The organism is Streptomyces sp. NPDC051976 (genome assembly GCF_040680795.1).
In the GTDB taxonomy this organism is placed as follows: domain Bacteria; phylum Actinomycetota; class Actinomycetes; order Streptomycetales; family Streptomycetaceae; genus Actinacidiphila.
In genome coordinates this window covers 1-57671 of the sequence record NZ_JBFAXL010000003.1, presented here as the reverse complement: position 1 = coordinate 57671, position 57671 = coordinate 1, and the positions used below count along the sequence as shown (strand labels likewise).

The window sequence follows — 57671 nt, the reverse complement described above, 5'->3', positions numbered from 1 at the left end:
GATGACCCACACCTGTCCACCGGTCCGCCGCCTGTCGTCACCACAGGGGGCGGACCGGCCGCGCAGGGTGGCGATTCCGACATAAGGGCCGGTCAGCGCGGCTTCGATCCGCGCAAGGGTTCATAGACAGCTAAGACTCCTGATATACAGGGACTCATGGGCGTTCCTATTGATCAGCGACTCGGCCACCATCTGAAGCGGGCCGAGCAGGAACTCATCGCTGCCAAGCACGCGGCACTGCGCCCGTCCAAGCTGAGCACTCCGCAGTACACCGTGCTGCTCGTGCTGGCGGAGGAACCGGGGCTGTCCGGCGCCGGGCTGGCGCGGCGGTGCCTTGTCACGCCGCAGACCATGTCCTCGGTGCTCAGCACGCTGGAAGGCCGCGGGCTGGTCGAGCGCAAGCCGCACCCCATCCACCTCCACATCCTCGAAGCCAGGCTCACCCGCAGCGGGCGCGCCCTGCTGGCGAAGGCGGACGTCCCCGCGATGGCCGTGGAACGCAAGCTGGACGCCGAGTTCACTCCCGAGGAGCGGGAGCAGCTGCTGGGGCTGCTGGCGCGCTGCACGGACGCCCTGTCGAGGGCTGCCGCGGATATCGCCTGACGCTCCGGGTGTACGCCGGGACCGGTGCCGGAACGTCAGGCGAGAGGTGTGTGCCCGGTACGGAGCCCCGGCTCAGCCGGCGGCTCTGACGGTCAGTGTCGCGGTGGCCGCCGGCTCACCGTCCTGCTCCACCACGACGCTCACCCGGGTGCGCTCCTGGCGGGCCCGGTGCGCCTCGGCCCGCACCACGCACGGCCGGTCGAACTCCACGTAGCGGGTGAACCGTACGTCGAGACCGGTGACCAGCAACTGCGGGCAGCCGGTGACCAGACAGGCCGCCTGGCGCATGGCCTCGACGAGGGTCATGCCCGGCAGGTGGTCGACGTGGTGGTCGAAGAGCACCGGGTGGTCGGGGTGGGCGCGGACCGCCCAGGCGCCGGGCGTGTCCAGCGGGGCGAGCACCACGTCCGCGAGCCGGTCGCGCCCCACCAGCCGGGGGCGGATGGGCTGCGGCAGCCACTGCTCCGCGGGGGGCTTGGCGCCGATGCGGTCACCGCGCAGCCGGCGGTAGACGGAGGCGGAGGTGCAGCTGAACAGGCCGTCCCCGACGCCCAGCGGCCTGCCGTCGCGCAGGACGTGGACCCGCACGCGCATGCCGGCGATGGTCGAGCGGCGGGAGCGGACGTCGCTGCAGGCGAGCATCAGCGACAGGTTGGCCGGGGCGCCGTCGTGCGCGAGCCCGGCGGGGTCGACGTAGTAGTTGAGGTCCTCCAGGAGGAACTGCGCGTCGAGCGGGACGCCGAAAGCGCTGTGCGCGATGAGCAGTCCGGCCTGGCGGACCGTCTCGGCCATCAGCAGCGGGTCGAACCACCGGCCGCCGATGGGGAGGTAGAAGCTGTGTCCCCGGGGCCACTGCGCGCCGAGGAGGAAGTCGTGGCTGCCGACGGAGTGCCAGTCGGTCAGCAGGACCTCCGAGACGGCGGAGCGGTGCACCAGGGCGCGATTGACCGTGCTCTCGAAGAGCACACGTGGAGCCGAAGGTATGTTCAGTAGCTGAAACAACGTATCCCCCAACTAACACTTCGAATAGGCCAATAGTACATAACTTGTGGCCGATTTTGCCGCTGACGACAACTCGAGACGAACTCTTTACCGGGGTGCCCGGAAGGGCGAATTCCGTTGATTGAAAAGGAAAATGGAAGCGCGCGCTTTATTGTTTCCGCGATGTTTCGCTTTTCCACGGCAAACGGCTCCTCCACCGGTCGCCGGGTGGCGAAGGGCGGCGGAGCCGTCTGGGTGTGCCGGGGCGCGGGCGCGGGGCGCGGGGTGCGGCCAGGTGGTCAGCCGGTCGCGGAGTCGATGAGTACGGCCGTGGCCGCGGTCCGGCCGCCGGAGCGGGAGAGCGCGGTGGCCGGGCGGTCGAGGGCCCAGCGCAGCAGGGCGGCGCCGATGTTCATGCCGCCGCCGAAGCCGGCCAGTAGCACCAGGTCGCCGCGGTCCACGACGCCGCGCCGGTGGACCTCGTCCAGCGTGATCGCCACCGACGCGGCGCCGGTGTTGGCATGCCGGTCCACGGTCAGGTGCAGCGCGGAGCCGACCAGGCCGAGGTCGGGCCAGACGTCCGCGAGCATCACGCCGTTGGCCTGGTGCGGCACGAAGTGCTTGACCTGCGCGGGGGCCACTCCCGCCCGGTGCAGCAGGCCGCCCACCGCGGCGGGCAGCTCGTCGTGGACGAACGCGCGTACCGCCCGGCCGTCCATCCGGAAGAAGTGCTCGCCCGCCGCGAGCGTCTGCGGCGACGCCGGGGCCCGGCTGCCCCCGGCGGGAACCCCGATGAGGTGGTGCTGGTCGCCGTGGCCGGTCAGCGCGGTCTCGACGATGCCAAGCCCCGCGGGGACGGGACCCAGCAGCACCGCACCGGCGCCGTCGCCGAAGAGCACCGCGGTGCGGCGGTCGGAGTAGTCCAGGATCCGGGAGTAGATGTCGGCGCCGATGACCAGTCCGTACGGTGCCGCCGGGTCGGCGTCGCCGCTGAGCAGCCGGGTGCCGATGGTCAGCCCGTACAGGAAGCCGCTGCACACGGCGTTGACGTCGAAGGCCGCCGCGCGGGTGGCGCCGATCAGGTGCTGGACGATGCTCGCGGTGGCGGGTTGCGGCTGGTCGGGTGTCGAGGTGGCGACCACGACGAAGGCGAGCTGGTCGGCGCTCAGCCCGGCCTGGGCGAGCGCCCGCCGGGCGGCGTGTGCCGCGAGGTCGGAGGTCGCCTGATGGGGGGCCGCGCGATGCCGGCGGGCGATGCCGGTCTTCTCCAGGATCCACCCCGCGGTCACCCCCGCGCCGGCCGCGATCTCCTCGTTGCTGACGACGTTCTCAGGCAAGTACGCACCGGTGCCCACGATGCCGATGGATGGCACGGTCTCCTCCTGAAGGTTGTCACTGTTTGTCACGGCTGTCGGTGGTGCGCGGACGCGGGCAGCAGCCGTCGCCAGCCCGCGGCGGCGGCGTGCGCGACCAGCACGGGGTCCGTGCCCACGACCACCGGGTTCCCGACGCTGCTCAGCAGCGGCAGGTCGCTGGAGTGGTCGCCGTAGGCGCTGCTGCGGGCGAGGTCCAGGCCGCGGACCGCGGCGGCCACCTGGGCGGTTCTGCCCTTGGTCGGGCCGATGAGCGGGATGACGACCTCGCCGGTGAGTTCACCGCCGCGGATCACGGGCCGGGTGCCGAACGCCCAGCGCGCGCCGACGTGGGCGGCGATGGGGTCGAGGCAGGCGAAGAACGAGCCGGAGACGAGGACGACGGCCTCGTCGCGGACCTGTGCCTGCCGCAGTTCGCCGAGGGTCTCGGGGATGAACAGGTCCTGTTCGAGATGGTGGGCGAACCACGCCCGGCCGCCCGCGGCGACGCGTTCGGCGCGCTCTCCCGCGTACAGCCGGTAGTAGGATCGATTGATTTCCTGCCGGGACGCGCCCTGTTCCGCCGCGGCGCGTATTTCGGCGATCAGTTTCTCGTACGTGCCCTCGGGTTCTCCGCGTTCGCGGAGATAGAATTCGAGAAAGTGGAACATGCTCTTCACCCGGACGAGAGTCTCGTCCACGTCGAAGAACGCACCCGCGGTGGGTCGCACCTGGTCTCCCTCCTTGTCGCGGGCCGGTCTCAGCCGGATATGTGGGCCAGCGAGAGGGAGAAGCGGGCGATCGGCTCCCCGTCCTGCAGCGCTTCCACCGTCACGGGAAGCAGCGCGAGGGCGGTTCCGGCGGTGGTGGACTCCAGTTCGACCCCAGCGGGTTGCCGTGGGCCCGGGACCGCGGTGAGGACCGTGGCCGGTTCGAGTTCGCCGAACTTCGCGAAGGTGACGTTGAGTTCGGCCAGGGCGAGGGCGCTGCCGGAGGCGAATCCGCTGCTGAGCGCGGTGAAGTGGGCGAGCTGCCGGGCGGCTTCGGCGAGCACCATGCCGGGCAGGTGGTCCTGCGGGTGGTCGAACATGCTGGGGTGCCGTGCCGGGACGAGCAGTTCGGCCTCGGCCGTACCGTCGTGTGCCACGGGGCTGAGCAGTACGACGTTCTCCGGGTCGGTCCTGCCCACCAGATGCGGCGCGGCCGCCGACCCCTTCGGGTCCAGCGACGCCGTGGTCGGCAGCGGCGCGCCGCCGCGGGTACGCAGCCGCATCTCCCGGTAGCCGGCCGGGTCGCGGAAGCGCAGACCCACACCGGCGTGGCCGACGGCGACCCCGTCGACCAGGAACCGGATCGCGTGGTCCAGCCCGACGACCCGGCCCGCGCGCACCCGTTGGTCGGTGACGGTGATGTCGAGCTCCAGCTCCAGCGGGGTGCTGCCCAGCGCCAGCAGCGACGGCTGGTCGATGCGCACCCGCAGGAAGGTCAGGATGAACTTGTCCTGCGCCGGGATGCCGAAGAACTCGTGGGCTCCGGCCAGGGTCGCCTGGCGGGCGGTCTCCAGCAGCAGGATCGTGTCGTGGGTGCGCGGCCGCAGCAGGTGGTCGCCGAAGTAGGCGTGGGAGCGGGGGAATTGGGCGGCGGCCGCGTAGTGCGCGTCGCCGCGCCGGCGCAGGTCGGTGACGAAGACCTCGCCGAGCGCGTCGCGGTGGACCAGCGCCCGGTTCACGGTGGCGGCGAAGGACAGCGACGGGCCGCCGCCACGGGGAAGGGGGTCGGGGCGGACCGCCGGGTGCGGTGCGGTGGCGGGCGGCGGTACGTGCGCGGTGACGGGTGTGGGTGTGGTGGTCATGCGAGCACTCCTTGGTCGCGAGCGGCTGGACCGGTCGGACCGGAGCCGGACCGGTGAGCGGGCCGCCGGGCGCCCTACGGGGGGAGGGACGCCCGGCGGCGGTCTGTGCGCTCAGTAGCGCGAACCGACGGCCGAGCGGCCGAGGTCGCTGAGCAGGATCAGGTCCACGTCGGAGAGGCGGAGGGTGTCCGCGCGGGTGTTCTCCTCGAGGTAGGCGATGCGCTTGGTGCCCGGGATCGGCACGATGTGCTCACCCTGGGCGAGCACCCACGCCAGGGCGACCTGCGCGGGGGTGGCGTCGTAGCGGGCAGCGACGTCGGCGACCCCGTCGGCGAGCTTGTGGTTGGCCTCGATGGCGGCCGCCTGGAAGCGCGGGTTGTCCTGCCGCCAGTCGTCGGCTTCCAAATCCTGCGCGGAACCGATCGCGCCGGTCAGGAAGGCGCGGCCCAGGGGTGCGTAGGCGATGAACCCGGCGCCGTTCTCCCGGCACCAGGGCACCACCTCGTCGAGCTGGTCCTGGCTCCACAGCGACAACTCGCTCTGTACGGTGGCCACGGGGTGGACGCGGTGCGCCTCGGCGATCTGCTCCACCGTCGCCTCGGACAGGCCGATCCTGTCGACCTTGCCCTCCGCGACGAGGTCGGAGAGCACACCCCAGGACTCGGCCACCGGGACCTTGGGGTCGACGCGGTGGAGCTGGTAGAGGTCGATGCGCTCGACACCGAGCCGGCGCAGCGACCCTTCGGCGGCCGTGCGCAGGTACTCGGGGCGGCCGTTGGGCACGATGTTGCCGTTGCCGTCGACGATGAGGCCGCACTTGCTGGCCAGCACCAGATCGTCGCGGCGGCCGCGGATCGCCCGGCCGACGAGTTCCTCGTTGGTGTGGGGCCCGTAGACGTCGGCGGTGTCGATCAGGGTGGCGCCGACGTCCATGGCGCGGTGGATCACCCGTACCGACTCCTCCTCGTTCCGCCGGCTGCGGCTGTAGGCGAAGCTCATGCCCATGCACCCCAGCCCGATCGCGCCGACCTCAAGGGTGTTCACGTTGCGTGTGCGCATGACGCGTTGCTCTCCTTCATCGCTTCAGGTGCCGATTGCCGATGTGCCGAGTGAGGACTGTGAGTGAGGGTGGTGGGGGGAGCCGGGGCGGTCAGCGGGAGGCGGAGTCCAGCTCCCGGTCCCTGACCACCGCGTAGGTGGTGACGGCGCCGATCAGGGCCAGCACCGCCAGCAGGACGAAGGCCGTGTGCATGGCCGAGGTCAGGGCGTGGTCGGCCGCTGTGCGCGCGGCCGCGCGGCGGGCGGCGGGCAGTGCGTCCAGCGAGGTGCGCAGCCGCCCCTGGACGGCGTCGCCGGCCAGCGCCCGCACCTGCCCGGCGGGCACGGCGCCCTTGCTGTCGCGCAGGTGACTGTCGGTCAGGCTACTGAGCAGGGCGCCCGCGCCGGCGATCGCCACGGACTCGCCGGTGATCCGCATGGTGTTGAAGATCCCCGACGCCATCCCGGAGCGCTCGACCGGCACCACGCTGATGGCCGCGTTGTCCATGACGCCGAACGCGCTGCCGACGCCGGTGCCGAACACGGCCAGCGGGCCGAGCAGGGCCACCCAGCTCTGCGAGGGCTGCAGGACCAGCAGCCACAGCGAACCGGCCGCGATGAGGGTGGAACTGGCGGCCAGCATCACCCGCAGCGGCAGTTTGGCGGCGAGCCGTCCGGCCAGCAGGGGCAGTACCAGCACCGGCAGGGTCAGCGGCAGCAGCCGGGCGCCCGCGCCCACGGAGCCGTGTCCGCCCACCCCTTGGAAGTACTGGGGCAGGTAGACCAGGAGGACCACGAAGCCGAAGGTGATGGTGAACGGCTGGCAGACCACCACGATGAAGGTCGGGCGGCGGAACAGCGACAGCTCGAACATCGGCCGGGTGACACGGAGTTCGACCGCGACGAAGAGCGCCATGAAGACCGCGGCGCCGGCCAGCGAGCCGAGTGCGGCCGGGCTCGCCCAGCCGTGCTGGGGGCCTTCCACGAAGAAGACCGCCACCAGGGCGAGGCTGCCGCTGAAGGTGATCAGCCCTCCCCAGTCGACGCGTTGGGCATCCGGGTCGCGCGACTCCTGGATCCTGGGCACCAACGGCAGGAGCAGCGCGCCCAGGACCAGGTTCATCAGGAACACCGCACGCCAACTGGTGGCGCTGACCAGCAGACCGGCCAGCAGCGGACCGAGGGCGAGTCCGAAGCCGAAGGAGGCGCCGAGGACACCGAACGCCCGTGCCCGGGCGGGTCCGTCGAAGGTGGCCGCCAGGATCGCGGCGCCGCTGGTGAGCATGCCCGCCGCGCCCACGCCCTGGACGAGCCGGGCGAGGTCGATGAGCACGATGTTCGACGCCAGCCCGCACACGACGGATGTCACCAGGAAGAGCTGGATTCCGATGAGCAGCACCCGCTTGCGTCCGAACCGGTCGCCCAGGCCGCCGGCCGCCAGCAGGCAGGCGGCGAAGGTGACGCCGTACGCGTTCTGCACCCACTGGGCCGCTCCCACGCCGGCTCCCAGGCCGGTGGCCAGGCTGGGGAGCGCCACGGCGGGCCCGGTGACCGTCAGCGGGAGCATCACGCTGGCCAGTGCCACCGCGACCAGGGTGGGCAGTCCGTGGGCGGGGCGAGGTTGCTGAGGCAGTTCCCGGCGGGGTTCCGCTAAGACGCTCATGTCTCCCCAACTCCATCAAAATTTTGACTACCTGAAAGGATCGCTAGGAGTGTAAGATATCTTATGCCTAGCGTCAATCTTCCCTAGTCACAAGGGAGTTCGGCTGACATGTCGAATGAACGGAGTACCCCGTCCGACGTGGACGTCCTGGTCGTGGGGGGAGGCCCGACCGGCATGACGGCGGCGTGCGAGCTGCTGCGCCGCGGAGTGCAGGTGCGGATCGTCGACCGCGCCCCCGACGACACGTCCTTCCCCAAGGCACTGCTGCTGTGGCCGCGCAGTCTGGAGTTACTCGACGACCTCGGCGTGCTCCCCGCCACCCGGGACGCCGCGCTGCGGATCAACGCCTTCAGCTACTTCTCCGACCGCCGCCCGCTGGCGGCCTTCCGCTTCACCGAGGACCTCGCGCCGCTGTGCCTGCCGCAGAACGAGACCGAGCGGATCCTGCGGGAGCGGCTGCACGAACTGGGCGGCAAGGTCGAGCACGGCGTCCGGCTGCTCTGCTTCGACAACCTCGACTTCTCCGGAAGGATCACGGCCTCCCCGGAGGTCACCGCCGTACTCGAGCACGCCGACGGCCGGATCGAGCGGGCCCGGGTGCCCTTCGTGGTCGGCGCGGACGGCGCCGGAAGCGCGGTGCGCGCCCAGATCGGCACCGGCTTCGTCGGCAGCACGTACGAGTCCGCCTTCGCGCTCGTCGACGCGCACATCGACGGCGCGCTGCCGCCCGACGAGGCGCTCTACTACCAGTCGCCGAAGGGCGCCCTGGTCGTGGTGCCTCTGCCACAGGGCGTGTGGCGCTTCTTCAGCAGCCTGCCGCCGGGTGAGCAGGTGAACGTGCCCATGATGCAGCGGATCGTCGACGAGCGCGGACCGCGCGGGGTCCGTATCGCGGAACCGGTGTGGCAGAGCGTCTTCCGGGTGCACGCCCGGCACGCCGCCGACTTCCAGCTCGGCCGGGTCTTCCTCGCCGGGGACGCCGCCCATGTCCACAGCCCGGCCGGCGGACAGGGACTCAACACCGGCCTGCAGGACGCCCACAACCTGGGCTGGAAGCTGGCGGCGGTCATCCACGGCGACGCGCCGGACGACCTGCTGCTCAGCTACGGCCCGGAGCGGGCGGCCGTCGCCAAGCGGGTGGTCCGCGACACCGACATCCAGACCCGTGCGTGGATGGTCGACACCCGGCTGAAGGTGGCCGCCCGAGACGCGGCCTTCGTACTGGCCGACCGTTCAGGAATGCTGTCCGCGCTCTACGGGCCGGTGATGGCCGGGCGGCGACTGGCCTACCCCGCCCACCGCCCGACCCAGCAACCCGCCGGGTGGACCGCCTGCCGGACGCGCGCGAAGCTGCCCGGCGGCCTCAAGCCCGGCGCGGTACTGCCCCGTGAACTGACCGCCCGACGCCGTACGCGCGCCGACGCCGATCCCCGCGACTGGACCCTGGTGCTCGCCGAGACGCCCGGCGGCGCCGGTGGCACCGGTGGCACCGGCTGGACCCGTCGAGCCGCGCACCTCGCCGCGAGCCATCCGCGGCTCGATCTGGTGGTGGTGCCGGTGGACGAATCCGCACGGCACACCGGCTGCGCCCGCCCCGGCTACTTCCTGGTCCGCCCCGACGGGCATGTGGCGGCGCACGGCCACGCGCGGGACCTGGCCCACCTGGAAGCCGAGATCACCCTCGGCCCGGGCCGATCCGCCCCGGCCGCGGTCCCGGCCTGACGGCACTGCTCATCCCTACGACCGCCGAGGAGCGGCATGTCCGAACTCGCCCCGCACACCGCCCATTTCGCCAGCGTGCCGGAAGAACCCGTCTTCGCGCTCCACCGGCGCGGGAAGATCGAGATGCGCGCGACCGTACCCGTACGCGACGCGTACGACCTGGCGCTCGCCTACACCCCCGGCGTGGCCCAGGTCTGCACGGCCATCGCCGACCGGCCCGAGCTCTTCCACCGCTACACCTGGTCGGCCAACACCGTCGCGGTGGTGTCGGACGGCACCGCCGTACTCGGTCTGGGCGACATCGGACCGCTGGCGGCCATGCCGGTCATGGAGGGCAAGGCCCTGCTGTTCAAGGAGTTCGCCGGAGTCGACGCGGTCCCGCTCTGCCTGGACTCCACGGACGTCGACGCCCTCGTGGAGACCGTACGGCTGCTCGCGCCGAGCTTCGGCGGGATCAACCTGGAGGACATCAGCGCACCGCGCTGCTTCGAGATCGAGGACCGGCTGCGCGCGGCGCTCGACATCCCCGTCTTCCACGACGACCAGCACGGCACCGCGGTCGTCGTCCTGGCGGCGCTGCGCAACGCCGCCCGCCTGACCGGGCGTTCACTCGGCGACCTGCGCGCGGTGGTGGCGGGGGCGGGCGCCTCCGGAGTCGCGGTCTCGCGCATCCTGCTGCGCGCCGGGATAGGCGACCTCGCGGTGTCCGACAGCAAGGGCCTGCTGCATCCGGACCGTTCGGACCTCAACCCCGTCAAGGCGGCACTGGCCCGCGACACCAACGCGATGGGCCTGGAGGCCGGTTCCACCGAGTCCGCACTGGTCGGAGCCGATGTCTTCATCGGTCTGTCGGGCGCTCACCTGGCCGAGGAGGCGGTCGCCGCGATGGCCCCGGACTCCCTCGTCCTCGCCCTGTCCAACCCCACCCCCGAGATCGACCCGCGGCTGGCCGGGCGGCACGCCGCGGTGGTGGCCACCGGACGCAGCGACTTCCCCAACCAGATCAACAACGTCCTCGCCTTTCCCGGTATCTTCCGCGGCGCCCTCGACGTGCGTGCCCGCACCATCACGGAAGGCATGAAACTGGCCGCCGCCGAGGCCATCGCCGAGATCGTCGGCGACGACCTGAGTGCGCAGTACGTCGTCCCCAGCGCGTTCGATCCGCGGGTGGCGCCCGCGGTCGCCGCCGCGGTGGCCGCCGCGGCCCGCGCCGAGGGCGAAGCACGCGACTGACCGCGCAACGACGGCCGCGCCGGCCGGAGGGCGGGCTTCCTGCCCTCGCTCCGACCGGCGCGGTCGCTCACGGCGTCTGCCTACCCGGCGCCGAACGGACCGGGTCTCCTCGGATCAGGCGTGGAGCTGCTCCAACAGCCCTGCCACGGCGACGACTTCGACGGACTCCGGAGCCTCGGCGGCGATCCGCCCCAGGCCGAGGTGGTTGCCGAGCAGGCACTCGCGGATCCACTCGTTCTGGTACCGGTCCACGAGGACACCGGCCGCCATGCGCACCCGCAGCTGCAGCCGTTCGGTCGGCAGCCCGGAGTCGACCATCACGGCCTCGGCATCGTCGACGTCGTCGAGCGAACGGGCCAGGTCCACGATCTCGGCGCGGCTGAACCGGGCGCCGCGGAAGCTGAGGACGTCCTCCAGATGGCCCGACAGCCGGATCGCCGGGGCGTGCGACCGGCACGGGCAGATGATGAACTCACCCGTGTCGCCGCTGCGGTAGCGCAGCAGCGGTGACACCGCGCGCTCGTCCAGTGTGGTGACGAGGATTTCACCGTCGACGATCTCGATGTGCTGGTGCGCCAGCGGATGGAACACGCCCCGGGGGCACTCCGGGCCGCCCGCGCCCACCGCCCAGGCGTCGACCGACCCGTACAGGCTCCAGATCCGGGCCGACGGGAACGCCCGGGCGGCCAGTTCCGCGGCGGTGGTGTCCCGGCCGCTGCCCACCCAGACCACGGTGCGCAGCCAGTCCATGGACTGCCCGGTGTGCAGGCAGAGCCGGGCGAGCTCTCGGATGACCGGGGTGTCGCCCGCGAGCGCGGTCACGCCGCAACCGCTGAGCACGTCGAGCCACTGGAGCAGGTTGCCGCTGTGCAGCCCGCCGAACGGGATGATCGAGGCGCCCTGCTCCCTGGCCAGCGCGTTGACGAGGTCGTGGACCGGCCACAGCCGACTGGGCTGGCACAGGTTCAGCAGGATGTCCTGCGGGCCGAGGGGCCGCCAGTCGCGGACGATGAGCGGGGCGAACAGGTCGGTGGGCACCAGCGCGGGGGAGGGCCGGGCCCCGGTGCCGCCCACGAAGTAGAGCGACGTGCCGGTGCCGATGGCCAGGCCGGAGCGGATGCCGGACCAGAGCGCGGCCCGCAACTCGTCGGCGGTCAGTGGCGGGATGTCCCCCAGCTCGACATGGCCCGTACGCCCGTCCAACCCCCGGTACTTGTCCGCGAGTTCGGGGAAGGCGCGAGCGCGGTCCAGCAGGCCGCGGACGGTGCGGGCCGTCGGCTCAGGCGCTAACGGCAGGTCTTCGGAGAGCTGCACGACCATGCGACGTCCTTCCACGGGAGCCAGGGGCCAATCGTGCGGTGCGGTAGACGGCAGGCGCATGCGCCGTTGCCAACCATTCAAAAACCGACGGTGCGGTTTGTCAAATGAGTCTCAGATGCGCGTGGTTGGCGCTCAAAATCCCCATCTACCGGGCAGTGGGGTCCAGTTCACCGAGGCGAAACAGCGAGGTCTGCCGGTTCTTGGGGCTCACGTGCTGCTCTGACCTGCCGTGGGCGCCTCCGAGCCCACCAGGCCGGGCGGGGTCCCCAGCCGCAGGTCGTCGGCCGCCCCGGGGACGGCGAGGCCGGGGAGCAGAAGGGTCCACAACTCGACCAGCCGCCGCTCCAGATCCGACCGCCCGGTGAAGACCTGCGAGACGATCTGCGCTCCGGTGAACGAGCTGATGACCAGGTACGCGGCCGCGTCCACATCCAGGTCCAGCCGGACCGTGCCCTCGCCCTGCGCCCTGAGCAGCAGCGTCCGCACCAGCCCGATGGCGGCCACGTAGGGGGCGGTCTGCGGTTCGGAGAAGGAACTCTCCACCGACAGCCGGATGCTGGCCCGCACCATCGCGCTCTCCCGCAGCTCCCGGGCCATCACGTGCGACAGATCGATCAGCAGCTGCAGGAACGGGCCCGCGGTCGCGGCCACACCGGACAGCGCCCGGATCTCGTACCCCTCGATCTCCGCGGCGATCTCCTCCTTCGACGCGAAGTGGAAGTAGAACGCCCCCTTCGTCACTCCGGCGCGCGCCAGGATCTCCGAGACGCTGGTCCCCGCGAACCCCCGCTCGTCGAAGACTTCCGCGGCGGCGTTGATGATCCGCTGCCGCGTGATCTGGGCTCGTTCCTGCCGCACCACGTGAAAAGCCTCCCCTGTCCGCGTCCGCCCGTAAGGCTAGACCCAAAGCCCCGCCCCCGAGGCTCGGGGCCGCGGGCCTCTTCGTGCTGCGGTTCCGGACGCTTCCTCGCGACGGCGGCAGGCAGGGCCAGTAGCAGTACCGCTGCTCCGAGGAGTGCGATGACCGCGATCCAGCCCGCGCCGACGTGCATGGCATGGACGAACGCCTTGTCGGCGGCCCGCGCGAGATCGGCCCGGTGGAGGTCGGCGGCGACGTGCCGGGTCCGTTCCGCGGAGACTCGCGCCTGGTCCCGCACCGGACCGGGCGCACTCTTCAGCGAAGGTTCGATGGCACGTCGGTACATGAGCGACATGATCGTGCCGCCCACCGCGATTCCGATCACGCTGCCGGTCTGTCGCACGGTGTTGGTGACGGCCGATTCCGCACCTGCCTGTCGCCTTCGTCTCCATCAACCCGATCCAGCCGCCTGCGATCCCCGCAGGCATCATCGACGCGCAGATGAAGAAGCTCGCCTGATCGTCAGGCATCGAGCGCCGGGGGCGGCGGGGTCGGATCAGTCGGCAGCCTGCTGGAAGGTCCCCTTCAGGGCGCGCACCAGCCGGTCCGCGTACTCCCGCTCGGCGTCCTTGAACTGCGGGTACTCGGTGACGAAGTGGTTCCACTCCACGTAGCCGATGCCCTCCACCACGTCGTCGAGGAGGATGTGCTCGCGGTCCCGGTGCGGCCATTCGCCGGACAGCCGGAACACCTCGTGCAGCAACTCGCGGCGTAGCGGGTGGCGTTCGGCCAGCAGTACGGCGTCGTACAGGTCCTTGCCCTGGGCGTAGGCGTCGTTGACCAGCCACATCAGTTTCCAGGCGAGGGACAGTTCCGGGGTGGCCGCCTGGACGACGGTGCCGCCCGGGAGTTGGGCCGAGTGGGGTGCGTCGGGCAGGCGCTCGTTGAAGACGAAGTCGAGCTGGACGTGGCCGCCGGGGAGCCCGGGGGAGCGCCAGGGCAGGACCATGCGGCGGCCCGGTACGCGGTCGTACGTCCAGATGTCCTCGACGACCGCGCCTCGCGCCAGGAGCCGGATGTCGCCCGCGCGCGTCTCGGCGAGCGTCTGCGCCGCCATGGCGATGCCTTGCAGCATCTGCTCGGTGCGGGCGTCGTCGATCCGCCAGGTGTCGGGGACGACGACGAAGTCCAGGTCACCGGGCTCGCGGGCGGCGTCGGGGAACCAGAGCGACATGAGCACGCTGCCCCTGAGCACCAGGGCGTCCACCCACGGCGAGGTGGCGATCGCGTCCAGCACCAGGTGCAGGGCGCGGCGCCGGGCCTCCCGCCACGCCTGGCCCCGTGCCGGGTCCCCGAAGCGCGGATCGGTCGCGCGGTAGGCCTTCTGGTGGTGCTTCAGCGACGGGTCGAAGACGGGATGCTGCACCACGTCGTCGCCCGGCACCGGCTGGAGCGTCTGCGGCAGATCGGCGGCCCTGCGGGTCGCCTCGTCCAGCGGTTCCCGGGGCAGCTCGGAGCTCCGCCATCCGAACCGCTCCCACGCCGCCCGACTCATGTCCGTACCCCCACCGTCTCCTCGATCCAACCCTCGTCCACGGACAGGTCGCTGTCGTGGAGCACGAACTCCCGCTCCACGCCCACCACCACGAACCCGTCCAACTGTGTCAGCAACCGCTCCAGTGCCTGCCCCGCCCCGGCGGCGCCCACCCCGCGGCACCGCTGCGTCACGAACCGCTCGTGCCGTGCGCCGGACCGTACGCGCAGGGCGTTCCACGACAGATGGGCGCCGTGCGGCACCACCCGGGCGGCGAGGGCGGCAAGGTCCGCGTCCGCGTCGAGCAGCAGCTTCACGTGGTGCTCGAAGTAGCGTGCGTCGTCCCCGTCGAGCCGATCCGGTACCTCCGCGGCCCACGGTGTGGACTCGGTCTTCACCCGCACCGGCTCGAAGCCGTCCGCCCGTAGCTCCGCCACGACATCACGCACACGCGCCGCCTGCTCACCGTACGACGAGGAGCCCGAGAGCGTGAGCATGGGCTGTTCGCGCATCCGGCCGCGCGCCAGCACGATGTGCGTGAGCTTCAGTTCGCGCGCGGCTGCCCAACTCCGCAGTCGTACCGCCCCGTCGGGGTCGGCACAGCGGACCGTCACATGCGATTCGTACAGGGAACGCAGGGAAGGCGGGGATTGCGGGGAAGTTGTCGGCACCCCCGGATCGTGACAGACCACCGGCCTTCGCGGCATCCGCGTTTTTGGGCGTCGCGCCGCTACGCCGAACAACCCGCGCACGCGGCGGCGTTCACCGGTGGGCGCGGAAGAACTCGGTGAGGTCGTCTGCGAGGAGTTCGGGTTCCTCGTGGGCGGCGAAGTGTCCGCCGCGGGGCATGCGGGTGTAGCGCGTGAGGTTGTATGTGCGCTCGGCCCAACTGCGCGGCGGGTGGGCGAGGTCGGCGGGGAAGAGAGCGAGGGCCGTGGGTACGGTCACCCGCTCGACCCGCCGCGTCAGGTGCTGGGCGTACTCGTAGTACGGCCGGAAGGAGGTCGAGATGGTGTGGGTGAACCAGTAGAGCGAAGCCTGCGTCAGGAGGAAGTCGTCGCTGAACCGGGACGACAGGTCGCCGCCGCAGTCGCTCCACGCACGGTACTTCTCCACGAGCCAGGCCAGCAGCCCGGTGGGGGAGTCGGCCAGGCCGTAGCTCAGGGTGAGTGGGCGGGTGCTCTGTTCGTGCAGGTAACCGCCCTCGTCCGCGGACCACGCCGCGACGGCGTCGAGGTACTCCTGCTCCTCCGCGGTGACGCCTGCCGCGTCGTGGGCGGCGGGGCTCGCGATCGCCATCAGGTGGATGCCCACCACCGCCTCGGGGTGAGCCTCGCCGAGGCGCGAGGTGATGCCCGCGCCGAGGTCGCCTCCATGCGCGGCGTAGCGCGCGAAGCCGAGTTCGTCGTGCATGAGCCGGTGCCAGGTCTCATGTGTCTGCGGTGGCTCGGTGAGCGACGGCCGTTGAGGTGAGAAGGCGAAGCCGGGCAGCGAGGGAACGATGACGGTGAACGCGTCGGCCGCGTCTCCCCCGTACCGCGACGGTGTCGCCAACCGGCGGGCGAGGGCGGTCAGTTCGAGGAAGGAGCTGGGCCACCCGTTGGTCAGGACGATCGGCAGGGCGCCGGGGTGTTCGCCGTCGAAGCGGAGGTAGTGGACGGGGGTTCCGTCGATGTCGGCGAAGTGGGACGGCAGGGCGTTGATGGTGGCTTCGTGGGCACGCCAGTCGTACCCGGAGGCCCAGTGGGCGACGAGCCGCCGCAGTTCGCCCGCGTCGGTGCCCGCTTCCCAGCCGGTGGCGGGCCAGGGGGTCGGCCAGCGCGTGGCGCGCAGCCGCGCGCGCAGCTCGTCCAGCGCGGACTCGGGGACGGCGATCACGGGTGCGTGGCTGGGCATGGGTGTCTCCAAGGTGCGGTCTCACGGGGCGGCGGTGCGTGCCTGAGCGGGGTCGGCCTCGTTGCGGTCACCGATCGGGCCGAGGGTCCTCGCGATCGCGTCCCGCGTGCGCTCGCGTGACTCCGGCGCGGTCGTGAGCAGCGCATGCATGATCATTCCCTCCAGCAGGGCGTCCAGGCGGGCGGCGCTGTCGGGGTCGGTGAAGCGGGCCAGGACGCCACGGCTGTCCGCCGTCCAGCGTTGCGTCAGTGCGCGCAGCTCCGGATTGCGCAGTGCGGCCAGGTGCAGCTCGAAGCCGAGGACCGCGCTGCGGTGCCTGGCAGGGCCGCCCTGGACGAGATCGACCAGCACCTCGACGAAGTGCTCGTGCGTGTCGACTCCCTCGAAGAGTGCGCCGAACGCCGCGCACCGGCCCTCGACATACCGGGCGAAGGCCTGCGCCTGGAGGTCGGTCAGGCTGGCGAAGTGATACGTGATCGACCCGAGCGGCACGTCCGCCCGGGCGGCGATGTGCCGGTGCGTCGTCCCGGCCACCCCGTGCTCCGCGATGACGTCGAGGGTGGCGTCCAGGATGTGCGTCTTGCGCCCGGGGTCGCTGCGACGGGTCCGCCGCCGCCCAGAACGCGGCGGCGGTTCGGCGAGAGGCATGTCCGCAAACGTACAACCGTTAAGAACAGATGTACAAATAAAGTGAGCCGGAAGGGTGACCGGACCAGGCTCTCCGACCCGGGGCGCGGCCGTCCTCCTACGTCGTACGCTCCCGATTCGCCAGGAATCGCAGTGCCGTGTCGTCGTCGCTGCCGGGACGGGGGAAGTACACGTACAGCACGTGGCCTTCGGGGCCGGCGAGGGCGAACGTCTCGAAGTCGAGGGCGAGGACGCCGGCTTCTTCGGTCGCGAGCCGTTTCTGGCCGGCCACGCGGTCGTAGACCTCGTGGGAGTCCCATATGGCGCGGAAGGTCGCGCTGCGCTCCCGCATGCTCGCCACGAATCCGTCGAGTTGCGCGGGCCGGGCCGCCGCGGTGGTGCGGAGTCCGGCGACGGCCTGGAGGGCGATGTCGTCCCACTCGACGTACAGGTCGCGGGCGCGTGGGTCGAGGAAGGTGAACTCGATCAGGTTGTGGCCCGGGCTCCATGCCGGGTTGACCCGGGCCGCGAGGGGGGTTCCGGCCAGGACGTCGCGGGTGGGGGCGACGACGAAGGCGGGCAGGTCGGCCCACCGCTCCAGCAGCACCAGCACTCCCGGCCGCACGGTGTCGGCCGGGGCCGGGCCGCTGCCACCCGCCGGGGCGAGCGACGGTGCCACCAGCGACCAGAGGTAGCTCCGCTCGGTGTCGTCCAGGCGCAGGACGCGGGCCAGCGCTTCGAGGATCTCGCGGGAGGGGTGCCGGTCACGGCCCTGCTCGATGCGGGTGTAGTACGAGGGACTCACGCCCGCGAGCAGCGCCAACTCCTCACGGCGCAGGCCCTTCACCCGCCGCCGTGCGTGGCTGACGACGCCCGCCGAGGAGGCGTCGATCCGCTCCCGGCGGTTGCGCAGGAAGGAGCCGAGGCGGTTGTCGTCCTGGGTGTCGTCGCGAGCCATCCGACCGGACTCTACCGGCGCCGGACACCGCCCGGCGCGTCCCGCGCCGTCACGTGCCGTCCCGCCCGCGGCCTGATCGGCGGACACCGCGAAGGTGACCCTCCGAGAGCCACCCTCGGGAGGGCGTGGCACCCGCGCTGAAGCCTTGGTGCAATCGAGGCATGACGAACGGACCCCTCGCAGAATCGAAGGAATCGACCCACGCCACGGACGGAACGCGGGTGTGGCTGATCACCGGATGTTCGAGCGGCCTGGGGCGTGCCCTGGCCGAGCACGCCCTCAGCCGCGGCGACCGGGTCGCGGTCACCGCCCGCGACCCGGAGAGCGTGACCGGCCTCGCCGCCGCCCACGGTGACCGCGCGCTCGCCCTCCGGCTGGACGTCACCGACGCCGCCTCGGTGACGGCGGCGGTCGCGGCGTGTGAGGCGGAGTTCGGGCGCATCGACGTCCTGGTGAACAACGCCGGATACGGCTATCTCGCTGCCGTCGAGGAAGGCGAGGACACCGCTGTCCGCGACCTGTACGACACCAACGTGCACGGCGTGGTCACCGTCCTGAAGGCCGTACTGCCCGGCATGCGGGCCCGCCGTTCGGGGCGGATCGTGAACATCTCCTCCTTCGGCGGTCTCGCCGCCTTCGCCGCGACCGGCTACTACCACGCCACCAAGTTCGCCCTCGAAGGACTGTCCGAGTCCCTGGCCGCGGAAGTCGCCCCCCTCGGTATCGCGGTCACCATCGCCGAACCCGGCGGCCTGCGCACCCAGTGGGCCGGCACCTCGATGCGCCAGTCCCCGACCCGCCTCCCGGACTACGCCGACACCGCGGGCAAGCGCCGCTCCGCCACCCTGTCCGTCTCCGGTCACCAACCCGGCGACCCCACCCGCGCCGCGGCAGCCATCGCCGCCGTCGTGGACACCGAAGCCCCACCCCTGCGCCTTCTGCTCGGCACCGACGCCCTCACCGGCGCCCGCGCCCGGCTGGACCGGTTGCGAGCCGAGATCGATGCCCACGAGGCACTGACGAAGAGCGCCGATCTGGTGCGGGCATGAGAAGACCGGCGGCGAGGCCATGAAAGCCTCGCCGCCGGGACGCCGCCCGAGAGCGACGGTGGTGTCGGGCAGTGCCGACACCGGTTGCGCCTGACGGCGGGGGCGGGCATCGCTGCCCGCTCCCGCCGTGCCGGGTCAGGACGCGGCGGCTCCCCGGTCGGTGTCGGGGATCCAGGAGCCGTGGATGCCGGCGGTCACCCGGCGGGGGAGGTGGACGGTGGCGACCAGATCGAGCCCCGAGGCGTCCAGGACGAGAAGCTGCGAGGCGTCCTGCTTGAGGTCCGAGGTCACGGTCAGGAGGTAGCCGTCGTCCTCGCGGGTGGCTCCGGCGGCGGGCACGAACACGGCCTCGCTGGGCATGCGCGCGTCGCCGGCCTGGTGGATACGGCGGGCGCCGGTGGTGCGGTCGTACTTGACGATGCCGTAGCCGCCGAAGCCCTGCTCGTCGGGGAAGGAGATGGCGTACTGGTAGCGGTTCTCGGCGCCCAGGTACTCCTCGTTGAGGGTCGGGAACTCCACGGGGAGGTCGTCGATGATCTGCTCGTCGACCGTGCCGGCCGCCATGTCGATCACCCAGCGGCGGGTGTAGGAGCGGGAGCCGGGCTCGGTGCCGCGCCCGGGAGCGCCGACCCACCAGTTCCACGAGAGCCGGAAGCCCTCGCGGTCCACGGTGGGGCCCTCCAGGACGATACGGCCCTGGCCGTCCTCGTAGGCGTTGCCGACGTGCAGCAGGTTGCCGGGCTCGATGGAGAACCAGCGCACCTGCCCGGTGCCGTCCGCGCCACGCGGCATGACGCCGATACGAGCGGGCTGGGTGTCGCTCCAGCCGTAGGGGATGCCGGACTGCTCGGACGGGTCGAAGGTCACATTGCCCTCGATGAAGACCACATGGCGGCGCGTCACGGCGAAGTCGTGCTTCAGGGAGGCCGTCGCGCCCGGGATCTCGGCGCTGTGGACGATGGCGCCCTTGGCGTCGGCGACGTAGTACGTCAGGAACGGCGGGAAGGGCGACGAGCCGAAGAAGTGCAGCTCCCCGGTGACCGGGTCCTCCTTGGGGTGCGCGGTCATCGCGGTACGCAGCTTGCCGTCGAAGTCGTACGCGCCGACGGTCTCCAGCTCCGGGGTGAGCTCGAAGGGGACGTTGGCCTCGCACAGTGCGAGCAGGCGTCCGGCGTGCTCGATGACGTGGGTGCCGGCGACGCTGGCCGTCAGGTCGGGGCCGTGCTCGGTCATGTAGGGGGCGCCGTCGAGGGCCGGGGTGCGCACCCAGCGGTTGCGGTACCACTCGGCGCGCCCGTCCCGCAGGCGGATGCCGTGGACCATGCCGCTGCCCTTGAACCAGTGGGTCGGGGTGACACCGGGCTTGGGGTTGTGGCCGTTGCGGATCAGCCGGCCGTCCAGCTCGGGGGGCAGCGTGCCTTCCACGGTGAGTCCGGTGGCGGTGACCTCGTCCGCGACGGGGGTGTAGTGACCGGTCAGGTAGGGCTTCGCAGCAGTCATGGCAGTGCTCTCTTTCCGTGGATGCGGGAGGTGATGCTGTGGGTCGTGCACGTCTGGGACGCGGTGGGCAGGTGAGGTGATGCTGTGTCAGGCGCCTTGTTCCGCGCGGTTCTTGAGGTGGGCGAGCCAGTTCTCCAGGGAGTCGCGCAGCGCCTTGCCGAGGTGGTCGGCCGCGGCGTCGACCGGGGCGCCGCTCCAGGACTCCTCGGTGCGGACGGTGACGTGGTCGCCGTTCTCCTCGAACGTCCACACGTGGATGCCGGTGATGCCCTGGGCGGGACCGCCCCACACGATCCGCCGGCCGGGGACCAACTCGTCCACTGTGGAGGTGACGTCCAGACCGTGGGTCTGCCAGGTGAAGGAACTGCCGGGCGCCAGCGGGCCGTCGAGTTCGGCCTTGTCGATGTCGGTGTTCCAGGTGGGCCAGGACGCGATGTCGGTGTGCAGCTGCCACACCGTGGCGAGGGGCGCGTCGATCTCGGTGCTCAGCCGGACGATGACGGGGGCGGTCTCGTCGATGGTGGTCATGGTGGTGAGTCCTCTTTCGAAGGGTGAAGTGGTACGGCTGAGCCGTCGGTTCAGCCGGTGCGGAAGGTTCAGGCGGGCTGCGGGCCGGGGGCGGCGGAAGCCGCCGTCCGTCCGCCGGCGCAGCGGGTGAGGAACAGCGCGAGGAGAGCCGTCGCGGCCAGGACCGCCGCGCCGACGGTGAACGCGATGCGGTAGCCCGCGGTCAGGGCTTCCAGGTGGGGCTGATGGGCCGCCGCATGGGCGGTACGGGTGCCCGCGAGGGTGGCCAGGACGGCGAGACCGACCGCGCCGCCCACCTGCCGGGTGGTGTTCACCAGGCCGCCGGCCAGCCCGGCGTCCTGCTTCGGGACGCCGTCCACGGCGAGCGCGGTGAGCTGGACGAAGGCGATGCTGAGGCCCAGGCCGATCAGGATGCTCGGGCCGAGGAGGTCGGCGAGGTAGCTGCCGTGCGCGCTGATCCGGGACAGCCACAGCAGGCCCGCCGTCTCGGTGAGCAGGGCTCCGGTCACGGTCGCGGAGGGCCCGACGCGCCGGGCGATACGCGGCGCCAGGGTGGCGCCGAGCATGTTGGCGCAGGCCAGCGGGAGTTGCCCCGCCCCGGTGGCCAACGGGCTGGAGCCCAGGACCTGCTGCTGGTAGAGGGGGAGGAAGAAGAACAGGGCGATCCACACCGAACCCAGCAGCGCCATCAGCAGGTTGCCCGCGGCGACCCGCCCGGTGGTGAACAGGCGCGGCGGTATGAGCGCGTTCGGCCGGCCGCGCTCGATCAGCGCGAAGGCCGCGAGCAGTACGGCGGAGGCGCTGAGGGCGCCCAGAACCCGGGCGTCGGTCCAGCCGGAGCCCCGCGCGGTGGTCAGGCCCCAGACCAGGCAGGTCAGGGCGAGGGTGACCGTGGCCGTGCCCAGCACGTCGAACCGCTCGCCGCGTACGGCCTTCCCGTCGGCGGGTGGGGGGACGAGCGCGGCCACGGCGGCCAGCACCAGCACCGTGCCGAGCGCGACCGAGTAGAAGATCCAGGTCCAGCCCCATGCCTGGGTGAGCGCACCGCCCAGCAGGACGCCGCCCGCCCCTCCGGCGCCGGAGACGGCCCCCCACACGCCCAGTGCCTTGCCGCGCGCCGGGCCGGCGGGGAACTGGTCCATCGTCAGGGCGAGTGCGGCCGGGGCGATGGCGGCGGCGCCGAGGCCCTGGACGGTGCGGGCGGCGATCAGGACGGCCGAGGAGGTGGCCAGCCCTGCCGCCAGCGAGGACGCCGCGAACAGCGCGAGACCGGCGATCAGCACCCGGCGGCGCCCGAGCAGGTCGGCCGCGCGCCCGCCGGCCAGGAGCAGTGCCCCGAACGCCAGGCCGTAGGCGTTGACCACCCAGGTGGTGCCGGTGTCCGACAGGCCCACCCCGGAACGGATCTGCGGCAGCGCCACGTTCACGATCGACGTGGCGAGCATGACGGTGAACTGGGCCGCGGCGAGGGCCGCGAGCACGGCTCCCGGCCGGGGGGCGGCGGGCGCCCGGCCCTTGTGTATGCGTCGCAGGTTCATGCCGCAGAGCCTGTTGCCGGGCGCTGTCCACAATCCAGGTCCGGCGGGGGCGGGGACTGTCCACTGCTGTCCGCACCTGTCCACCCGGCCGCTGTCGGCGCCTCTCCGCCCGGCTGCCGTCGGCGCCCGTCCGCCCGGTCGCCGTCCGCACCTGCCCGCCCGGCCCCGTCACGGCGGGAGTCGCCCGCGGATCCCCCCGGGTTATAGTCCCCTCCAAAGATCTTTGAAAGGCCGCCCTGACCATGGCAGATCCCCGATTCAGCATCCTGTCCGAGGACTTCGCCGCCGACCCGTACCCGCACCTCGCCGGGCTGCGGGAACAGTCACCGGTGCACTACGAGCCGGCGGTCGACAGCTACTTCCTCTCCCGCCACCAGGACGTGAAGCGGGTGCTGACCGACCACGAGGCGTTCACCACCGAGACCCTCCAGGTGCGCGCGGAGCCGGTGATGCGCGGACCGGTCCTCGCGCAGATGACCGGCGCGGAGCACACCGCCAAGCGAAAGATCGTCGTCCGGGGCTTCACGGGGGAGGCGCTGCGGGACCAGGTTCGCGCCGTCGAAGCCAACGCCGCCGAGGTCGTGGCGCCGTATCTTCCCCGGGGACGGATTGACCTCGTCAACGACTTCGGCAAGCCCTTCGCCGTGCGCGTGACGCTCGATGTCCTCGGCCTCGACAAGGAGGACTGGCGGCAGGTCATGGCCTGGCTGGGCGGAGTCGGGGAATTCATCACCAGCATCGTCCTCACCCCCGAACGCCGCCGGCACTGCTTGGACTGCGCGGAGCGGTTGGAGGGCTACCTCGCCCCCGTCATCGCGCGGCGCCGCCGCCATCCCGGCGATGACCTGATATCGACGCTGTGCGCGGCCGAGTTCGACGGCATCGCCATGAGTGACCGCGATGTCACCGCGCTGGTCTTCAATGTCCTGGTCGCCGCGATCGAGCCGGCGGACAAGACCCTCGGGCTCCTCTTCAAGCACCTGATCGACCACCCCGGGCAGTTGGCGCAAGTGCGCCAGGACCCGGCGCTGCTGTCGGCCGCGATCGCCGAGACCCTGCGGTACACCCCGCCGGTCCAGCTCATTCCCCGCCAGGCGGAGAAGGAGACCGAGTTCGCCGGCACCGTCGTCCCGGCCGGTGCCACCGTCTTCTGCATGATCGGCGCGGCCAACCGCGACCCCGACGTGTTCAGCGCTCCGGACACGTTCGACATCCACCGCCCGGACCTCGGCACCGCCCGCTCGTTCGCCGCGGCCGCCCAGCACCTGGCCTTCGGCGCCGGACTCCACAGCTGCGTCGGTGCGGCCTTCGCGCGCGCCGAGATCGAGACCGTGGCCGCGCTGCTGCTCCCGCTGCTCGAACAGGTACGCTACAGCCCCGGGTTCGTCTACCGGGAAACCGGCCTGTACACCCGCGGACCCGCCTCCCTGTCGCTGGACTTCACGCCTGTCCACGAAGGCGTCGCCGGACACGGCTGACCCCCGCCCGCACCCCGCCCCGAGGACAGCGATGACTCCCACCGACATCACCCGAGCCATCAACGACCTGCTGTTCGACCCGGTCCTCGACCTCGACGAAGCCCTCGACCGGCACTTCACCCCCGACTACCGCCAGCGCACCGACGGCGTGTGGAGCGACCGGGCCGGTTTCGCCGCGCACATGACGCGGCTGCGTGAGGTGGTGCGCGGCGGGCACATCGAGGTGCACGACGAGTTCCGTGACGGCCTGCGCTACGCGGACCGCCACTCCGTCACCGTCACCCGGGACAACGGCCGTACCTCCCGCACCGAGGTGTACCTCTTCGCCCGGTTCGCCCCCGACGGCCGGTTCCAGACCGTCGAAGAGACCACCCTCCTGGTCAGCGGCCACGACGACGACCGGAACCTGGGACTCCTGAAGTGACTCAGACGGTGGGAGGGGAGTTCCGGACAACGGTGTCCGGGGCCGGAACGTGCGGAAGGGAGCCCCTGTGGTCTCCATCGGCGAGAGACTGAGCAGCGCGCGCGTACAGGCGTTCATCGGCCGGGACGAGGAGCTCGGGCGCTTCGCCGAGGCCCTGGCCGGTGACCCGCGCGCACCGTTCGCCTTCTACGTCTTCGGGCCCGGCGGCATCGGCAAGTCGACGCTGCTGCGGCGCCTGGCGGACCACGCCCGCGCGGCGGACCGGCTGCTCGTCGAACTGGACGGCCGTTTCGTCGGCAGGGATCCGGCCGACTTCGAGCGTGCGGCCCGCCCGTTCCTCGACGTGCCCGGCGCGATCCTGTTCGTGGACTCCTTCGAGCACTGCCAGTGGCTGGAGAGCTGGCTGTGGCACCACTTCCTGCCCCGCGCCGCGGACGGCGCCCTGGTCGTCCTGGGCGGGCGGCTCGCGCCGCAGCCGCAGTGGAGCGCCGATCCCGCGTGGGCCGGGCTGCTGCACGTCACCGAACTGGAGCCCTTCTCCGCGGAACAGGCCCGCGATCTGCTGGCCGCGGCCCGGATGCGGCCGGAACTGCGGGATCTGGTGCTCCGCTTCGCCGGAGGCAACCCGCTGGCCCTGTCGCTGGCAGCGGCGGCCGGCCCGACGAACTGGAGCAGGGAGGAGACCTGGGCGCCCTCGGCCGACGTGCTGCGCACCCTGCTGGTGGGGCTCATCGGAGAGGTGCCGACGGCGGCACACCGCCGCGCCCTGGAGGTGGCGGCGCAGGCGCACTCGACCTCCGAGGAACTGCTGGCCGCGGTGCTGCCCGAGGAGGACGCCCACCTGCTGTTCGGCTGGCTGCGGGAGCTGCCGTTCATGGAGTCCACGCACCAGGGGCTCCACCCGCACGACGCCGCCCGCGAGACCCTCGCCGCCGACCTGCGCTGGCGCGCGCCCAACGCCTTCGTCACGATGCGCAGGCGGCTGGCGGAGGAGTACCTGCGCCTGCTGCGCGAGGCGCCGGGGGAGCGGGTCTGGACCGTCACCGACGAACTGTTCTTCCTCTTCCGCGAGGTCGACACCCTGGCGCGGCTGCGCTCATGGTCCCGCGAGGACGAGGTGCACGACCGCGCACTGCACCCGGACGACCTTGACGTGGTGCTGCGCATGGCCGAGGAGACCGAGGGCCCGGAGTCCGCGGAGCTGGTGCGCTACTGGGCGGAGCGCCAGCCGCAGGCGTTCAGCGTCTACCGTCTGGTGAACACCGGCCGCATCGTGGCGTTCACCGCCCGGCTCGCCCTGCAGGCACCGCCCGACCCCCGGGACCTGGCCACCGATCCGGTGGTCGCGGCCGCCTGGGCGTACACCGACGCCACGGGGCCGGTGAGCCCCGGCGAGCACATCGGTGTCAGCCGCTTCTCGATCTACCCCGAGCGGTACCAGGTCCCCTCGCGCGTCATCGACCTGAGCAGTTCCCGCGCCCAGGCGGAGGCCGCCCGTGCCCGGGGCCGCGCGTTCGGCTTCGCCGTCTGGCGCGACGCCGACACCTGGGCCGAGCGCGTCAAGGGCACCCTCGCCGACACCGGCGCCCGGCCGCGGGTCGGTGCGCACACCTACGGGGTGTTCGGCGTCGACTGGCGCCACGTGCCCGTCGAGACCTGGCTGCTGAAGTTCATCTCGGCGGCCCCCGAACTGCCCGCCCCGGCCGGGCCGCCGCACGGTTCGCGCACCGCGTTCGACCAGGCCGTGCGCGAGGCCCTGTCGCACTGGCGCACCCCGGCCGCCTTCGCCGCCTGCGCCCTGCTGCGGGCCCGGCTGGTGGCCGACGCGGCCGACCCCGTCGAGGAGTTGCGCGCCCTGCTGCGTACCGCCGTCGACGACCTCGGCCGCGACCCGCGCGGAGTGCGGGCCCGCGAGGCCCTGGCGGCGAGTTACTTCTCCGGCGCGCCCACCCAGGAGGCCGCCGCCCGCCGCCTGGGCCTGCCGTACGGCACCTACCGGCGCCATCTGCGCCAGGGCCTCGACCTGCTGTGCGAGGCCCTCTGGCAGCGCGAACTGCGCGGCCCCGACGAGGAGGTGTAGCCCGGTGCGGTACGCGGCCTGAACCGCTGTGCCCGTACCGGGAGTTCGGCCGGTTCGCCCCGAACTCCCCTTCGTCGTCGGCGTCTCGTACAGCTCTCCCACCTCTCCCACCTCTCGCGCCTCATGCGGATCGTGGCGCTCGCCGTACGGTCGCACCCGGCCGTCCGGCTCGCGGAAGCTCGGCGCCGCGCACTTATTGACGCGGCATACCCACGATGATTCACTGCCTGCCTGAGAGCGCTCTCTTGCGGCTGAAGGGCCAGCCGCCGCCGCCCCGCCCCTCACGTCCAGGGAGAGTTGTGTCTGTCATTCCCACTCGCCGTACCGTGCTGCGCGGCGCCGCTGTCGCCGCAGCCGTGCCGCTGGCCGGCGGTATCGCCGCCGGATCGGCTCTCGCGTCGGCGCCCGCGTCCGCGTCCTCCTCTGACCAGCACGGAAACGATTACGGTCATGGCGCCAAGGGCCTCGGCGCGAACGTCCTGGTCTTCGACCCGTCCATGGGCGACGCCGCGATCCAGGCCAAGGTCGACGCGGTGTTCGCCACGCAGGAGTCCAACCAGTTCGGCGACGAGCGCTTCGCTCTGGCGTTCCGGCCGGGTACCTACAACGTCGACATCAACGTCGGCTTCTACACCCACGTCCTCGGCCTGGGCGCCGCCCCCGGCGACGTGGTGATCAACGGTCATGTCACGGTCGACGCGCAGTGGCTCGACGGCAACGGCACCCAGGACTTCTGGCGGGCGGTGGAGAACCTGACCATCGTGCCGCCGGACGGCCTCAACCGCTGGGCCGTCGCCCAGGCCGGCCCGATGCGCCGCGTCCACATCAAGGGCAACATCACCCTGTGGCCGAGCCCGCCCGGCAACCGCTGGTCCAGCGGCGGCTTCATGGCCGACAGCGTCGTGGACGGCTACGTCGAGTCCGGCTCGCAGCAGCAGTGGCTGTCCCGCAACGACACCTTCGGCAGCTGGACCGGCGCCAACTGGAACATGGTCTTCGTCGGCGTCCAGGGCGCACCCGCCCAGTCCTTCCCGACGCCGCCCTACACGACCGTCGACCGCACCCCGGTCGTCCGCGAGAAGCCGTTCCTGACCGTGGACCGGCACGGCGCCTACCAGGTCTTCGTACCCGCGCTGCGCCGCGACTCCACCGGCACCACCTGGGCGAACGGGCGGGCCGCGGGCCACACCCTGCCGCTGTCCCGCTTCTTCGTGGCCGCCCCCGGCGACACCGCCGCCGAGATCAACCGCGCCCTGGACCGCGGGCAGCACCTGCTGTTCACGCCCGGTATCTACAACCTGTCCTCGACGATCCGGGTCAACCGCCCCGGCACGGTCGTGCTGGGCATCGGCTACACGACGCTGCGCTCGACGCACGGCAACACGCTGATCCAGGTCGCCGACGTCAGCGGCGTCACCGTCGCCGGCGTGCTCGTCGAGGCCGCCTCGGCGCACACCCCGGTGCTGCTGCGGGTCGGCGACGGCCGCAGCCGGCGCCGCCACGACGCCGACCCCACCGCGCTCTTCGACGTCTTCGCCCGGATCGGCGGCGCCATCGCCGGTGGCGCCGGCGTCAGCCTGCAGATCGACAGCAACGACGTCTTCTGCGACCACCTGTGGCTGTGGCGCGCCGACCACGGCCTGGACAACACCGTCGGCTGGGCGGTCAACCCCGCCGACACCGGCATCCTGGTCAACGGCGACCACGTCACCACCTACGGGCTGTTCGTGGAGCACTACCAGAAGTACGAAGTGCTGTGGAACGGCGACCACGGCGCCACGTACTTCTTCCAGAACGAGCACCCCTACGACGTGCCCACCCAGACCGCCTGGGTGCACGGCTCCACCAAGGGCTACGCCGCCTACAAGGTCGCCGACGGCGTGCGCGAGCACCACGCCTGGGGTCTGGGCAGCTACTGCTTCTTCAACCTCAACGCGGACATCTACACCGATCGCGCCTACGAGGTCCCCGACACCCCCGGCGTCGTCTTCACCGACCTGATGACGGTCTGCCTCAACGGCCCCGGCGGCGGAGGCATTCTGCACTGCATCAACAACGCCGGTGACCCGGTCCAGAACGGCTTCGGCACGTTCAACATGAAGGGCTACACCAACGGCGCAGCGGCCGTCTGACCCGGTCCTTCACCCCGCAGCAACGCGCCGCGGGCGGCCCCGCACGACGAGGGCCGCCCGCGGCGCCGTTGCGCGCCCCCTCTTCTTCGGCTGGAGCGCTGAAGGCAGAAAAGGTGGGAAGTACGTCATTGCTGCCATGACCGGGCGCTGCCAGGCTGAGCCGCATGAGGCCCACCAGTGTGATCATCGTCCTGTACGAGGGTGTGCAGAGCCTTGACGTGACCGGCCCTCTGGAAGTGTTCGCCGGGGCCGGTGGCGCCGCTGGGCAGCCGCAGGCGTACCGGATCACGACCGCCGCTCCCGGCGGCGGGCCGGTGCGCACGTCCAGCGGGCTGCGGCTGCTCGCCGACGAGGACCTCGACCGTGCCGCCCCCGCCCACACACTGCTGGTGCCCGGCGGTACGGGCACGGCCGACCCCGACCCGGCGGTGGTCCGCAGGATCGGTCAACTCGCCGCCGGGGCCGAGCGCGTGGTGTCGGTGTGCACGGGGGCGTTCCTGCTCGCCGAGGCCGGGCTGCTGTCCGGACGGCGCGCCACCACGCACTGGGCGTACTGCGACACCCTCGCGCGGCGCTTCCCCGACATCGACGTCGATCCCGAACCGATCTACGTCAGGGACGGCCACATCGCCAGCTCGGCCGGCGTCACCGCGGGCATCGACCTCGCCCTGGCCCTGGTCGAGGAGGACCTCGGCCGGGACGCCGCCCTGCAGGTGGCGAGGCACCTGGTGGTGTTCCTGCGCAGGCCGGGCAACCAGGCGCAGTTCAGCACCCAGCTCGCCGCGCAGCTCGCCGACCGGCAGCCGCTGCGCGAAATCCAGCGCTGGATCGCCGAACACCCCGAGGGCGACCTGTCCGTGGACACCCTCGCCGACCGCTGCGCGCTGTCGCCCCGGCACTTCGCCCGCGCCTTCGCCGCCGAGGTCGGGGTGACGCCGGGGCGATACGTCGACTCGGTCCGGCTGGAGGCGGCCCGCCGGCGGCTGGAGGAGACCGAGGACGGCATCGAGGAGATCGCCCGGTCCTGCGGCTACGGCCTCCCGGAGTCGATGCGACGCGCCTTCGTCCGCGCCCTTTCCGTACCGCCGACCGAATACCGCCGCCGCTTTCGCGGCTACGACACCGGAGGAAACTGATGCAGATCGCCATCCTGCTGTACGACGGCTTCACCGCGCTCGACGCCGTCGGCCCCTACGAGATCCTCTCCCGTATTCCCGGCGCCGAGGTGGTGTTCACCGCCGCCCGGCCCGGGCCGGTCCGCACCGACATGACCAGCCTCGCCCTCACCGCCGACGCCGCGCTCGGCGAGGTCACCGCACCCGACCTCCTCCTCGTCCCCGGCGGCCCGGGCACCGCGGACGTCCTCGCGGACCGGTCCACCCTCGACTGGATCCGCCGCGTCGACGAGACCACCACCTGGACCACCTCGGTCTGCTCCGGCTCCCTGCTGCTGGCCGCCGCCGGCCTGCTCACCGGCCGCCGCGCCACCTCGCACTGGATCTGCCTCGACGACCTCCCCGCCCTCGGCGCAGTCCCCACCCCGGAACGCGTCGTCCTCGACGGCAAGTACGCCACCGCCGCCGGCGTCTCGGCCGGCATCGACCTCGCCCTCCACCTCACCGGCCGCCTCGCGGGCGACGAGACCGCCGAGGCCATCCAGCTCGTGGTCGAGTACGACCCCCAACCCCCCTACTCCACCGGCTCCGTCACCACCGCCCCCGCCCCTCTCGTCACCGCCCTGCGCGCCAGCAACCTCATCGTCGGCGCCGCCGCCTGAGCCGCTCAGCCGATGAGGCGGTAGAGGGCGACGAGGCTGCGGCTGCGGAGGACTCCGGGTTCCTTGCGGATGCGTTCGATGACGGTTTCCAGGTGGGGCATGTCGGTGACGAGGACGTGGACCAGGGCGTCGGAGTCGCCGGTGACGGTCCAGGCGCCGATCACCTCGGGGAACTGGCGCAGGGAGGAGAGGATCTCCTCGGGGGGTGTGCGCTCCCGGCAGTAGACCTCGACGAAGGCTTCGGTGCCCCAGCCGAGGAGGGCGGGGTCGAGGACGACGGTGAAGCCGCGGACGACGCCGCGGGCCCGGAGGCGGTCGATGCGGCGCTTGACCGCGCTGGCGGAGAGATTGACCTCGGCGCCGATCTGGGCCAGCGGCGCACGGGCGTCCTCGCCGAGCCGGCGCAGGAGGAGGAGGTCGGTGGCGTCGAGGCCCGCGAGGGGAGTCGGTGTGAGAGTGAGGCCGGCGGTCGCCTGGCGGCGCTGTCCGGTCAGCGTGTCCGACGGCGGTGCGTCGCTGGCTACTTGGTCCCTCAGCACGTGGTCGGCTCCTTGGTGGGCGGTTCGCCGCCTCGCGGACGGGACACGGCTCCGGGCCGTGCGGCATGCGGCGTGATCGTCGGCCCCCGGGTGGGAGCGGCTGCCCGCCTGTTGGCGTCGGCAGCGAGGCCCGTGAAGGTGGAGAGGAGGGTGGGGGTGCGCCCGGGGGTCTCCCGGCGGGTGGCCCCCACGGGAGCCCAGAGGCGACAGTAGGAGCGATGCGCCGGATCGGCACTGGCCGCAGGAACCAGTGCGGTGGGCCGGATTGTGCACCCTGTCCAGTTGACGTCTCGGCAGGTGAGACAACGCGCGCCGCGGACAGCGCCGTCAAGGTACGCCCGCGTCAGACCGTGGCCGTCAGGTCCTGGACGGTGGCGGAGGCATGACCGGCGGCGGAGTCCGTGCGGCTGCGGTGGGGAGCGAGTACCGCGACCTCGGAGCCGAAGCCGACCACCAGCTCGCCGCCTGGTGCGAAGGCGACGGCACGGACCAGTTCGGGGAAGACCAGGTCGGGACAGAGCCTGCGGCCGGTGGCCAGGTCGCGCAGGCACACCGCCTTGTCGTCCCCGCCGCTGGTGGCCAGCACCGCCCGCCCGTCGACGGTTCCGGCGGCCGCCACGCGCGTTCCGCGGCGCTGGTCGGGGAGTGTCGCCCCGACCTGGTCATGGGTGGTCAGGTCCCACACCCGTACCGTGCCGTCGTCGCTGCTGGTGACGGCGACGGGACGGCCCCGGACCTCCGCGGCGGCCACGGCCATCACCCAGCCGCCGTGGTGGGTGAGCGGCGCTCCGGTGCGCTCACCGGTGGCCAGGTCCCAGACCGTTCCCTCGTCGCCCGCGGTGACCACGACGGTGCGCCCGCGGACGACGGCGACAGCCAGTGCCATGACCCAGCCGCGGTGGTCGCTGAGCGGTCCCTCGATCTGCCGTCGAGCCGTCAGATCCCAGACCCGTACGCTGCCGTCGTCGCCGCTGACGACCGCGAGGGCGTGGCCCCGTACCTCCGATACGGCCACGGCCCGGCCGGGGCAGGTGCTGATGTGCTCGCCGTGGCCGGTGAGCAGGTCCCACAGGCGCAGTCCGTCGCCGCCGACGGTCACGGCGACCTCGCGGCGATCCACGGTCGCCGTCGCCACGGCCGCCACCGGGCCGGTGTGCCCGGTCAGCGCGGGCCCGGCGGGCTTGCCGGTCGCCAGGTCCCAGCGTCGTACGGTGCCGTCGTCGCCCGCGGTGACGGCCACATCGCGACCCTGGAGCGGTGCGACCGCGATCGCCCGCACGTGTCCGGTGTGGCCGGTGAGAGGTGTCCCGGGGACGCGAGCGAGGTCCCAGACCCGCACCATGTCGTCGCAGCTGCTGGCGACGGCGACGGGGAGCCCGTCCACCACGGCGGTGTCCACGGCCATGATCCCCTCGGCGTGCCCGGTCAGCGGCTGCCCGAGCTGCTCGCCGGTCGCCAGGTCCCACGACCTGACGGTGCCGTCCTGGCCGCCGGTGACCGCGACGACCCGGCCCTGCACCTGTGTGGTCGCCACCGCCCACACCGGGCCGGTGTGGGCGGTCAGGGGCAGCCCGACCGGTTTGCCGGCGGCCAGATCCCACACCCGTACGCTGCCGTCCCTGCCTCCGGTGACGGCGACGACCCTGCCGCTGAGCACGGTCGTCGCGACCGCCCCCACCGCGCCGGTGTGTCCGATCAGCAGCTGCCGCCCGACCCGCTGCCCGGTGGCGAGGTCCCAGAACCTGACCGCCCCGCGGCAGGTGCCGGCGACCACCAGCGTGCGCCCGCCGACGTCCGCCGTCGCCACCGCGGTCACCGCGGTCGTCCGGCCGGTGAAGGAGTAGCCCAGGGACCGGCCGGTGAGCAGGTCCCATGCCTGCATGCCCATCTCGTCGCTGGCGGTCACCGCGACCATGCGGCTGCGCACCACCGCCGTGGTGATCGCGAGCACCGGTCCGGCGGGCGGATCCCCGAGCACCTCACCGGTGGCCAGGTCCCACACGCGCACCGTCCGGTCCCAGCCGCTGCAGACCGCGACCGTCCGCCCGTCGGCCGTCGCCGTGGCGACCGCCCGCACCCCTGTGTGACGTCCGGGCAGGCGCGGTCCGACCCGTCTGCCGGTGGCCAGGTCCCACACCCGCACCATGCCCTCGCTGCTGCCGGTCACCGCGACGGGCACGCCGTCCACCACCGCCGTCGCCACCGCTCCACCGGGGTGGCCGGTCAGGGAGCGCAGGCGCTGGCCCTCGAGGCGGGCACCCGCGGCCCACCGGACCTCCCACGCCGCCGCGTCCCCGCCGCGGCCCGCACTGGACGCGTCGATACGGTTCACCAGGGCGCGGTGCCCCCAGCGCAGCGCTTCGAGCCGGAGCAGCCAGCGGCGGTGGTCACCGCCGGCCGCGCGATGCCCGCTCAGCGACCGCCAGTACACCCAGGCGGACAGCCTGGCGTCCCCACCCGAGGCCGCCGAGAGCAGCGGCGCGACCACGCCCGGGTCGGCCCACACCAGGAATTCCGCATCCGTCAGCAGGTCGTCGGTCCGGCCCGCCCGGACGGTGGCCTCCACTCGTGTGGTCATCCCGGCCAACGGGGTCTCGGCCCAGCGGACTTCCGCGTTCTGATTCACCACAGCACCTCCCGGAGGTGTGATCGCAGTCGGCTCGTCATGTCGTGCGCGCGAGTCGCGAATGCGTCAGGGGGAGAGCGGCGAGAGCGGGGAGAGTACCGCCCTGAGCTGGTCCAGGGCCCAGTCCAGGTCGTCCTTGGTGATGACCAGGGGAGGTGCGAGCCGGAGGGTGGAGCCATGGGTGTCCTTGACCAGGACGCCGCGCTCCAGCAGCCGCTCGGCGATCCGCCTGCCGGTGCCGTGTTCCGGGGCGATGTCCACCCCGGCCCACAGACCGCGACCGCGTACCTGGGTGACGGCGCCGCCACCGGCCAGAAGAGCCAGCTCGGCGTGCAGGTGGTCACCGAGTTCGGTCGCCCGGTGCTGGTACTCGCCGCTGCGGAGCATCGCGATGACCTCCAGCGCCACGGCGCAGGCCAGGGGGTTCCCGCCGAAGGTGGACCCGTGCTCGCCGGGCCGGAAGACGCCGAGGATCTCGCGGGAGGACACCACGGCGGAGACCGGTACGACGCCGCCGCCCAGCGCCTTGCCGAGCACGTACATGTCGGGGACGACGCCCTCGTGCTCGCACGCGAAGGTCCGGCCCGTACGGCCGAGCCCGGACTGGATCTCGTCGGCGATGAAGAGCACGCCGCGCTCGGCGGTGAGCCGCCGTACGCCCGCCAGATAGCCCGGGGGCGGGACGAGGACTCCGGCCTCGCCCTGGATGGGCTCCATCAGGACGGCCACCGTGCGGTCGTCCACGGCCGCCTCCAGTGCGGGGAGATCGCCGTACGGCACGACCTCGAAGCCCGGGGTGTACGGGCCGAAGTCCGCCCGGGCGTCCGCGTCCGTCGAGAAGCTGACGATCGTCGTCGTACGGCCGTGGAAGTTGTTCGCCGCCACGATGATCTTCGCCTGGCCGTCCGGCACGCCCTTGACCCGGTAGCCCCACTTGCGGGCCGTCTTCACCGCCGTCTCCACGGCCTCCGCGCCGGTGTTCATCGGCAGCACCATCTCCATGCCGCACAGCTCCGCCAGCTCCGCGCAGAACCGCGCGAAGCGGTCGTGGTGGAAGGCCCGCGAGGTGAGCGTCACCCGGTCGAGCTGGGCCTTCGCGGCGGCGACGAGCCGGGCATTGCGGTGGCCGAAGTTGAGGGCGGAGTAGCCGGCGAGCATGTCGAGGTAGCGGCGCCCCTCGACATCCGTCACCCACGCACCCTCGGCCGACGCGACAACGACAGGCAGGGGGTGGTAGTTGTGCGCGCTGCGCGCCTCGGCGGCGGCGATGTGCTCGGCGGCGGTCGACACGTGAATGCTCAACTCTCTTTCGGGACGGAGGGATTCGACGCGGTCGCGGGCGGCGCCGGAGCCTGGAAGGGCAGAGGCGAGGGGTAGGGGCGCGTCACGCCCCGGCCGCCATGCACGCGGTCCGCACCGAACCCCCGACGCCTGCGGGGGCTCGTGTGCGGACAGCTCGACGATATGCCGCGGAGCCGGACGTTTACGACGTACGGACGTTGCGCGTCATGAGCGATCCGTTGCGCGTCGCGAGGGTTTCGCGCGGGTATTTTGCGCGCCTGGGAAGCGCGGGCGGGCGACCTACGGTCCCTGCGTCCAACTGAGCCGCAGCACGGATGTGTCGGAGAGCGAGGCCCGCGCGGCGGCCAGCAGGTGGTCGCGGACGAGCGTCACGTGCGGGTTGGCGGGGTTGCCGGGGCGCTGGACGAGGAAGGCGGTGTTGATCGGCGGGTCCTCCGGCTGGTGGAGCAACCGCAGTGCGCCGGAGGCGAGTTCGGCGCGGCACAGGTAGCTGGGCAGGACGCTCCAGCCGGCCCCGGCGGTGACGGCGGCAAGGATGCCGCGCAGGTCGGGGACGGTGACGGCGGCCTGCGCGTGCAGGCGGCGCTGGAAGACGTGGCGCCAGTAGCGGCGGGCGATGGGGAGGTCCTCGGCGTACACGATCAGCGGGAGGCTCTCCAGGGCGGTGGGCAGCTCCCGCCCGCTGAGCTGTTCGGCGAAGGCGGGGGCGGCGACCAGGACGAACTCCTCGTCGGCGAGGAGTTCGGCGTGCAGCGTACGGCCGGGCGGACGGCGGGTGGCGATCACCAAGTCGTGGCGTCCGGCCCGTAGTTCGTCCAGCAGCGGTTCGGTGAGCCCCACGGCCAGCCGCAGCCGTACGCCCTGACCGATCAGCGGGGCCAGCACCCTGAGGCCGACCTCGCTCAGGAACTCCGTGGGCCCGGCCAGATGCACCGGCGCCGCGGTGCCGCCCGGCCCCTCGCCGGTGATCTCGGCCATCTGGTCGAGCGGAGCCGACAGCCGCGCGGCGAGCGTGTCCGCGTAGGGGAGCGGGGAGACGCCGCGGGCCCGGCGCTCGAACAGCTCCCGGCCCAGGCGGTTCTCCAGTGCCCGGATCTGAGCGGTGACGGTCGACTGCGACAGGCCGAGCCTGCGAGCCGCGGCCGTGAAGGAGCCCAGGCGGTGCACCATGAGGAAGGTACGCAGGAGGTTCAGGTCCAGCGGTCCGGAGCCATGCGTCTCCTGATTGCTCACGCTTCGAGCGTACGGCATCCGGGGGTCATCTACCGTCGCTGGGCTGGTCAGCGGAGGTATCGACATGCCGATACCAGGCAGCGGTGTTTCCATTGGTCGTGATACTTCAGCACCTTTACATTTGAGGACGAAGACCATCCGGCGCCCGGCGCCGGAGTGTGAACCCGTGACGAGGAGACCCTCATGTCGAAGATCCTTTTTGTGATGACCGGCGCGGACCACTGGACGCTGGCGGACGGCTCCAAGCACCCGACCGGCTTCTGGGCCGAGGAGGCTGTCGCCCCGTACCAGGTGTTCACCGCGGCGGGCCACGAGATCGTCGTGGCCACGCCGGGCGGCGTCGTACCGCCGCTGGACGAGGGCAGCCTGGCGCCGCAGTTCAACGGCGGCGAGGAAGGTGCCCGGAAGATCGCGGACGTGCTGGCGTCGATGAGCGAGCTCCAGAGCCCCCTCAAGCTGGAGGACGTCGACCTCGACGACTACGCCGCCGTCTACTACCCCGGCGGCCACGGCCCGATGGAGGATCTGGCCGTCAACGCCGACTCCGGCAAGCTGCTCACCGCGGCGCTCACGTCGGGCAAGCCGCTGGGCGTGGTCTGCCACGCCCCGGCCGCCCTGCTCGCCGCCGTAGCCGAGGACGGCACCAACTCCTTCGCCGGGTACAAGGTGGCCGCCTTCACCAACGCCGAGGAGATCCAGGGCGGCCTGTCCGACAAGGCGAAGTGGCTGCTCCAGGACCGTCTGACCGAGGCGGGCGTCCAGGTCCAGGTGGGCGAGCCCTGGGTCCCGAACATCGTCGTCGACCGCAACCTGGTGACCGGCCAGAACCCGTCCTCCTCCGCCCCCCTGGCGGCGGAGCTGCTGAACAAGCTGGCCTGACACCCCGCACCCCCGGCCGCCCGGGGCCGGAAGCGGCACGGCCGCCGCCTTCCGGCCCTACCCGCGGTGGGTGAGCGGCGCAGGAGCGTTGCCGGCTCAAGGGCGCGCTCGACGGAGAGCAGATAGGCGGTCGGTGACTCCCCGGTTCCTTACGCGGATGATCTTCTCGACGGGCACATCGGCGAGGTCGTTCGGGGTGACGATGCGGAGCGCCAGCAGCCCTACCGCGTGGGTGTCGTCGGCTGCCGGTGCGGCGTCGGAGGGTCGTCCGGCTCGTCTCACCCCCTCTGCCTCTGGGCGGGCGTAGATCCAGGCAGCGAAGCCGGAGGCCAGGCCACCCGCGTCAGCGTGCGGGCTGCGCGGGCGGCCCGGTGCTGCCGCGTACCACCAGCTCGGGCTGGAGGAGCTGGACCGGGCCGGCGGTGGTGCCCTGCTGGGCGATGGTGCGCAGCAGGGCCTCGGTCGCCTGGCGTGCCATCCGCCGCCGGGGAACGGAGACGGTGGTGAGGGGCGGGTGCAGCAGCCGGGACTCGGGGTTGTCGTCGTGGCCCACGACCGACAGGTCGTGGGGGACGGAGCGGCCGGCCTCGTGGGCCGCTTGCAGGACGCCGGGGACCAGCGCGTCGTAGGCGGCGAAGACCGCGGTGATACGGGGGTCGGCCGCCAGCGCGGCGCTTGCCGCGGCGAAACCACCGGCGACGTCGGGCTGGGGGGTGAAGTGCACGGCGGTGTCGGGGACGGTGAGGCCGTCGTCGGCGAAGGCGCGCCGGAAACCCTGGACGCGGAGAGCCTGGGCGGGGCTGGCCAGGACCGCCACGCGCCGGTGCCCGAGCCCCCGAAGGTGGCGGCCGGCGAGGTAGCCGCTGTGCTCGAAGTCGATGGTGACGACCGGGAAGCGATCCGGTACCTCGGTCTCCCAGGCGCAGAGCACCACCGGGAAACGGACGTCCGCCGGTTCCGGCAGATGGCAGGTCAGGTCCCGGTCGCCCGCGATCAGCAGGCCGTCCACCGAGCGGCTGGTCAGGCCGGCCAGATGGCGTCGGGCGCGCTCGCCGTCGAAGCGGGTCGTGCACAGCAGGAGGTGGTGGCCGTGCTCCTCGAGGACGTCCTCGACCGCCTCGACGATGTCGGCGTAGAAGGTCGCGCCGACCGTGGGGACGAACAGGCCGACGGTCCGGGTCCTGCCGGTCGCCAGTGAACGGGCCACCAGATTGGGGGTGTAACCGAGTTCGGTGATCGCGGCGTTCACCCGGGCCGCCGTCGCGGCGCCCACGCCGGGCCGGCCGGCGACCACGTTGGAGACGGTCTGCTTCGTGACCCCGGCCCGCTCGGCCACGTCCTTCATCGTCACCACGTCGACCACCTCCCGTAGCCAGGCCAACGGTGCCGACCCTACCCAGGCGCGGACGACATCCGTCAAGTGCTCAGTTTGCTCGTTCTGTTCGACGAGTATGACTGGACCCGATCGAATGGACACTGCTGCGCGCAGAATATTGCATCCGAGGGTTGCTTTACCGGTCAAGTGAGCCTAGCGTCTCCACTCGCCACCGCACCTTCCCCCCGCTGACGCGCCGCCCGGGACGCGGCCGGGCTTCATCCGGCCGCGCGGGCGTCCGTGGAAGGCGCCGGTTGGCAGAGGAGTCGCCGCGTGACGGCGCGGCACGTGACACGAAGGAGTACCTGTGCCAGTGCAGCGAAGAAGGTTCGTCGGAGCGGTCGTCGCCATGGCTCTGGCCGTGGCCGGCGGTGGCACCCTGGCGACCGTGCCCGCGTCGGCGGCCCCGCCCGACGCCACCTACACCGTGACCATCGGCGCGAAGGGTGCCTGGACGCACCCGACCGACACCCCGGCCGCTTCCTTCATCGACAAGGACGGCACCTACTACTACCAGCAGGCCGCCGCTCTGTACGGCGCCACCGACCCACGGACCTGGGACTTCTCCTCCGGGTCCGACTTCGACACCGCCACGTTCTCCACCGCGATCAGCGACGCGGTGAACCCCGCCAACAGCAGCGACAGGAACAACGACACCACCTGGCGGTGCGACAACAGCCCCACCGGCCGGGAGGCCACCGCCGCGCCCGCCGGCTCCGGCTACTCGCAGAAGAACTTCTGCGACCTGATGGGCGTATGGGTCGACCCCGACACGGGCGACTGGTACGGCCTGGTGCACAACGAGTTCACCCCGCAGCCCTTCGGCGACGGCATGCACTACGACGCGATCGACTACACGGTCTCCACCGACCAGGGCCGCACCTGGACGATCAAGGACCACGTCCTCACCTCGCCGTACAGCACCGAGCGGGGCGACACGGCCGCCTTCCCGAACCAGACGTACTACTACGGCGACGGCGATCCGCGGCTGTTCGTCGACATCGCCTCGGGCTACTTCTACGTCTACTACAACTCCCGGGTGCTCCCCAAGGGCGGGTCGAGCGGCTCCTGGGTCTCGCAGGCGCATGTGGCCCGCGCGCCCCTCTCCGGCAAGATGGCGCCCAGCTCCTGGCGGAAGTGGTACGACGGCTCCTGGTCGCAGCCCGGCGTGGGCGGCAGGGAGAGCAACATGGTGCCGGTCGACTCCCCCGGTGGCACCGGTTACACCCCGGTCGCGAAGGAGTACGACCCGGCCAACACCGGCACCACGGACCAGCAGGTCGCCGCCGGTACGCTGCCCCCGAAGTCGGACCTGCTGACGATGAACATCGCCTACGACGCCCAACTGGGCCTGTACATCGGCGAGCCGGAGGTCCAGGACCAGGACGCGGGGGCGCCGCAGCGGTTCTACGTCACCGACAACCTGGCCACGCAGAAGTGGTACCTGGCCGGTGACTCCGGCAGCTACACCTCCGGGTCCTGGTACCGCTGGTTCCTCGACCCCGCCAACCGTACGAACTCCATGATCGTCGGCAAGACCTTCCGCTCCTACTGCTCCTTCGCCTGCTCCAACGGTTCCGACGGCGAGTACGTCCCCGTCACGATCGGCTCCTCCGCGCCCGCCGTGCCGGTCGACACCACCCGGGCCTACCGCGTCGCCGGTGGAGACGGCCGGGTCCTCGCCCAGGTCGCGGCCAGCTCCGCCACCACCTCCCTTGCCACCCCCACCGGATCTCCCCTGGAATCCTGGGTCTTCACCAGCGACGGCGACGGCTCCTACACGATCGGCAACAGCTCCACCGGCCAGCTGCTCGGCGTCGACTCCACTGCGGCGGCGGGCCGCGCCTGGGGTGCGAAGCCGACCGCGGCCGCCGCCCCGGCGGGCGGACCGACCGTCGGCCAGCAGTGGTGGATCATCGCGGACAAGTCCAGCACCACGGGCGCTTCCACGGGGACCTACCACCTCGTCAACCGCTACAGCGGCCTGGTGATCGGGCTGTCCGCCGACTCCACCCGGTCGGCCGAGACCACCCCGGCCCGCACCTGGAGCAACACCACCGGCAACGCGGTGGGCGGATCACGCGCCGCCGGCGAGCAGGAGCTGACCCTCACCGCCACCGGGCCGGTCCGCGCCCGCGACCTGGCGCTGAACAGGCCGACGACCGCGTCCACCCTGCAGTCCGGCGCCTACCCCGCGAACCTGGCCACCGACGGCGACCCCGCCACCCGCTGGTCGAGCGCCTTCGCCGACCCGCAGTGGCTCCAGGTCGACCTCGGCGCCACCCACTCCATCAGCGAGGTCAAACTGACCTGGGAAGCCGCCTACGGCAGGGCGTACCAGATCCAGACCTCGAAGAACGGCACGACCTGGACCACCGTCCACTCCACCACCACGGGCGACGGCGGCACCGACGACCTCACCGGCCTGTCCGGATCGGGCCGCTACATCAGGATGTACGGCTCAGCCCGCGGCAGCGGCTACGGGTACTCCCTGTGGTCCTTCGAGGTCTATGGGAAGTGACGAGGTGCGCCCGCCCCGGAGGATCGGTTCTCCGGGGCGGACGCGCGGGGTGCGGGCCTAGGGCGTGTCAGGACACGCCCTAGGCTCGGTGTTCATGGACGAGGTGTTGCGGCAGGCGATGGAGCCGGTTCTGCGCGATCTTCGGGGGGCGGGGGTCGCCCCGCCGCGGGTCGAGGACGACGACTGGACGGATGACGCCGACTGCGCGTCGGCGATGCTGTGGAGTCCTGACGGCAGCGGCAGGGGAGTGTACGTATCGCGTCCGGTACCCGAGTGCGAGCGGGTCGCGGCGGTGGCGGACCAGGTGCAGGAGTGGGTGATCGAGGAGTTGTGGGGCCAGGCGCCGACCAACTGGCCGCCGTGTCCTCGGCATCCGGACCACCATCCGCTGCGGGCGGTCCCGCGCGAGGGTGCGGCGGTGTGGGAGTGCCCGGCCGACGAGACGCTCATCTCCCCGATCGGGGCGCTCTGAAGGAGGCGGCGCACGCCGAATGCGACGCGCCGGGCGGAGATCCCTCACTCGCCGCGGCATTGGCGCCAAGGTGATCGTCAGTCTCCCTGTGTGACCGTCGATCATAGGAGCGTCGCCGTGACAGCGACCGACACTGCGGGTACGGCTGAATTCGATGCGCGGCGCCGTCCGGGGCGCCGGCCGGGTGGCCGACTGATGGTTTCGTGGGCCAGCACAACTGATCATAAGACGATCGGATCGCTGTATCTGATTACCTCGTTCGCCTTCTTCCTCCTCGCCGGAGTCATGGCGCTGCTGATGAGGGCGGAACTGGCGCGGCCCGGCAACCAGTTCGTGTCGAACGAGCAGTACAACCAGGCGTTCACCATGCACGGCACGCTGATGCTGCTGATGTTCGCGACACCGCTCTTCGCGGGGTTCACGAACTGGATCATGCCGTTGCAGATCGGCGCGCCGGATGTGGCGTTCCCGCGGCTGAACGCATTGGCCTACTGGTTCTATCTGTTCGGCTCGCTGATCGTGGTCTGCGGCTTCCTCACCCCTGACGGCGCGGCCGACTTCGGCTGGTTCGCGTACGCGCCGCTCAACGACGCGGTCCGCTCGCCGGGCATCGGCGCCGACATGTGGATGATGGGTCTGGCGCTGTCCGGCTTCGGCACCATCCTCGGCGCCGTCAACTTCATCACCACGATCGTCTGCATGCGCGCCCCCGGCCTGACGATGTTCCGCATGTCGATCTTCTGCTGGAACGTGCTGCTCACCGCGGTCCTGGTGATCATCGCCTTTCCCGTGCTCGCCGCGGCGCTGCTGTGCCTGGAGGCCGACCGGAAGTTCGGGGCGCATGTCTTCGACGCCGCGAACGGCGGGGCGTTGCTGTGGCAGCACCTGTTCTGGTTCTTCGGCCATCCGGAGGTGTACATCATCGCGTTGCCGTTTTTCGGCATCATCTCCGAGATCATCCCGGTCTTCGCGCGGAAGCCGATTTTCGGCTACCTCGGCCTGGTCGGCGCGACGATCGCGATCGCCGGCCTGTCGGTGACGGTCTGGGCGCACCACATGTTCGTCACGGGAGCCGTACTCCTGCCGTTCTTCTCGTTCATGACGTTCCTCATCGCGGTACCGACCGGTGTGAAGTTCTTCAACTGGATCGGCACGATGTGGTGGGGCTCGCTGAGTTTCGAGACGCCGATGCTGTGGTCGATCGGCTTCCTGGTCACCTTTCTCTTCGGCGGCCTGACCGGTGTCATCCTGGCGGCCCCGCCGCTGGACTTCCATGTGTCGGACTCGTACTTCGTGGTCGCGCACTTCCATTACGTCGTCTTCGGCACCGTGGTGTTCGCGATGTTCGCGGGCTTCCATTTCTGGTGGCCCAAGTTGACCGGCAAGATGCTCGACGAGCGGCTCGGCAAAATCACCTTCTGGACGCTGTTCATCGGCTTCCACACCACCTTCCTCGTCCAGCACTGGCTGGGCGCCGAGGGCATGCCGCGCCGCTACGCCGACTATCTCGCGGCGGACGGGTTCACCACGCTCAACACCATCTCCACCATCGGGTCGTTCCTGCTCGGCCTGTCGGTCCTGCCCTTCCTCTACAACGTGTGGAGGACCGCGCAGTACGGCGAGAAGGTCGAGGTCGACGACCCGTGGGGCTACGGCCGTTCGCTGGAGTGGGCGACCTCGTGCCCGCCGCCCCGCCACAACTTCCGCAGCCTGCCCCGTATCCGCTCCGAGTGCCCGGCCTTCGACCTCCACCACCCCGAGATCGTCATGACGGAGCCGGGGGCGCTCCAGGACCGCACCGCGGCCCAGCCCCTCGGCCGCGGCGAGCCCGGGGGCCGGTGAGCGGACGGCCCGGGGCGGGGGAGTGCGGAGGTGTCGCTGACGCGTGCATGCCTAGAGCGTGATCATCGCGGCACGACATGTTCAGCTTCGATTCACATGATCAACGCTTCTGCCCTCAATCCTCGCGATCATGAAATCCCGGAAGACCCTGAGACTGACCCTGCCCATGATGTTCGCCGCCCTCATGCTCACCGTGGCGGGCTCGATGACCACCGCGTCCGCGGCGACCGACTGGGTGTACAAGAACGCCTACGAGGGCAACTGCCTCACCGCCTCCACCACGACCAGCAACGTCTGGTCGGGCCCCTGCGACGAGTCGCCCGGCACCTACTGGAACTGGGGCAGCTCCTACACCGCCTACCCCAGCGGGATCACCTACCGCCAGCTCAAGAGCGCGGCCACCGGCAAGTGCCTCACCACGGACGACAAGACCGACACCAACGCCGTGTGGCAGAGCAGCTGCGACAGCGGCCTCAACTCCGGGCAGCTGTGGAACGGCGACTACAGCGAACTCTCCACCTACAGCGGCGAGAACGACTTGCGCACCTCGGCCAACGGCGACGCCGTCTACTCCACCCCCTGGGGCCAGTCCGGCATCGAGACCGCACGTTGGACCTGGAACGGCACCCACTACTGACACGCGGCGCTTCGCCGGTCCTCAGTCCGCAGGAGTGGCGAGCCGGGCTCGCCACTCCTGCAGGTGTCGTCTCCTTCATCCCGCCCCCTGCTCGCGTCCCGCCCAGCCCGCGCGCGTCCCTCTCTTCTACGGCAGTTGGCGCCGTCGGGGAACCCGAGGCGGTCGGCTTGGCCGGAAGGGAAGCCCGCTCCCTTCCCCGGGTGGCCGTCGCCGGGGTCGCGCGGCGGTCCGAGGCCGTGGGGAAGCGTTAAGAACGCGTATGAATTCGTCGGCGGGCCGGCCGTTCGGCGCCGCGCTGCCGCACGCTTGCTCGGGCCGGAGACCGCAGCGTTGCGGGACACCGGGCAGATCGAGCAGGGGCGGGTCGGGTTCCGGCGGGGGAATGCGTCCGTACTTCTCCCTGATTCGTATGAATAGTCTGTTCTTGTTGCAATCGAGCGCCTCGGCGCGAGCGGCACTCGCCGCAAGAGACGGGAGCAGATGACCCATGGCAGCCGCTTCGGAAACGCGGTCCGCGCACGAGGAGCCACCGGGGCGGGTGCGCGCGTGGTTGCTGGAGGGGCTGTCCGACATGGCCCGGCACCAGCAGGGCCCGGAGACCGACGTCCGGCCGCCGGACGCCTCGGCCACCGCGCCTGAACCGCCCCACCACGGACAGCGGTGGTGGCGCGTGATGTGCCTCACCGGTGTCGACTACTTCTCCACCCTGGGCTACCAGCCCGGCATCGCCGCCCTGGCCGCCGGCCTGCTCTCTCCGATCGCCACCATCGTCCTGGTCATCGTCACCCTGGCCGGCGCCCTGCCCGTCTACCGCAGGGTCGCCAAGGAAAGCCCCCACGGCGAAGGCTCCATCGCCATGCTGGAACGCCTGCTGTCGTTCTGGAAGGGCAAACTGTTCGTCCTGGCCCTCCTGGGCTTCGCGGCGACGGACTTCCTGATCACCATCACCCTCTCCGCCGCCGACGCCTCGACCCACCTGGTCGAGAACCCCCACTTCAACAGCACCCTGCACGGCCACCAGATGATCATCACCCTGGCCCTGGTCGCTCTGCTGGGCGCGGTGTTCCTCAAGGGGTTCCTGGAGGCGATCGGTGTCGCCACGGTCCTGGTCGCGGTCTATCTGGTACTGAACGTGGTCGTGGTGGCCACCGGCCTCTACCACGTCCTGGCCGCCCCCCACCTGGTGACCGACTGGACCAGCGGTCTGACCGCCGAGCGCGGCAACATCTTCGTCATGATCGGCGTGTCCCTGGTCATCTTCCCCAAGCTCGCGCTGGGCCTGTCCGGCTTCGAGACCGGCGTCGCCGTCATGCCCCACGTCCAGGGCGACCCCGACGACACCGAGCAGCGCCCGGCGGGCCGGATCAGGGACACCAAGAAGCTGCTGACGACCGCCGCGCTCGTCATGAGCGTGTTCCTCATCGCGACCAGCTTCCTCACCACGGTCCTGATACCCCAGCAGGACTTCCGCAACGGCGGACCCGCCAACGGCCGCGCCCTCGCCTACCTCGCCCACCAGTACCTGGGCTCGGGCTTCGGCACGGCGTACGACTTCTCCACCATCGCGATCCTGTGGTTCGCCGGCGCCTCGGCCATGGCAGGACTGCTCAACCTCATGCCCCGCTACCTGCCCCGCTACGGCATGGCCCCGCACTGGGCCCGCGCGGTGCGCCCCATGGTCCTGGTCTTCACCCTCATCGCCTTCCTCGTCACCTGGATCTTCGACGCCGACGTCGACAAGCAGGGCGGCGCCTACGCCACCGGCGTCCTGGTCCTGATGAGCTCCGCCGCCGTCGCCGTGACCATCTCCGCGCGCCGGTCCCGGCAGCGCAAGTGGACGATCGGCTTCGGGACCATCGCCCTGGTGTTCCTCTACACCACCGTGGTCAACGTGCTGGAACGCCCCGACGGCGTGAAGATCGGCGGCTGCTTCATCGCCGGGATCATCCTGGTCTCGCTGCTGTCCCGGCTCGCCCGCGCCTTCGAACTGCGGGTGACGAGCGTGACCCTGGACGACATGGCCGCCCGCTTCGTCCGCGACATCGCCAGTCGCCGTATCAGGTTCATCGCCAACGAGCCCGACCGCCGGGACGCCGCCGAGTACCGCGAGAAGGTCAAGCAGATCCGTTTCGACAACGACCTGACCCCGGAGGACGACGTCGTCTTCGTCGAGGTCACCGTGCGCGACGCCTCCGAGTTCGAGTCCGCCGTGACGGTACGCGGAGAAGTCCTCCACGACCGCTACCGCGTCCTCACCCTGGAGGGCACCTCCGTCCCCAACGCCCTGGCCGCCCTCCTCCTCCACGTCCGCGACGTCACCGGCTGCAAGCCGCACATCTACTTCGAGTGGACCGAGGGCAGCCCCTTCGCCAACTTCTTCCGCTTCCTCCTCTTCGGCCAGGGCGAAGTGGCCCCGGTCACCCGCGAGGTCCTCCGCGAAGCCGAACCCGACGTCAAACGCCGCCCCCGCGTCCACGTCGGCTGACGACCCCGGCAGCAGCGGCCGACGTTCCCCGGACCCTGCCTCGGTCCGGGCGGTCCGCCCGTAGAGTGGGGAGATGAGCGCCGGGGGGAGCTTGGCACGGGGGCCGTCGGAAGACTCGTGGCCTGGGAGTCGCTGGCCGGTGTGTGCATCTGCTCCACGATGATCAACTTCACCCCTGACGTGGAAGAGGCGTGCAAGCGCTGGGTTCCGGCGGACTTGTGGCGCCGCACCGCCGTACGGTGCGGGACCTCACGACGCCCCACCGTCCGACGCAGACGGACCGAAGGACGCACCCGTCTCGGACACCCCCGGCTGAGCCTGCCCGTAGTTCGTGCCCCGGGCGAGTCCCCACTCCTGCGTCCCTATGACGGAGAGCAGTCGGAGCTGCTCGGCTCCCGGGCTTCCGGGGGGAGCGGTGAACCACAGGAGGCGCTGGCGTCCGTCCTCGCTGAGGAGGTTGAAGCAGTCGAGCTCGATGACACCGAGCGTGGGGTGGATGATCTTCTTGCGGTCCATGCGGCGGACCGCGACGTCGTGGGTGTCCCAGAGGTCCGCGAACTCCTGGCTGCGGCGGCGTAGTACGGCGACCATCTTCTTGACCTCCTCGTCCCGGCCGCGCCGGGCGGCCGCCGCGTGGAGGTCGGACACGAACACCCGGGAGTGGTGTGGGTGGTCCTCGGGCGGATGGATGTCGCGGGTGCGCGGGTCGGTGAACCAGCGGTGGACGAAGCTCGCGGTCGGGCCGTGGTGTGCCGGGGACGGGCCGAGCAGGGCGACCGCCAGGGCGTTCTCCACCAGCGTTTCGTGCAGGTCGGTGATGACGCGTGCGGGGGTGTCGGACAGCCGGTCCAGCAGTGCGAGCAGCGCGGGCTGCACGTGTGCCGAGGGTCCGTGGGCGGACGGGGGGATCGGCCGTTCAGCCAGGTGGAACAGATGGTCGCGCTCGTCGCCGTTGAGGCGCAGGGCCCGGGCGAGGGCGGCCAGGGCCTGGGCGGAGGGCTGTACGCCGTGCTTCGCGCCGCCGCGTTCCAGCTCGGTGTAGTAGTCGGCGGACAGCCCCGCGAGCTGGGCGACCTCCTCGCGGCGCAGCCCGGGGACGCGTCGGCGCGGGCCTTGGGGGAGGCCGACCTCGGCGGGGCGGATGCGGTCGCGGCGGGTTCTGAGGAAAGCGCCGAGTTCGGGAAGGTTCACCGTTTCATGGTCCCTCGCGTGCCGGGTCGTAGCCAGGGGGTGCCATCCCCTGGGTAGACGCAGCCCTGGCTGGGGGCAGGGGGGCGGCCGATCGTGGAGGACGCAGCAGGTCGGCGCAGAACCGTCGCCCGATCGCCACCACCACAGGAGTCAGCAGTGTCCATTCCCATGTCCCCCGACGGAGCGGCCGCCCCGGCCCAGCCCTCCACCTCTCCCCGCGTCGCGATCGTCACCGGCGGCTCGCGCGGCATCGGCCGTCAGGCGGTGAGCCGCCTGGCCGCCGACGGGTACGCCGTCGTGGTCGGCTACGCAGGCAACGAGGGCGAGGCCGAAGCCGCGGTGGAAGAGGCCGTCGCCGAGGGCGCGCGGGCGGTCGCGGTGCGCGCCGACGTCGCCGAAGAGCAGGCCGTCGCCGCGTTGTTCGACGTGGCCGAAGCGGAGTTCGGCGGGATCGACGTCGTCGTGCACGCGGCCGGGCGGGCACACATGGCGCCGATCGCCGAGCTGGATCTGGCCGTCCTGGACGACCTGCACCGCACCAACATCCGCGGCACGTTCGTCGTCGTCCAGCAGGCCGTCCGCCGGGTGCGCCGCGGCGGTGCGATCGTCACGTTCTCCACGTCCGTGGTGGGGCTGGCTTTCCCGAACTACGGGGCGTACTCCGCCAGCAAGGGCGCGGTCGAGGCGCTGACGCTGATCCTGGCCCGGGAGTTGCGGGGCCGTGACGTCACCGCCAACGCGGTCGCACCCGGCCCGACGGCCACCGACATGTTCCTGGACGGCAAGGACGAGGAGACCATCGCCCGCCTGGCGGCCCAGCCCCCGCTGGAACGGCTCGGCGCCCCGGCCGACATCGCCGAGGTCGTCGCGTTCCTCGCCTCCCCGGCCGGCCACTGGATCAACGGTCAGGTCGTCCGGGTCAACGGCGGAATCATCTGAGCCGCCCGCCCACCACCACGCCCCCGCTGAGAGAAGGAACGACCAGCCATGCCTTTCGCGAACTTCAAGGTCCCCGAGAAGACCCTCACCCAGAAGCAGAAGGAGGAGATCGTCACCCGCGCCACCGAGCTGTACGTGGAGATCTACGGTGAGCGTGCCCGCGCCACGACCATGGTGCTGGTCGAAGAGGTCGCCGACGGCGGCTGGGGGATCGGCGGCAGTGTGCTGACCCTCGCCGTGCTCGGTGAGGCGGCACCGACCGCCGACGGCGGCGCCTGACCGCGTCGGCCGCCGTGCGGCGGGGACGGCACCTACCCTCCGAGGGCCGCCGTGGTGTGAGCACGGCGGCGCCTCGGTCCAGGTCACCGGCCGGGGTCGGCCGGGAGGACCTGGAGGGTGTCGCCGACGGGGCGCTCGCCCGTGGCGTCGGAGGTGTGGTTGACGAGGGTGCCGTTGACGGTGAAGGCGGTGGAGCCGCCGCCGTCCAGGTTCAGTGCCTGCACCGCGCCGAGCGACCGCATGAAGTGGGCGGCTTCGGAGAGGGTGAAGCCTTCGCTGCCCCCGGTGAGGCGGCCGTCGACGGTGACGAGGAGGAGGCGCCCGCGGGCGTCGACGCCGGCGAGGGTGCGAGGCTGGCGGACGTTGGCCCAGGCGTAGCCGAAGGAGAGGTCCTGGGGGTCGACAGTGCCCTCGGTGGCCGCGTCGATGGCGACCCGGCCGTTCTTGACGAGCGTGGGAGCCGCGCTGACGATGCTGTCGCCGCGCCCGAGGCGGATCCGGTGCCCGGCGGTGTCACGTACCGTCTCGTCCACGCGCACCCGCTGCCCGACCGAGGCGTGCGCGGTCAGCCACTGCGCGGCCGAGCCGATGCCCTGGAGGACCGAGCCGCCGGCCGGAACCCGGCCGCCGCGGGCGCCCACGGACACCACACTGCCCGTGGCGTCGAGCACGGCCTGAACAACCGTGCCCCCGGGCAGGTTCGCGCCGAAGGCGGGGGTGAAGAGCACGAGGTCGTCGGCCTCGTGGCAGGTGACGTCCTGCCACGGCAGCGTGCTCGGCACCGCGCCCGGCCGCCCGCAGTCCCGTACCGTCCCCGGCACCCGGTTGATGCCCTGCACGGCGTAGGTGGCACCGGCCACTCGCGCGGTGGCGTCGGTGGTGAGGTCCGCGATACGGATGTGCCGGCCGCCGCCCAGGATCAGCGCGGCCCGGGCGCCGGCCGCCATGGACTCCAACTCCCCGTCGTACGCGGCGATCCCGGACTGGGTGCCCTGCACGCCGTCGGAGTCGGAGGTCACGAAGAACCCCGCGTTCGTCCCGACGAGGGACCGGAGCTTCGCGGCCACCGAGGACGTGGTCTCCCGCTGGGCGACGTTCCCGTCGTGGGTGCCCTCGACGGTCCCGTGGAAGAGGCGCGGGTCGATCACGGCGATGTGGATGTTCTCCACGTCCGCGGGCTGCTGCGCGTCGTACCCGGTCCACGCCACCGCGGCGTGGAACCCGGCGGCGGCCACCGAGTTGGCCGCGGTCTGGGCGGCGGCCTGGGACGCGTACGCACCGACGCGGACCCGCAGTCCCATCGCGCCGTGCGGGGTGTCGGCGTAGTCCGGCCAGGCCACCGTCTCGACCCGCGGCGGGAACCCCGCGGTACGCAGCTTCGCCGCGGTGTCGTCCGCCCACGCCCGGGGGCCGACCTCGACGTCGACGGGCGCACCCGAAAGCCGGCCGGTGGACGGGTACTTGACGGTGACCGTCCAGGAGGGCGCGGCCGCGGTGTCGCGCAGGGTGCCGGTCCGCACCTCGACGCCCGGCGCGACCTGCTGCGTGGTCCACTGCGTGCCGCTCCCCGCGGGAGCGTCCGCCCGAGCGGACCCGGTCACCGCGAGCGGCACGACGGCCGCCAGTACGGTGACGGCGCCCAGCAGGGTCCGGCCGCGGCCTCGCAGAGCGCCGCCCTTCGACTTGTCCATGAGTCCTCTTCACTGTCGGTACGACTTCGGAGGCGACCTCACCGCCGGTGGTCATGTGCCGCCACCTTCGGGCCGATCCCAGCCTCCGTACGAGAAGCCCCGCCTCTCCCGGGCTGAGGATCGGGCGAACACTCGGCGAACAGGGCATCGCCGGCCAGGGGTTGTGGGTGGCACCCTTTCGCCGCACCGCGCACGCACTCCCGCGCAAGCTTCCCTTCATGTTCTGTCAGCCAACGCTCGGCCGCCGTTCGCATGGAGTTGGTATTCGCCAAGTTGTATGTACAACTCCAGACCCAGTCGACGTACTCGATCTTGCGCGAGGAACATTCATGAGCACTGATCCGATCACTTCGCACCCCGAGCCCGGACCCGACGACCGCACGGACACGACGACCGGCAGCAGCCGCCGCAGGTTCCTCCAGGGCACGGGGGTCGCCGCCGGGGCACTGGCGCTCAGCGGAATCGCCGGGACGGGGCGCGGATACGCCGCTACGGAGTCCAGGCACGGGCTGCCGAAGGGCTTCAGGGGCGACATGTCCGACCTGAAGCACGTGGTGATCCTCATGCAGGAGAACCGGTCCACCGACCACTACTTCGGCACGTTCCCCGGCATCCGCGGCCTCAACGACAAGCAGGCGCTGCGGTTCCAGGACGGCACCACCGTCTTCCAGCAGAAGGACAGCGGCGGCAACATCGTCACGCCCAAGGAGGACGACGGCACTTGGGGCAACGACCACGGGGCCTGGGGCGACGTCAACCACCGCAAGTGGGACCTCTGGGTGAACCACAACGGCGCGAGCTGTATGAACCACCACAGCGACGCCTACATGGGCTTCTACCACTCGGTCGCCGCCCAGTACACCATCGCGGACCAGTACTTCTGTTCGGAGTTCGGGCCGACCGACCCCAACCGGAAGTACCTGTGGAGCGGTACCGCCAACAGCGAGACGGGCAACACCGACGAGTCCAACTACTCCCGCCCCTGGATCACGGTCGCCGAGCAGCTCCAGCAGTCCGGCATCGACTGGCGGCTCTACTCCGACAACAGTGGTAACGGGCGCCAGGGCTACGTCAGTTCGTGGATCGGCGACTACGGCGACAACGAGCTCAAGTACTTCAAGGGCTTCGACCCCGAGGGGCTGAGCGCCGACGACCCGAAGCTCCAGCCGGGCACCGGGCTCATCTGGCGCGGCAACGCCGCCTACTACTCCGGCACGACCTCGCCGAACAACGACTCCGACGCGAACCTCGACGCGGTCCTGAAGGACTTCCACGACGCCTGCCAGCCGGGCGCGCAGCACCCGCTGCCGGCGGTCTCCTGGATCGTCGCACCGTACGGCTGGTCCGAGCACCCGGGCGCGGACTCGCTGCACGGCGAGCGCTACGTCAAGAAGGTCCTCGACATCCTGCAGGGCAACCCCGACATCTGGGACCACACCCTGTTCATCCTCAACTACGACGAGAACGACGGGAAGTTCGACCACGTGCTGCCGCCGTGGCCCGAGCCCGGCACGGCGCGCGAGTACAACGGCGACTACCCGCTCGGCCTCGGCGCGCGGGTGCCGATGCTGCTGGTCTCTCCGTGGAGCCGCGGCGGGTACGTCGCCTCGGAGGTCTTCGACCACACCTCGACGATCAAGTTCCTCGAGGTCTGGGCGGCCCACCTCGGCAAGCCGTTCCGCAGCCCCAACATCAGCGACTGGCGGCGCTCGATCGCCGGCGACCTCACCAGCGCCCTCGACTTCGCCCACCCGCGGCCGGGCCCCGCCACCTTCTCCGACCCGCTCGCCGAGCAGCCGGTGACCATCACGGCCGACCACATGAAGGCGCGCCCGCTGAGCTTCCACCCGCACGCGACGCTCACGGAGGATCGCAAGGCGGGCACGGTCACCGCCACGATGACCCTGGGCGGCGGCCCGTACGGCAAGGCGGTGAGCTTCCAGGTCTTCCCCGACAAGCACCTGCCGTTCTCCAACACCCCCTTCACCGTCACCGCCGGCGAGCCGCGCGAGTACACCTGGGACGCCACCGCCACCGACGGCCAGTACGCCTTCTCGATCTACTGCAACGACGGCTTCGTGCGCTCCTTCGCCGGCCAGGTCCCGCCGCCCGGAAAGCCGGAGGGCGCCCTCCCGCGCGTCGGCGCCGCTCTCCTCCGGGGCGAGCACACCCGGAAGGACGCCCACCTCAAGCTCACCCTCCACAACGACGGCACCAAGCCGGTGCGGTACACCCTCGCCGCCCACGACTACCGCGGCGGCACCCGCACCGTCACGGTGCACGGCGGCAGGTCACAGGTCGTCATGTGGCCGACCCACAACGGCTACTACGACGTCGTCCTGACCGTCGACACCGACAGCGCCTGGACGCAGCGGTACGCCGGCCGCATCGCCACGACCGGCAGGTACTGACACCGGTACGGCGCGGCGGGTCGTCATCTGCCGGTCCGCCCGCGGTGGTTCGTGCGACCTGCACCAGGTAGCGGTACGTGACCTGGTGCAGGTCGTCGGTGTGTCGCTCGGCGCCGAACCCTCGGGTCACGGCTGGGGTACGAGGGCGTGCTCCGGTCGTGTGCGGCTGAGATCGACCAGGCGCCGCGGCTCGGCGGGGGTCGTCCGCTGCCGGAGGCGCCAGGCCATGTACGCGACGAACGCCAGGCCGGACAGCAAGTAGCAGTTGGCGACGAGGGTGTTCGTCCCGTCGAAGCCGTGGACGCGCGGCATCCACCACAAGGGGGAGAGGCAGAAGAGCAGGTACGCGCCGGCCGCCCAGCGGCGGCGTCCGTCCCGTACGAGGAACAGGAGCGCGGGCACCACCCACACCCAGTGGTGGGCCCACGAGATCGGCGAGACGAGCAGTCCTGTCGTGCCGGTCACCGCGGCGGCGCCCAGCCATTCGTCCCGCCGCGCCCACGCCACCGCCACCGCCATCCCGGCCGCTCCCAGCACGAGCGGCACCACCGGATACCAGCCGCCCACATGGTCCGGCCCGCCCAGCAGCCGTGCGGCCGCGCCGAAGGGGGACTGGTTGCTGATGTAGTCCGCCCCGACGCGCGAGGTGTCGAGGAACGTGCCGCTCCAGTAGACCCGCGACGCCTTGGGGGCGACGAGGAACCCCAGCAGCCCGCACGCGACGAAGGTCCCGGCCGAGACCGCGGCCGCCCGTATCCGCCCTGCGAGCAGCAGCATCACCACGAAGATCCCGGGCGTCAGCTTGATCGCGGCAGCCACCCCCACCCCGACCCCGGCCCATCGCCGCCCAGCCGCCACCATCCGGACATCGGCCAGCACGAGCGCCAGCAGAAACGGATTGATCTGCCCCAGGAAGATCGACTGCCACATCGGCTGGAGGAACAGCCCGGCGGCCACCACGACGGCCAACCGGGCCCTCGTACAAGCGAATCCACCCAACCGCAGCGCGCTCCCGCAGCTCCAAGCGAACGCACCCACGGACGCCAACTCCCAGCCGATTCTGGCGACGGTCAGCGGTATGTGCGACACCGGGGAGAACAACGCCGCCATGAAGGGCGTGTTGGTGAACCAGTGCGCGACGAGCTGCTCCCGATAGAGCCTCGCCCCGTCCGTCACGACCCGCCCGCCCTCCCAATAGATATGGAAATCCAGCGCGTTCCAGGCGGCGGCGAACGCGACGACTCCGAAGATCTGCAGGGCAAGGACCGTGTACACGAGGTGCGTTCGCTTCTGTGGCTCTCTCATGACATGGGACGATCTCCCGTACGGACCCCCACGGGCATCGGGCCATGGGCGACAATCGCCCACCCCTCGGGTAGTCCGCGGGCGTACACCCACGGCCTCATGGACGGCCGCGCCGTCACGTGTACGAGGGGGAGAGGAGGGAGAATGGGTGCCATGCCTTCACGCTGGTCGACCGCTTCCCGCAACTCGCTGCTGTCCATCGGTTCGACGGAGTCGATCCTTTCGATCGGCTCGGCGGGCTCGATCCTGTCCGTGGGATCGGTGGGGTCGGTGGGCTCCTTCGGTTCGCTCGGGTCGTTCATGTCCGCGGGATCGCTCGGGTCGTTCCAGTCGTTCGGCTCGTGGCTGTCGGGCCAGTCGAACGGTTCGGTGCTGAGCTGGCAGTCCAATGACGCCGTGCTCGCCTCTCGTACCAACAATTCATCGGAGGGCTGGCGGTGGCGGGCCGCGGTCGCCGTGACGGCAACCGCGGTGGCGGGGCTCGTCTGGTGCAGCGCGGGCCGAGCCCACCGATAGGGCGCCCGCGGGCAAATACGGTGGCCGTGCGTGCCGGTGATCGTTAGGTTCCGGAGCATGGAGCACCGTGTTCTGGGCCGAAGCGGCCTGTACATCAGCGAGATCACCTACGGAAACTGGCTCACCCATGGCGAGACCGTCGAACGCGACACCGCCACGAGCTGCATCCACGCCGCGCTCGACGTCGGTGTCACCACCTTCGACACGGCCGACGTCTACGCCCAGGGCGCGGCCGAAGAGGTCCTCGGCCATGCGCTGAAGGGACTGCGCCGCGAATCCGTGGAGATCGCCACCAAGGTGTGTCTGCCGACCGGCCCGGGCCGCAACGACCGCGGGCTGTCCCGCAAGCACGTCATCGAGTCCTGCCATGCCTCACTGCGCCGCCTCGGCGTCGACTACGTCGACCTCTACCAGGCGCACCGTTTCGACGAGGGCACCCCGCTGGAAGAGACCCTGATCGCCTTCGACGACCTGGTCCGCGCGGGCAAGGTGCTCTACCTGGGCGTCTCCGAGTGGCGCGCCGAACAGATCGAGCAGGCGCTGCGGATCGCCGGGCAACTCGGGCTGCGCAGCCGGATCGTGGCGAACCAGCCGCAGTACAACATGCTGTGGCGGGTGATCGAGCCGGAGGTGCTGCCGGTCTGCGCACGCGAGGGCATCGGACAGCTTGTCTTCCAGCCGCTGGCCCAGGGCGTGCTCACCGGCAAGTACCGACCGGGACAGCCCGCACCGGCCGGTACCCGCGCCACCGCGGGCGGCCGCGCCCCGACCTTCATCGCCCGGGTCCTCGGCCCGGAGCTGCTCGACCGGGTCCAGCAACTGCTGCCGCTGGCCCGGCAGTCCGGACTGACGATGGCCCAACTGGCCGTCGCCTGGACGCTCAACCGCCCGGGCATCACCTCCGCCGTCATCGGCGCGACCCGACCCGAGCAGGTCCGCGAGAACGCCGCGGCCTCGGGCAAGCGCCTGGACGCCGAAGTGCTGCGGCGGATCGACGCCGTCCTCGGTGACCTGGTCGACCGCGACCCGGGCAAGACGGCGCGGATGATGGACGTCAAGCCGCAGTGGCGTACCGCGGCGGAAACGCCGTAGCGCCAGGTCACGGCGTGCCGGGAGTGATCAGTCCTGACTCGTAGGCGAAGATCACCGCTTGGGCGCGGTCGCGCAGGGTGAGTTTGGCGAAGATGTTGCCGATGTGGGTCTTCACGGTCTGTTCGGCGACGACGAGGTGCTGGGCGATCTGGGTGTTGCTGTGGCCGCGGGCGACGAGTTCGAGGATCTCGGTCTCGCGTGGGGTCAGCAGGCGCAGGCGGGTGCCGTCGCCGGTGTCCTGGCGTGGTGTGGGCCGGGCGGCGGCGAAGTCGGCGATGAGACGGCGGGTGACCGAGGGGGACAGGAGCGCGTCGCCTTCGGCGATGACGCGGACCGCGCGGGTGAGGTCGGTGATGGGCGCGTCCTTGAGGAGGAAGCCGCTGGCTCCGGAGCGGAGCGCTTCGTAGACATAGGCGTCGACGTCGTAGGTGGTGAGCATCAGCACTCGGGGTCGGTGGGTGTCCTCGGCCGACGGGCTCATGAGGTGGCGTACGGCGTCGAGGCCGTCCATCTCCGGCATGCGGACGTCCATCAGCACGACGTCGGGGCGCAGTTCGCGGCAGACCTGGAGGGCCTCGCGGCCGTTGGCGGCTTCGCCGACCACATCGATGCCGGTTTGCGCGGCCAGCACGGCGGTGAAGCCGGCGCGGACCATGGCCTGGTCGTCGACGACGACGACACGGATCGTCATGGGCTGAGGGTCTCCTCGCGCAGTGAGGTCGGCAGGGGGAGCCGGGCGGTGACCTGGAAGCCGCCGTCGTCCGTCGGTCCGGTCTCCAGGACGCCGCCGAGCAGGCGCACGCGTTCGCGCATCCCCACCAGGCCGTGGCCGGTGCCGGTGGTCTCCAGGGTGTCCGGGGAGCGCTCCGGCGCGGCGTTGGCGACCCGCACGGTCAGGCCGGCGCGGTTCGGCGACAGTGTCAGGTCGACGTGTGTCGGCGCCCCGGTCGCGTGCCGCACCACGTTGGCCAGTGCCTCCTGGACGACCCGGTACGCCGAGAGTTCCACCACGGGCGGCAGCAGGCCCTTGAGCCCTTGGAGGGCGTCGTCGACGGACAGCGTCACCGGGACGCCGGCCCGGCCGGTGGTTTCGACCAGGTGCGGCACGGCGTCCAGACCTGGCTGCGGGGCCCGTTCGCGGTCCGCGTCCTCGTTGCGCAGTACGCCGAGCAGCATCCGCATCTCCGACAGGGACTGCCGTGCGGCGGCGGCGATGGCGGCGAACTCCTCCCGGGCGGCCGGCGGTGTCCCGGTGATGCGGTAGGGCGCGCTGTCGGCCTGGACGGTGATCACCGACATGTGATGGGCGACGACGTCGTGCAATTCCCTGGCGATCCGGGCCCGTTCCTCCAGCAGGGTGTGCCGTGCCCGTTCCGCCTGGGCGATCAACCGCTGCTCGCCCAGGCGCCGCAGGGCCTCCTGCCGCTCCTGGAGTACGCGGCCCACCAGCAGCACTCCGCCGCCGAGGACGGCCAGCAGGAGGTCGCTGCCGTCGCGGTCGTGCGGTGAGACGGCCGCCATGACCAGGCCCGAGGCGGTGAGGACCACCCATACCGTCACCAGGGCGGCGCGGCGCTCCCGGCGGGCCACCACGACCAGCAGCACCAGTTGCCCGACGATGACGGCGGGCGGCCAGGGCCAGCTGTTCCCCTCCAAGTGCGGGGCGTGCCGCAGTGCCACGGACGCCGCCAGGTCCGCCGCCGTCATGATCCACCACGCCTGCAGCGGGCGGCTGACCGCCAGAAGCAGCGGAGCCGCCTGAACGACGGCCAGGACGGCGGCGGGCACGGCGTCGAGGCCGTACACGTGGAACATGGTCCAGCCGCCGAGCGCGCCGAGGGCCGCGGCGGTCACCGCCGCGACCCCGTACCGCACCCAGCGCCGGGCGAAGCGGGACGTGGTGGAGAGCGGCGGGGCCGGCCGTTGCGAGACGAAGAGCGCACGCGGCCACTCAAGGGCGTTCATGGCCCTGCCAGCTTAGGCGGCCGGTCGGACGGCCGCCTCACCCCACGAAGCCAGGTGCCCGGCTCCCTCTCATACCCGGGTAGGGGGCCGGACCTGGCTCCCCGGGTTGATCCGCCAACGGGGGCCGCCCGCCTAGTGTCCTGCGCCAGGAATTCGATCAAGATATGAGGCGAGGCGTTCGAGGATCTCGTCAGCGCTCTTCGTCCAGGCGAAGGGACGGGGGTTCT

The 57671-nt window shown here is 71.6% G+C and carries 48 protein-coding genes (1 of these 48 running past the window's edge); 22 read left to right on the top strand and 26 right to left on the bottom strand.

Annotation, left to right across the window (positions count from 1 at the left end):
- Together AB0M29_RS04445 and AB0M29_RS04440 are read left to right on the top strand one after the other, a co-directional pair.
- Window positions 1–5, top strand: partial view of a zinc-binding dehydrogenase gene (locus tag AB0M29_RS04445; protein WP_365378753.1) — the 3' end only. Its footprint begins 904 nt before the window's first position; the window shows 5 of its 909 coding nt (coding positions 905–909); its start codon lies beyond the left edge, outside the window; it ends in the stop codon at window positions 3–5.
- Window positions 6–156: 151 nt separating this feature from the next.
- Complete coding sequence (locus tag AB0M29_RS04440) at window positions 157–603, top strand: MarR family transcriptional regulator (RefSeq protein WP_365378751.1); 447 nt, start codon at window positions 157–159, stop codon at window positions 601–603.
- Between the two features lie 72 nt (window positions 604–675).
- Here AB0M29_RS04440 and AB0M29_RS04435 read toward each other — a convergent pair whose 3' ends face one another.
- The 6 genes from AB0M29_RS04435 to AB0M29_RS04410 all read right to left on the bottom strand — a co-directional run bounded on the left by AB0M29_RS04435 (window position 676) and on the right by AB0M29_RS04410 (window position 7489).
- On the bottom strand, window positions 676–1569 hold the full coding sequence (locus AB0M29_RS04435) for a ScbA/BarX family gamma-butyrolactone biosynthesis protein (RefSeq protein ID WP_365378748.1): 894 nt from the start codon (window positions 1567–1569) through the stop codon (window positions 676–678).
- 314 nt (window positions 1570–1883) lie between these two features.
- Window positions 1884–2957, bottom strand: a complete 1074-nt coding sequence (locus AB0M29_RS04430; RefSeq protein ID WP_365378745.1) for a ketoacyl-ACP synthase III — start codon at window positions 2955–2957, stop codon at window positions 1884–1886.
- Window positions 2958–2986: 29 nt separating this feature from the next.
- Window positions 2987–3667, bottom strand: a complete 681-nt coding sequence (locus tag AB0M29_RS04425; protein WP_365378742.1) for an HAD-IB family hydrolase — start codon at window positions 3665–3667, stop codon at window positions 2987–2989.
- A 29-nt stretch (window positions 3668–3696) separates the two neighbouring features.
- Complete coding sequence (locus AB0M29_RS04420; protein ID WP_365378739.1) at window positions 3697–4788, bottom strand: ScbA/BarX family gamma-butyrolactone biosynthesis protein; 1092 nt, start codon at window positions 4786–4788, stop codon at window positions 3697–3699.
- Window positions 4789–4899: 111 nt separating this feature from the next.
- Window positions 4900–5847 (bottom strand): aldo/keto reductase, encoded by a 948-nt coding sequence (locus AB0M29_RS04415; protein ID WP_365378736.1) that lies wholly within the window; start codon window positions 5845–5847, stop codon window positions 4900–4902.
- Window positions 5848–5938: 91 nt separating this feature from the next.
- Complete coding sequence (locus AB0M29_RS04410; protein WP_365378733.1) at window positions 5939–7489, bottom strand: MFS transporter; 1551 nt, start codon at window positions 7487–7489, stop codon at window positions 5939–5941.
- 108 nt (window positions 7490–7597) lie between these two features.
- Between AB0M29_RS04410 and AB0M29_RS04405 the strand changes: the two genes are divergently transcribed.
- A complete protein-coding gene (locus tag AB0M29_RS04405; RefSeq protein ID WP_365378730.1) occupies window positions 7598–9211 on the top strand; it encodes an FAD-dependent monooxygenase in 1614 nt (537 codons plus the stop codon).
- Between the two features lie 36 nt (window positions 9212–9247).
- On the top strand, window positions 9248–10444 hold the full coding sequence (locus tag AB0M29_RS04400) for an NADP-dependent malic enzyme (protein ID WP_365378727.1): 1197 nt from the start codon (window positions 9248–9250) through the stop codon (window positions 10442–10444).
- A 114-nt stretch (window positions 10445–10558) separates the two neighbouring features.
- On the opposite strand, the gene AB0M29_RS04395 is transcribed toward AB0M29_RS04400, so the two are convergent.
- The 7 genes from AB0M29_RS04395 to AB0M29_RS04365 all read right to left on the bottom strand — a co-directional run bounded on the left by AB0M29_RS04395 (window position 10559) and on the right by AB0M29_RS04365 (window position 17638).
- On the bottom strand, window positions 10559–11764 hold the full coding sequence (locus tag AB0M29_RS04395) for a hypothetical protein (protein ID WP_365378724.1): 1206 nt from the start codon (window positions 11762–11764) through the stop codon (window positions 10559–10561).
- Between the two features lie 207 nt (window positions 11765–11971).
- Complete coding sequence (locus tag AB0M29_RS04390) at window positions 11972–12622, bottom strand: ScbR family autoregulator-binding transcription factor (protein ID WP_365378721.1); 651 nt, start codon at window positions 12620–12622, stop codon at window positions 11972–11974.
- Window positions 12623–13179: 557 nt separating this feature from the next.
- Window positions 13180–14178, bottom strand: coding sequence for a nucleotidyl transferase AbiEii/AbiGii toxin family protein (locus tag AB0M29_RS04385; protein WP_365378718.1), 999 nt, complete (start codon window positions 14176–14178; stop codon window positions 13180–13182).
- Window positions 14175–14771: a hypothetical protein gene (locus AB0M29_RS04380; protein WP_365378716.1), complete on the bottom strand. Its 597-nt coding sequence runs from the start codon at window positions 14769–14771 to the stop codon at window positions 14175–14177. The genes AB0M29_RS04385 and AB0M29_RS04380 overlap by 4 nt, the downstream gene beginning before the upstream one ends.
- 148 nt (window positions 14772–14919) lie before the next feature.
- Window positions 14920–16053, bottom strand: coding sequence for an epoxide hydrolase family protein (locus AB0M29_RS04375; protein WP_365378714.1), 1134 nt, complete (start codon window positions 16051–16053; stop codon window positions 14920–14922).
- A gap of 21 nt (window positions 16054–16074) precedes the next feature.
- A complete protein-coding gene (locus AB0M29_RS04370) occupies window positions 16075–16701 on the bottom strand; it encodes a TetR family transcriptional regulator (RefSeq protein WP_365378712.1) in 627 nt (208 codons plus the stop codon).
- Between the two features lie 97 nt (window positions 16702–16798).
- Window positions 16799–17638, bottom strand: a complete 840-nt coding sequence (locus AB0M29_RS04365; protein ID WP_365378709.1) for a helix-turn-helix transcriptional regulator — start codon at window positions 17636–17638, stop codon at window positions 16799–16801.
- Between the two features lie 161 nt (window positions 17639–17799).
- Between AB0M29_RS04365 and AB0M29_RS04360 the strand changes: the two genes are divergently transcribed.
- Complete coding sequence (locus AB0M29_RS04360) at window positions 17800–18687, top strand: oxidoreductase (RefSeq protein ID WP_365378706.1); 888 nt, start codon at window positions 17800–17802, stop codon at window positions 18685–18687.
- 135 nt (window positions 18688–18822) lie between these two features.
- Here AB0M29_RS04360 and AB0M29_RS04355 read toward each other — a convergent pair whose 3' ends face one another.
- The 3 genes from AB0M29_RS04355 to AB0M29_RS04345 all read right to left on the bottom strand — a co-directional run bounded on the left by AB0M29_RS04355 (window position 18823) and on the right by AB0M29_RS04345 (window position 22253).
- On the bottom strand, window positions 18823–20187 hold the full coding sequence (locus tag AB0M29_RS04355; protein WP_365378704.1) for a carotenoid oxygenase family protein: 1365 nt from the start codon (window positions 20185–20187) through the stop codon (window positions 18823–18825).
- A gap of 87 nt (window positions 20188–20274) precedes the next feature.
- Entirely contained in the window at window positions 20275–20715 is a 441-nt protein-coding gene (locus tag AB0M29_RS04350; RefSeq protein ID WP_365378702.1) for an SRPBCC family protein, read from the bottom strand.
- Window positions 20716–20783: 68 nt separating this feature from the next.
- A complete protein-coding gene (locus AB0M29_RS04345) occupies window positions 20784–22253 on the bottom strand; it encodes an MFS transporter (protein WP_365378699.1) in 1470 nt (489 codons plus the stop codon).
- A 242-nt stretch (window positions 22254–22495) separates the two neighbouring features.
- Between AB0M29_RS04345 and AB0M29_RS04340 the strand changes: the two genes are divergently transcribed.
- From AB0M29_RS04340 to AB0M29_RS04315, 6 genes are all read left to right on the top strand, one after another.
- Window positions 22496–23731 (top strand): cytochrome P450, cyclodipeptide synthase-associated, encoded by a 1236-nt coding sequence (locus AB0M29_RS04340; RefSeq protein ID WP_365378696.1) that lies wholly within the window; start codon window positions 22496–22498, stop codon window positions 23729–23731.
- Between the two features lie 31 nt (window positions 23732–23762).
- Complete coding sequence (locus AB0M29_RS04335) at window positions 23763–24155, top strand: nuclear transport factor 2 family protein (RefSeq protein WP_365378694.1); 393 nt, start codon at window positions 23763–23765, stop codon at window positions 24153–24155.
- Window positions 24156–24222: 67 nt separating this feature from the next.
- Entirely contained in the window at window positions 24223–26235 is a 2013-nt protein-coding gene (locus AB0M29_RS04330) for an ATP-binding protein (protein ID WP_365378691.1), read from the top strand.
- A 299-nt stretch (window positions 26236–26534) separates the two neighbouring features.
- Window positions 26535–28367 (top strand): adenylyl cyclase, encoded by a 1833-nt coding sequence (locus AB0M29_RS04325; RefSeq protein ID WP_365378689.1) that lies wholly within the window; start codon window positions 26535–26537, stop codon window positions 28365–28367.
- Between the two features lie 164 nt (window positions 28368–28531).
- On the top strand, window positions 28532–29503 hold the full coding sequence (locus tag AB0M29_RS04320; RefSeq protein ID WP_365378686.1) for a GlxA family transcriptional regulator: 972 nt from the start codon (window positions 28532–28534) through the stop codon (window positions 29501–29503).
- Complete coding sequence (locus tag AB0M29_RS04315; RefSeq protein ID WP_365378683.1) at window positions 29503–30144, top strand: DJ-1/PfpI family protein; 642 nt, start codon at window positions 29503–29505, stop codon at window positions 30142–30144. The genes AB0M29_RS04320 and AB0M29_RS04315 overlap by 1 nt, the downstream gene beginning before the upstream one ends.
- A 5-nt stretch (window positions 30145–30149) precedes the next feature.
- On the opposite strand, the gene AB0M29_RS04310 is transcribed toward AB0M29_RS04315, so the two are convergent.
- The 4 genes from AB0M29_RS04310 to AB0M29_RS04295 form a co-directional block, all read right to left on the bottom strand.
- Entirely contained in the window at window positions 30150–30683 is a 534-nt protein-coding gene (locus AB0M29_RS04310; protein WP_365378680.1) for an Lrp/AsnC family transcriptional regulator, read from the bottom strand.
- A 343-nt stretch (window positions 30684–31026) separates the two neighbouring features.
- Window positions 31027–33309 (bottom strand): WD40 repeat domain-containing protein, encoded by a 2283-nt coding sequence (locus AB0M29_RS04305; protein ID WP_365378678.1) that lies wholly within the window; start codon window positions 33307–33309, stop codon window positions 31027–31029.
- Window positions 33310–33375: 66 nt separating this feature from the next.
- Entirely contained in the window at window positions 33376–34599 is a 1224-nt protein-coding gene (gene rocD, locus AB0M29_RS04300; RefSeq protein ID WP_365379415.1) for an ornithine--oxo-acid transaminase, read from the bottom strand.
- Window positions 34600–34890: 291 nt separating this feature from the next.
- Window positions 34891–35844 carry a LysR family transcriptional regulator gene (locus AB0M29_RS04295; protein WP_365378675.1) on the bottom strand — a complete coding sequence of 318 codons (954 nt, stop codon included), beginning with the start codon at window positions 35842–35844 and terminating at the stop codon, window positions 34891–34893.
- Window positions 35845–36027: 183 nt separating this feature from the next.
- On the opposite strand from AB0M29_RS04295, the gene AB0M29_RS04290 reads away from it, so the two are divergent.
- Window positions 36028–36723 carry a type 1 glutamine amidotransferase domain-containing protein gene (locus tag AB0M29_RS04290; RefSeq protein WP_365378673.1) on the top strand — a complete coding sequence of 232 codons (696 nt, stop codon included), beginning with the start codon at window positions 36028–36030 and terminating at the stop codon, window positions 36721–36723.
- A gap of 343 nt (window positions 36724–37066) precedes the next feature.
- Here the strand turns inward: AB0M29_RS04290 and AB0M29_RS04285 are convergent, their stop codons facing one another.
- Entirely contained in the window at window positions 37067–38143 is a 1077-nt protein-coding gene (locus tag AB0M29_RS04285) for a LacI family DNA-binding transcriptional regulator (protein WP_365378670.1), read from the bottom strand.
- Window positions 38144–38405: 262 nt separating this feature from the next.
- Between AB0M29_RS04285 and AB0M29_RS04280 the strand changes: the two genes are divergently transcribed.
- The 5 genes from AB0M29_RS04280 to AB0M29_RS04260 all read left to right on the top strand — a co-directional run bounded on the left by AB0M29_RS04280 (window position 38406) and on the right by AB0M29_RS04260 (window position 46055).
- Window positions 38406–40619 (top strand): discoidin domain-containing protein, encoded by a 2214-nt coding sequence (locus AB0M29_RS04280; protein ID WP_365378668.1) that lies wholly within the window; start codon window positions 38406–38408, stop codon window positions 40617–40619.
- A gap of 94 nt (window positions 40620–40713) precedes the next feature.
- Window positions 40714–41091: a hypothetical protein gene (locus tag AB0M29_RS04275; protein ID WP_365378665.1), complete on the top strand. Its 378-nt coding sequence runs from the start codon at window positions 40714–40716 to the stop codon at window positions 41089–41091.
- 195 nt (window positions 41092–41286) lie between these two features.
- Complete coding sequence (ctaD, locus tag AB0M29_RS04270; protein WP_365378662.1) at window positions 41287–42933, top strand: cytochrome c oxidase subunit I; 1647 nt, start codon at window positions 41287–41289, stop codon at window positions 42931–42933.
- A 130-nt stretch (window positions 42934–43063) separates the two neighbouring features.
- On the top strand, window positions 43064–43570 hold the full coding sequence (locus tag AB0M29_RS04265; protein WP_365378660.1) for a hypothetical protein: 507 nt from the start codon (window positions 43064–43066) through the stop codon (window positions 43568–43570).
- 487 nt (window positions 43571–44057) lie between these two features.
- Complete coding sequence (locus AB0M29_RS04260) at window positions 44058–46055, top strand: amino acid transporter (protein WP_365378657.1); 1998 nt, start codon at window positions 44058–44060, stop codon at window positions 46053–46055.
- A 249-nt stretch (window positions 46056–46304) separates the two neighbouring features.
- Here the strand turns inward: AB0M29_RS04260 and AB0M29_RS04255 are convergent, their stop codons facing one another.
- Entirely contained in the window at window positions 46305–47246 is a 942-nt protein-coding gene (locus AB0M29_RS04255) for a helix-turn-helix transcriptional regulator (protein WP_365378655.1), read from the bottom strand.
- A 168-nt stretch (window positions 47247–47414) separates the two neighbouring features.
- On the opposite strand from AB0M29_RS04255, the gene AB0M29_RS04250 reads away from it, so the two are divergent.
- Complete coding sequence (locus tag AB0M29_RS04250; RefSeq protein WP_365379413.1) at window positions 47415–48185, top strand: SDR family oxidoreductase; 771 nt, start codon at window positions 47415–47417, stop codon at window positions 48183–48185.
- 48 nt (window positions 48186–48233) lie between these two features.
- Window positions 48234–48464 carry a 4-oxalocrotonate tautomerase family protein gene (locus tag AB0M29_RS04245; protein WP_365378652.1) on the top strand — a complete coding sequence of 77 codons (231 nt, stop codon included), beginning with the start codon at window positions 48234–48236 and terminating at the stop codon, window positions 48462–48464.
- An 83-nt stretch (window positions 48465–48547) separates the two neighbouring features.
- Here AB0M29_RS04245 and AB0M29_RS04240 read toward each other — a convergent pair whose 3' ends face one another.
- On the bottom strand, window positions 48548–50155 hold the full coding sequence (locus tag AB0M29_RS04240) for a phosphodiester glycosidase family protein (RefSeq protein ID WP_365378649.1): 1608 nt from the start codon (window positions 50153–50155) through the stop codon (window positions 48548–48550).
- A gap of 329 nt (window positions 50156–50484) precedes the next feature.
- On the opposite strand from AB0M29_RS04240, the gene AB0M29_RS04235 reads away from it, so the two are divergent.
- Complete coding sequence (locus AB0M29_RS04235) at window positions 50485–52566, top strand: alkaline phosphatase family protein (RefSeq protein ID WP_365378647.1); 2082 nt, start codon at window positions 50485–50487, stop codon at window positions 52564–52566.
- 126 nt (window positions 52567–52692) lie between these two features.
- Here AB0M29_RS04235 and AB0M29_RS04230 read toward each other — a convergent pair whose 3' ends face one another.
- A complete protein-coding gene (locus AB0M29_RS04230) occupies window positions 52693–53871 on the bottom strand; it encodes a glycosyltransferase 87 family protein (RefSeq protein WP_365378645.1) in 1179 nt (392 codons plus the stop codon).
- Between the two features lie 153 nt (window positions 53872–54024).
- Between AB0M29_RS04230 and AB0M29_RS04225 the strand changes: the two genes are divergently transcribed.
- Both AB0M29_RS04225 and AB0M29_RS04220 read left to right on the top strand, forming a co-directional pair.
- Window positions 54025–54387 (top strand): hypothetical protein, encoded by a 363-nt coding sequence (locus tag AB0M29_RS04225; RefSeq protein WP_365378642.1) that lies wholly within the window; start codon window positions 54025–54027, stop codon window positions 54385–54387.
- A 57-nt stretch (window positions 54388–54444) separates the two neighbouring features.
- Window positions 54445–55479 carry an aldo/keto reductase family protein gene (locus AB0M29_RS04220; RefSeq protein WP_365378640.1) on the top strand — a complete coding sequence of 345 codons (1035 nt, stop codon included), beginning with the start codon at window positions 54445–54447 and terminating at the stop codon, window positions 55477–55479.
- A gap of 7 nt (window positions 55480–55486) precedes the next feature.
- Here AB0M29_RS04220 and AB0M29_RS04215 read toward each other — a convergent pair whose 3' ends face one another.
- Together AB0M29_RS04215 and AB0M29_RS04210 are read right to left on the bottom strand one after the other, a co-directional pair.
- On the bottom strand, window positions 55487–56170 hold the full coding sequence (locus AB0M29_RS04215) for a response regulator transcription factor (RefSeq protein WP_365378638.1): 684 nt from the start codon (window positions 56168–56170) through the stop codon (window positions 55487–55489).
- The gene (locus AB0M29_RS04210) at window positions 56167–57444 is read right to left on the bottom strand and encodes a histidine kinase (RefSeq protein WP_365378635.1); all 1278 of its coding nucleotides are present in this window, start codon (window positions 57442–57444) and stop codon (window positions 56167–56169) included. The genes AB0M29_RS04215 and AB0M29_RS04210 overlap by 4 nt, the downstream gene beginning before the upstream one ends.
- Window positions 57445–57671: the final 227 nt, after the last annotated feature.

Coding starts and splice junctions, on each gene's coding strand:
- AB0M29_RS04440 (WP_365378751.1), top strand. CDS start 157: ATGGGCGTTCCTATTGATCAGCGACTCGGCCACCATCTGAAGCGGGCC.
- AB0M29_RS04420 (WP_365378739.1), bottom strand. CDS start 4,788: ATGACCACCACACCCACACCCGTCACCGCGCACGTACCGCCGCCCGCC.
- AB0M29_RS04415 (WP_365378736.1), bottom strand. CDS start 5,847: ATGCGCACACGCAACGTGAACACCCTTGAGGTCGGCGCGATCGGGCTG.
- AB0M29_RS04410 (WP_365378733.1), bottom strand. CDS start 7,489: ATGAGCGTCTTAGCGGAACCCCGCCGGGAACTGCCTCAGCAACCTCGC.
- AB0M29_RS04405 (WP_365378730.1), top strand. CDS start 7,598: ATGTCGAATGAACGGAGTACCCCGTCCGACGTGGACGTCCTGGTCGTG.
- AB0M29_RS04400 (WP_365378727.1), top strand. CDS start 9,248: ATGTCCGAACTCGCCCCGCACACCGCCCATTTCGCCAGCGTGCCGGAA.
- AB0M29_RS04395 (WP_365378724.1), bottom strand. CDS start 11,764: ATGGTCGTGCAGCTCTCCGAAGACCTGCCGTTAGCGCCTGAGCCGACG.
- AB0M29_RS04385 (WP_365378718.1), bottom strand. CDS start 14,178: ATGAGTCGGGCGGCGTGGGAGCGGTTCGGATGGCGGAGCTCCGAGCTG.
- AB0M29_RS04375 (WP_365378714.1), bottom strand. CDS start 16,053: ATGCCCAGCCACGCACCCGTGATCGCCGTCCCCGAGTCCGCGCTGGAC.
- AB0M29_RS04370 (WP_365378712.1), bottom strand. CDS start 16,701: ATGCCTCTCGCCGAACCGCCGCCGCGTTCTGGGCGGCGGCGGACCCGT.
- AB0M29_RS04365 (WP_365378709.1), bottom strand. CDS start 17,638: ATGGCTCGCGACGACACCCAGGACGACAACCGCCTCGGCTCCTTCCTG.
- AB0M29_RS04360 (WP_365378706.1), top strand. CDS start 17,800: ATGACGAACGGACCCCTCGCAGAATCGAAGGAATCGACCCACGCCACG.
- AB0M29_RS04355 (WP_365378704.1), bottom strand. CDS start 20,187: ATGACTGCTGCGAAGCCCTACCTGACCGGTCACTACACCCCCGTCGCG.
- AB0M29_RS04350 (WP_365378702.1), bottom strand. CDS start 20,715: ATGACCACCATCGACGAGACCGCCCCCGTCATCGTCCGGCTGAGCACC.
- AB0M29_RS04345 (WP_365378699.1), bottom strand. CDS start 22,253: ATGAACCTGCGACGCATACACAAGGGCCGGGCGCCCGCCGCCCCCCGG.
- AB0M29_RS04340 (WP_365378696.1), top strand. CDS start 22,496: ATGGCAGATCCCCGATTCAGCATCCTGTCCGAGGACTTCGCCGCCGAC.
- AB0M29_RS04335 (WP_365378694.1), top strand. CDS start 23,763: ATGACTCCCACCGACATCACCCGAGCCATCAACGACCTGCTGTTCGAC.
- AB0M29_RS04320 (WP_365378686.1), top strand. CDS start 28,532: ATGAGGCCCACCAGTGTGATCATCGTCCTGTACGAGGGTGTGCAGAGC.
- AB0M29_RS04315 (WP_365378683.1), top strand. CDS start 29,503: ATGCAGATCGCCATCCTGCTGTACGACGGCTTCACCGCGCTCGACGCC.
- AB0M29_RS04290 (WP_365378673.1), top strand. CDS start 36,028: ATGTCGAAGATCCTTTTTGTGATGACCGGCGCGGACCACTGGACGCTG.
- AB0M29_RS04275 (WP_365378665.1), top strand. CDS start 40,714: ATGGACGAGGTGTTGCGGCAGGCGATGGAGCCGGTTCTGCGCGATCTT.
- ctaD (WP_365378662.1), top strand. CDS start 41,287: ATGGTTTCGTGGGCCAGCACAACTGATCATAAGACGATCGGATCGCTG.
- AB0M29_RS04265 (WP_365378660.1), top strand. CDS start 43,064: ATGAAATCCCGGAAGACCCTGAGACTGACCCTGCCCATGATGTTCGCC.
- AB0M29_RS04260 (WP_365378657.1), top strand. CDS start 44,058: ATGGCAGCCGCTTCGGAAACGCGGTCCGCGCACGAGGAGCCACCGGGG.
- AB0M29_RS04250 (WP_365379413.1), top strand. CDS start 47,415: ATGTCCCCCGACGGAGCGGCCGCCCCGGCCCAGCCCTCCACCTCTCCC.
- AB0M29_RS04245 (WP_365378652.1), top strand. CDS start 48,234: ATGCCTTTCGCGAACTTCAAGGTCCCCGAGAAGACCCTCACCCAGAAG.
- AB0M29_RS04240 (WP_365378649.1), bottom strand. CDS start 50,155: ATGGACAAGTCGAAGGGCGGCGCTCTGCGAGGCCGCGGCCGGACCCTG.
- AB0M29_RS04235 (WP_365378647.1), top strand. CDS start 50,485: ATGAGCACTGATCCGATCACTTCGCACCCCGAGCCCGGACCCGACGAC.
- AB0M29_RS04230 (WP_365378645.1), bottom strand. CDS start 53,871: ATGAGAGAGCCACAGAAGCGAACGCACCTCGTGTACACGGTCCTTGCC.
- AB0M29_RS04225 (WP_365378642.1), top strand. CDS start 54,025: ATGCCTTCACGCTGGTCGACCGCTTCCCGCAACTCGCTGCTGTCCATC.
- AB0M29_RS04220 (WP_365378640.1), top strand. CDS start 54,445: ATGGAGCACCGTGTTCTGGGCCGAAGCGGCCTGTACATCAGCGAGATC.
- AB0M29_RS04215 (WP_365378638.1), bottom strand. CDS start 56,170: ATGACGATCCGTGTCGTCGTCGTCGACGACCAGGCCATGGTCCGCGCC.
- AB0M29_RS04210 (WP_365378635.1), bottom strand. CDS start 57,444: ATGAACGCCCTTGAGTGGCCGCGTGCGCTCTTCGTCTCGCAACGGCCG.